At 43.0% G+C, this 57,671-nt stretch carries 62 protein-coding genes and 1 pseudogene (1 of these 63 running past the window's edge); 45 read left to right on the plus strand and 18 right to left on the minus strand.

All coding sequences use genetic code 11. The features are described 5' to 3' along the window. Positions 1–233: pseudogene (locus BLR15_RS05620) on the minus strand (IS5/IS1182 family transposase); the annotation flags it as partial. A gap of 164 nt (positions 234–397) precedes the next feature. Here BLR15_RS05620 and BLR15_RS05625 point away from each other — a divergent pair. From BLR15_RS05625 to BLR15_RS05650, 6 genes are all read left to right on the plus strand, one after another. Beyond that, a complete protein-coding gene (locus tag BLR15_RS05625; RefSeq protein ID WP_092985547.1) occupies positions 398–1,018 on the plus strand; it encodes a YtxH domain-containing protein in 621 nt (206 codons plus the stop codon). Positions 1,019–1,157: 139 nt separating this feature from the next. Continuing rightward, positions 1,158–2,579 (plus strand): dipeptidase PepV, encoded by a 1,422-nt coding sequence (gene pepV, locus BLR15_RS05630; protein WP_092985549.1) that lies wholly within the window; start codon positions 1,158–1,160, stop codon positions 2,577–2,579. After that, positions 2,569–3,417 carry a D-amino-acid transaminase gene (dat, locus tag BLR15_RS05635; protein WP_092985551.1) on the plus strand — a complete coding sequence of 283 codons (849 nt, stop codon included), beginning with the start codon at positions 2,569–2,571 and terminating at the stop codon, positions 3,415–3,417. Before pepV ends, dat begins: the two co-directional genes overlap by 11 nt. Positions 3,418–3,636: 219 nt before the next feature. Continuing rightward, positions 3,637–4,428: a phosphotransferase family protein gene (locus BLR15_RS05640; RefSeq protein WP_092985554.1), complete on the plus strand. Its 792-nt coding sequence runs from the start codon at positions 3,637–3,639 to the stop codon at positions 4,426–4,428. Positions 4,429–4,452: 24 nt separating this feature from the next. Then, positions 4,453–5,085 carry a tRNA (guanosine(46)-N7)-methyltransferase TrmB gene (trmB, locus tag BLR15_RS05645; protein ID WP_092985556.1) on the plus strand — a complete coding sequence of 211 codons (633 nt, stop codon included), beginning with the start codon at positions 4,453–4,455 and terminating at the stop codon, positions 5,083–5,085. Positions 5,086–5,168: 83 nt separating this feature from the next. After that, positions 5,169–6,371 (plus strand): MalY/PatB family protein, encoded by a 1,203-nt coding sequence (locus BLR15_RS05650; protein ID WP_092985558.1) that lies wholly within the window; start codon positions 5,169–5,171, stop codon positions 6,369–6,371. Positions 6,372–6,394: 23 nt separating this feature from the next. Here BLR15_RS05650 and BLR15_RS05655 read toward each other — a convergent pair whose 3' ends face one another. Beyond that, entirely contained in the window at positions 6,395–6,691 is a 297-nt protein-coding gene (locus tag BLR15_RS05655) for a hypothetical protein (RefSeq protein WP_092985560.1), read from the minus strand. 67 nt (positions 6,692–6,758) lie between these two features. Here BLR15_RS05655 and BLR15_RS05660 point away from each other — a divergent pair, with 67 nt between their 5' ends. From BLR15_RS05660 to ccpA, 9 genes are all read left to right on the plus strand, one after another. Next, positions 6,759–7,838: a M42 family metallopeptidase gene (locus tag BLR15_RS05660; protein ID WP_092985562.1), complete on the plus strand. Its 1,080-nt coding sequence runs from the start codon at positions 6,759–6,761 to the stop codon at positions 7,836–7,838. A gap of 17 nt (positions 7,839–7,855) precedes the next feature. After that, positions 7,856–8,839 (plus strand): PTS sugar transporter subunit IIC, encoded by a 984-nt coding sequence (locus BLR15_RS05665; RefSeq protein WP_092985564.1) that lies wholly within the window; start codon positions 7,856–7,858, stop codon positions 8,837–8,839. A 31-nt stretch (positions 8,840–8,870) separates the two neighbouring features. Next, entirely contained in the window at positions 8,871–9,677 is an 807-nt protein-coding gene (locus BLR15_RS05670) for a DUF1444 family protein (protein WP_092985566.1), read from the plus strand. Next, positions 9,678–10,271 (plus strand): YtpR family tRNA-binding protein, encoded by a 594-nt coding sequence (gene ytpR, locus BLR15_RS05675; protein ID WP_092985568.1) that lies wholly within the window; start codon positions 9,678–9,680, stop codon positions 10,269–10,271. A gap of 10 nt (positions 10,272–10,281) precedes the next feature. Beyond that, entirely contained in the window at positions 10,282–11,970 is a 1,689-nt protein-coding gene (locus BLR15_RS05680; protein ID WP_092985570.1) for a DNA translocase FtsK, read from the plus strand. Positions 11,971–11,995: 25 nt separating this feature from the next. Then, positions 11,996–13,294: a UDP-N-acetylmuramate--L-alanine ligase gene (murC, locus tag BLR15_RS05685; RefSeq protein WP_092985572.1), complete on the plus strand. Its 1,299-nt coding sequence runs from the start codon at positions 11,996–11,998 to the stop codon at positions 13,292–13,294. Between the two features lie 89 nt (positions 13,295–13,383). Continuing rightward, complete coding sequence (locus BLR15_RS05690) at positions 13,384–13,911, plus strand: DUF948 domain-containing protein (protein ID WP_092985574.1); 528 nt, start codon at positions 13,384–13,386, stop codon at positions 13,909–13,911. A 40-nt stretch (positions 13,912–13,951) separates the two neighbouring features. Beyond that, a complete protein-coding gene (locus BLR15_RS05695) occupies positions 13,952–14,434 on the plus strand; it encodes a YtxH domain-containing protein (RefSeq protein WP_092985576.1) in 483 nt (160 codons plus the stop codon). A gap of 142 nt (positions 14,435–14,576) precedes the next feature. Continuing rightward, entirely contained in the window at positions 14,577–15,569 is a 993-nt protein-coding gene (ccpA, locus tag BLR15_RS05700; protein WP_092985578.1) for a catabolite control protein A, read from the plus strand. Between the two features lie 47 nt (positions 15,570–15,616). Here the strand turns inward: ccpA and BLR15_RS05705 are convergent, their stop codons facing one another. From BLR15_RS05705 to BLR15_RS05715, 3 genes are read right to left on the minus strand one after another with little or no spacing between them, the layout of a single operon-like run. Next, positions 15,617–16,765, minus strand: a complete 1,149-nt coding sequence (locus BLR15_RS05705) for an acetoin utilization protein AcuC (protein WP_092985580.1) — start codon at positions 16,763–16,765, stop codon at positions 15,617–15,619. Further along, entirely contained in the window at positions 16,762–17,406 is a 645-nt protein-coding gene (locus BLR15_RS05710) for a CBS and ACT domain-containing protein (RefSeq protein ID WP_092985582.1), read from the minus strand. Before BLR15_RS05710 ends, BLR15_RS05705 begins: the two co-directional genes overlap by 4 nt. A gap of 18 nt (positions 17,407–17,424) precedes the next feature. Continuing rightward, positions 17,425–18,057 carry a GNAT family N-acetyltransferase gene (locus tag BLR15_RS05715; RefSeq protein ID WP_092985584.1) on the minus strand — a complete coding sequence of 211 codons (633 nt, stop codon included), beginning with the start codon at positions 18,055–18,057 and terminating at the stop codon, positions 17,425–17,427. Between the two features lie 102 nt (positions 18,058–18,159). Between BLR15_RS05715 and acsA the strand changes: the two genes are divergently transcribed. The 3 genes from acsA to BLR15_RS05725 all read left to right on the plus strand — a co-directional run bounded on the left by acsA (position 18,160) and on the right by BLR15_RS05725 (position 21,766). Then, positions 18,160–19,872, plus strand: a complete 1,713-nt coding sequence (gene acsA, locus BLR15_RS05720; protein ID WP_092985586.1) for an acetate--CoA ligase — start codon at positions 18,160–18,162, stop codon at positions 19,870–19,872. Between the two features lie 36 nt (positions 19,873–19,908). Then, the gene (locus BLR15_RS14365) at positions 19,909–20,037 is read left to right on the plus strand and encodes a hypothetical protein (RefSeq protein ID WP_281182358.1); all 129 of its coding nucleotides are present in this window, start codon (positions 19,909–19,911) and stop codon (positions 20,035–20,037) included. A gap of 61 nt (positions 20,038–20,098) precedes the next feature. Further along, positions 20,099–21,766, plus strand: a complete 1,668-nt coding sequence (locus BLR15_RS05725; protein ID WP_092985588.1) for a formate--tetrahydrofolate ligase — start codon at positions 20,099–20,101, stop codon at positions 21,764–21,766. A gap of 65 nt (positions 21,767–21,831) precedes the next feature. On the opposite strand, the gene BLR15_RS05730 is transcribed toward BLR15_RS05725, so the two are convergent. Further along, positions 21,832–24,369 carry a transglycosylase domain-containing protein gene (locus BLR15_RS05730; RefSeq protein ID WP_092985590.1) on the minus strand — a complete coding sequence of 846 codons (2,538 nt, stop codon included), beginning with the start codon at positions 24,367–24,369 and terminating at the stop codon, positions 21,832–21,834. Positions 24,370–24,755: 386 nt separating this feature from the next. Between BLR15_RS05730 and tyrS the strand changes: the two genes are divergently transcribed. After that, on the plus strand, positions 24,756–26,021 hold the full coding sequence (gene tyrS / locus BLR15_RS05735) for a tyrosine--tRNA ligase (protein ID WP_092985592.1): 1,266 nt from the start codon (positions 24,756–24,758) through the stop codon (positions 26,019–26,021). A 173-nt stretch (positions 26,022–26,194) separates the two neighbouring features. Here tyrS and BLR15_RS05740 read toward each other — a convergent pair whose 3' ends face one another. Further along, complete coding sequence (locus BLR15_RS05740; RefSeq protein WP_092985594.1) at positions 26,195–27,526, minus strand: YjiH family protein; 1,332 nt, start codon at positions 27,524–27,526, stop codon at positions 26,195–26,197. Positions 27,527–27,728: 202 nt separating this feature from the next. Here BLR15_RS05740 and BLR15_RS05745 point away from each other — a divergent pair, with 202 nt between their 5' ends. After that, positions 27,729–28,679 (plus strand): dipeptidase, encoded by a 951-nt coding sequence (locus BLR15_RS05745; RefSeq protein WP_092985596.1) that lies wholly within the window; start codon positions 27,729–27,731, stop codon positions 28,677–28,679. 18 nt (positions 28,680–28,697) lie between these two features. On the opposite strand, the gene BLR15_RS05750 is transcribed toward BLR15_RS05745, so the two are convergent. Then, positions 28,698–29,189, minus strand: coding sequence for a BAR domain-containing protein (locus BLR15_RS05750; protein WP_092985598.1), 492 nt, complete (start codon positions 29,187–29,189; stop codon positions 28,698–28,700). A gap of 152 nt (positions 29,190–29,341) precedes the next feature. On the opposite strand from BLR15_RS05750, the gene BLR15_RS05755 reads away from it, so the two are divergent. From BLR15_RS05755 to BLR15_RS05765, 3 genes are all read left to right on the plus strand, one after another. Next, the gene (locus tag BLR15_RS05755; RefSeq protein ID WP_281182359.1) at positions 29,342–30,451 is read left to right on the plus strand and encodes an MFS transporter; all 1,110 of its coding nucleotides are present in this window, start codon (positions 29,342–29,344) and stop codon (positions 30,449–30,451) included. Between the two features lie 26 nt (positions 30,452–30,477). Next, positions 30,478–30,756, plus strand: a complete 279-nt coding sequence (locus BLR15_RS05760; RefSeq protein ID WP_092985602.1) for a hypothetical protein — start codon at positions 30,478–30,480, stop codon at positions 30,754–30,756. 95 nt (positions 30,757–30,851) lie between these two features. Further along, a complete protein-coding gene (locus tag BLR15_RS05765) occupies positions 30,852–32,042 on the plus strand; it encodes a DUF418 domain-containing protein (protein WP_245696635.1) in 1,191 nt (396 codons plus the stop codon). 68 nt (positions 32,043–32,110) lie between these two features. Here the strand turns inward: BLR15_RS05765 and BLR15_RS05770 are convergent, their stop codons facing one another. Continuing rightward, positions 32,111–32,674, minus strand: coding sequence for a histidine phosphatase family protein (locus BLR15_RS05770; RefSeq protein WP_092985604.1), 564 nt, complete (start codon positions 32,672–32,674; stop codon positions 32,111–32,113). 73 nt (positions 32,675–32,747) lie between these two features. Then, complete coding sequence (locus tag BLR15_RS05775; RefSeq protein WP_092985606.1) at positions 32,748–32,981, minus strand: hypothetical protein; 234 nt, start codon at positions 32,979–32,981, stop codon at positions 32,748–32,750. A gap of 167 nt (positions 32,982–33,148) precedes the next feature. On the opposite strand from BLR15_RS05775, the gene BLR15_RS05780 reads away from it, so the two are divergent. Continuing rightward, positions 33,149–34,057, plus strand: a complete 909-nt coding sequence (locus BLR15_RS05780) for an alpha/beta hydrolase (protein ID WP_092985608.1) — start codon at positions 33,149–33,151, stop codon at positions 34,055–34,057. Positions 34,058–34,084: 27 nt separating this feature from the next. Here BLR15_RS05780 and BLR15_RS05785 read toward each other — a convergent pair whose 3' ends face one another. Continuing rightward, complete coding sequence (locus BLR15_RS05785; protein ID WP_092985610.1) at positions 34,085–34,282, minus strand: hypothetical protein; 198 nt, start codon at positions 34,280–34,282, stop codon at positions 34,085–34,087. A 115-nt stretch (positions 34,283–34,397) separates the two neighbouring features. On the opposite strand from BLR15_RS05785, the gene BLR15_RS05790 reads away from it, so the two are divergent. From BLR15_RS05790 to BLR15_RS05800, 3 genes are all read left to right on the plus strand, one after another. After that, entirely contained in the window at positions 34,398–35,024 is a 627-nt protein-coding gene (locus BLR15_RS05790; protein WP_092985612.1) for a GNAT family N-acetyltransferase, read from the plus strand. Between the two features lie 32 nt (positions 35,025–35,056). Further along, the gene (locus BLR15_RS05795) at positions 35,057–36,241 is read left to right on the plus strand and encodes a M20 metallopeptidase family protein (protein WP_092985614.1); all 1,185 of its coding nucleotides are present in this window, start codon (positions 35,057–35,059) and stop codon (positions 36,239–36,241) included. 61 nt (positions 36,242–36,302) lie between these two features. Then, positions 36,303–36,485: a hypothetical protein gene (locus tag BLR15_RS05800; RefSeq protein WP_092985616.1), complete on the plus strand. Its 183-nt coding sequence runs from the start codon at positions 36,303–36,305 to the stop codon at positions 36,483–36,485. Between the two features lie 63 nt (positions 36,486–36,548). Here BLR15_RS05800 and BLR15_RS05805 read toward each other — a convergent pair whose 3' ends face one another. Continuing rightward, positions 36,549–36,911, minus strand: a complete 363-nt coding sequence (locus BLR15_RS05805) for a c-type cytochrome (RefSeq protein WP_176754069.1) — start codon at positions 36,909–36,911, stop codon at positions 36,549–36,551. 254 nt (positions 36,912–37,165) lie between these two features. Here BLR15_RS05805 and BLR15_RS05810 point away from each other — a divergent pair, with 254 nt between their 5' ends. Next, complete coding sequence (locus BLR15_RS05810; protein WP_176754070.1) at positions 37,166–38,143, plus strand: acyltransferase family protein; 978 nt, start codon at positions 37,166–37,168, stop codon at positions 38,141–38,143. Between the two features lie 201 nt (positions 38,144–38,344). On the opposite strand, the gene rpsD is transcribed toward BLR15_RS05810, so the two are convergent. Continuing rightward, positions 38,345–38,947 carry a 30S ribosomal protein S4 gene (gene rpsD, locus BLR15_RS05815; RefSeq protein ID WP_092985620.1) on the minus strand — a complete coding sequence of 201 codons (603 nt, stop codon included), beginning with the start codon at positions 38,945–38,947 and terminating at the stop codon, positions 38,345–38,347. 223 nt (positions 38,948–39,170) lie between these two features. Beyond that, positions 39,171–39,641, minus strand: coding sequence for a GAF domain-containing protein (locus BLR15_RS05820; RefSeq protein ID WP_092985622.1), 471 nt, complete (start codon positions 39,639–39,641; stop codon positions 39,171–39,173). Between the two features lie 105 nt (positions 39,642–39,746). Between BLR15_RS05820 and BLR15_RS05825 the strand changes: the two genes are divergently transcribed. Genes BLR15_RS05825 through thiI form a run of 3 tightly spaced genes read left to right on the plus strand, consistent with a single transcriptional unit; the run spans position 39,747 to position 43,827 of the window. Then, positions 39,747–41,441, plus strand: a complete 1,695-nt coding sequence (locus tag BLR15_RS05825) for a septation ring formation regulator EzrA (protein ID WP_092985624.1) — start codon at positions 39,747–39,749, stop codon at positions 41,439–41,441. Between the two features lie 59 nt (positions 41,442–41,500). Beyond that, positions 41,501–42,628: a cysteine desulfurase family protein gene (locus tag BLR15_RS05830; RefSeq protein ID WP_092985626.1), complete on the plus strand. Its 1,128-nt coding sequence runs from the start codon at positions 41,501–41,503 to the stop codon at positions 42,626–42,628. Beyond that, the gene (thiI, locus tag BLR15_RS05835; protein WP_092985628.1) at positions 42,625–43,827 is read left to right on the plus strand and encodes a tRNA uracil 4-sulfurtransferase ThiI; all 1,203 of its coding nucleotides are present in this window, start codon (positions 42,625–42,627) and stop codon (positions 43,825–43,827) included. The genes BLR15_RS05830 and thiI overlap by 4 nt, the downstream gene beginning before the upstream one ends. A 26-nt stretch (positions 43,828–43,853) precedes the next feature. Here thiI and BLR15_RS05840 read toward each other — a convergent pair whose 3' ends face one another. Then, positions 43,854–44,654 (minus strand): NAD kinase, encoded by an 801-nt coding sequence (locus BLR15_RS05840; RefSeq protein ID WP_092985630.1) that lies wholly within the window; start codon positions 44,652–44,654, stop codon positions 43,854–43,856. 86 nt (positions 44,655–44,740) lie between these two features. On the opposite strand from BLR15_RS05840, the gene sppA reads away from it, so the two are divergent. The 7 genes from sppA (at position 44,741) to BLR15_RS13990 (ending at position 49,608) form a co-directional block, all read left to right on the plus strand. Beyond that, the gene (gene sppA / locus BLR15_RS05845) at positions 44,741–45,745 is read left to right on the plus strand and encodes a signal peptide peptidase SppA (protein ID WP_092985632.1); all 1,005 of its coding nucleotides are present in this window, start codon (positions 44,741–44,743) and stop codon (positions 45,743–45,745) included. A gap of 11 nt (positions 45,746–45,756) precedes the next feature. Continuing rightward, positions 45,757–46,350 carry an RDD family protein gene (locus BLR15_RS05850; RefSeq protein WP_092985634.1) on the plus strand — a complete coding sequence of 198 codons (594 nt, stop codon included), beginning with the start codon at positions 45,757–45,759 and terminating at the stop codon, positions 46,348–46,350. Further along, the gene (gene tpx, locus BLR15_RS05855; protein WP_092985636.1) at positions 46,325–46,822 is read left to right on the plus strand and encodes a thiol peroxidase; all 498 of its coding nucleotides are present in this window, start codon (positions 46,325–46,327) and stop codon (positions 46,820–46,822) included. Before BLR15_RS05850 ends, tpx begins: the two co-directional genes overlap by 26 nt. 72 nt (positions 46,823–46,894) lie before the next feature. Beyond that, positions 46,895–47,809 carry a class I SAM-dependent methyltransferase gene (locus tag BLR15_RS05860; RefSeq protein WP_092985638.1) on the plus strand — a complete coding sequence of 305 codons (915 nt, stop codon included), beginning with the start codon at positions 46,895–46,897 and terminating at the stop codon, positions 47,807–47,809. Between the two features lie 8 nt (positions 47,810–47,817). Further along, the gene (locus tag BLR15_RS05865; RefSeq protein ID WP_092985640.1) at positions 47,818–49,011 is read left to right on the plus strand and encodes an acetate kinase; all 1,194 of its coding nucleotides are present in this window, start codon (positions 47,818–47,820) and stop codon (positions 49,009–49,011) included. Positions 49,012–49,172: 161 nt separating this feature from the next. After that, positions 49,173–49,448: a hypothetical protein gene (locus tag BLR15_RS05870; RefSeq protein WP_143003933.1), complete on the plus strand. Its 276-nt coding sequence runs from the start codon at positions 49,173–49,175 to the stop codon at positions 49,446–49,448. Beyond that, positions 49,441–49,608: a hypothetical protein gene (locus tag BLR15_RS13990; protein WP_176754071.1), complete on the plus strand. Its 168-nt coding sequence runs from the start codon at positions 49,441–49,443 to the stop codon at positions 49,606–49,608. The genes BLR15_RS05870 and BLR15_RS13990 overlap by 8 nt, the downstream gene beginning before the upstream one ends. A gap of 53 nt (positions 49,609–49,661) precedes the next feature. On the opposite strand, the gene BLR15_RS05875 is transcribed toward BLR15_RS13990, so the two are convergent. Then, the gene (locus tag BLR15_RS05875) at positions 49,662–50,171 is read right to left on the minus strand and encodes a universal stress protein (RefSeq protein ID WP_092985644.1); all 510 of its coding nucleotides are present in this window, start codon (positions 50,169–50,171) and stop codon (positions 49,662–49,664) included. A 159-nt stretch (positions 50,172–50,330) separates the two neighbouring features. Between BLR15_RS05875 and ald the strand changes: the two genes are divergently transcribed. Further along, positions 50,331–51,443: an alanine dehydrogenase gene (ald, locus tag BLR15_RS05880; protein WP_092985646.1), complete on the plus strand. Its 1,113-nt coding sequence runs from the start codon at positions 50,331–50,333 to the stop codon at positions 51,441–51,443. A gap of 67 nt (positions 51,444–51,510) precedes the next feature. Here the strand turns inward: ald and BLR15_RS05885 are convergent, their stop codons facing one another. Next, the gene (locus BLR15_RS05885) at positions 51,511–52,089 is read right to left on the minus strand and encodes a hypothetical protein (RefSeq protein ID WP_092985648.1); all 579 of its coding nucleotides are present in this window, start codon (positions 52,087–52,089) and stop codon (positions 51,511–51,513) included. Between the two features lie 127 nt (positions 52,090–52,216). Here BLR15_RS05885 and cysK point away from each other — a divergent pair, with 127 nt between their 5' ends. The 4 genes from cysK to BLR15_RS05905 all read left to right on the plus strand — a co-directional run bounded on the left by cysK (position 52,217) and on the right by BLR15_RS05905 (position 55,807). Then, positions 52,217–53,134 (plus strand): cysteine synthase A, encoded by a 918-nt coding sequence (gene cysK, locus BLR15_RS05890; protein WP_092985650.1) that lies wholly within the window; start codon positions 52,217–52,219, stop codon positions 53,132–53,134. 42 nt (positions 53,135–53,176) lie between these two features. Continuing rightward, on the plus strand, positions 53,177–53,704 hold the full coding sequence (locus BLR15_RS05895; RefSeq protein ID WP_092985652.1) for a GNAT family N-acetyltransferase: 528 nt from the start codon (positions 53,177–53,179) through the stop codon (positions 53,702–53,704). Positions 53,705–53,754: 50 nt separating this feature from the next. After that, positions 53,755–54,438, plus strand: a complete 684-nt coding sequence (locus BLR15_RS05900) for a metal-dependent hydrolase (protein WP_092985654.1) — start codon at positions 53,755–53,757, stop codon at positions 54,436–54,438. A 103-nt stretch (positions 54,439–54,541) separates the two neighbouring features. Continuing rightward, a complete protein-coding gene (locus tag BLR15_RS05905; RefSeq protein WP_092985656.1) occupies positions 54,542–55,807 on the plus strand; it encodes a DRTGG domain-containing protein in 1,266 nt (421 codons plus the stop codon). A gap of 35 nt (positions 55,808–55,842) precedes the next feature. Here the strand turns inward: BLR15_RS05905 and BLR15_RS05910 are convergent, their stop codons facing one another. After that, a complete protein-coding gene (locus BLR15_RS05910) occupies positions 55,843–56,196 on the minus strand; it encodes a YtpI family protein (RefSeq protein WP_092985658.1) in 354 nt (117 codons plus the stop codon). A 76-nt stretch (positions 56,197–56,272) separates the two neighbouring features. Between BLR15_RS05910 and BLR15_RS05915 the strand changes: the two genes are divergently transcribed. Both BLR15_RS05915 and BLR15_RS05920 read left to right on the plus strand, forming a co-directional pair. Further along, positions 56,273–57,244: a DHH family phosphoesterase gene (locus BLR15_RS05915; RefSeq protein WP_092985659.1), complete on the plus strand. Its 972-nt coding sequence runs from the start codon at positions 56,273–56,275 to the stop codon at positions 57,242–57,244. Between the two features lie 17 nt (positions 57,245–57,261). Continuing rightward, on the plus strand, positions 57,262–57,671 hold the 5' end (the start) of the coding sequence (locus BLR15_RS05920; RefSeq protein ID WP_092985660.1) for a DNA polymerase III subunit alpha. Its footprint extends 2,734 nt past the window's final position; the window shows 410 of its 3,144 coding nt (coding positions 1–410); the start codon lies at positions 57,262–57,264; the stop codon falls past the right edge of the window.

Below are 57,671 nucleotides of genomic sequence, written 5' to 3' on the forward strand. Positions count from 1 at the left end.
CGTTGGATAAGGTCTTTTATCATCGGGATACGTTCAACATATCTAACAAAGATAGAAATAATCATGGCGGCATAGTTCAACTCTTCAGGTGCACCAAGTCGGGACTTTTTCGTTACTGCATGATAAATTTTATCCAAATTTATCGTAGAAATAATGGCATCATATTTTTGGGGAGGTGCCATGTCATATAATTCCTGGATGCCAAATAAGCTTGGTTGTCGTATAATGGTCATAAGAAGCACTCCTTCAGTCTTTTTATGGTTTGTTCGTCAACTACCATTATACAAGATTTGGGGAGGTGCTTCTTTTTTTAACTCTCAAAACTGTTGGGAGACATGGGGTTAGAATTATGAAATTCATTCACTTCAAAACTAAATTTAAATAGAGGTGTATCTAAATGGGAAGATTAATTAATGGATTAGTCAAACTGGCTGCACTCGTCGGTGTGGCGGCAGCAGTAAAAAAACTCTCTGAAAAGGACAACAGGGATGCAGTAGTGAACGAGTACAACAAGGCGAAGGAGAATCCGAAAGAATACGCCCAAAATGTACAGAATAAAGTAACTGAAAAAGCTCATGAAGTTCAGGATAAAGCGAAGGAAGAGTACTCAAAAGCGAAAGAGGATCCGAAGCAATATGCACAGAACGTGCAGTCCAAAGCGACAGAGCAGGCCAAGGACTATCAGAATAAGATGTCTGAACAGGCCAAACAGTATCAGGAAAAAGCAAAAACAGAGTTCAACAAAGCTAAAGAAGATCCGAAAGGATATGCAGAAAATGTCCAGTCCAAAGTGAAAAAGGACGACAAGGACAAGCATGGTGTAAAACCTGATGCCGAAGACGGAGACGGCCACCTGACAACCGATCAGGAAGAAGGCAACTTCGATTCTGAAGGCGGCTTCGTCCATCCTGAAGAAAACACGGATGCTGAAGTTGTCAGCGGCAAAGGTGAAATTGATGATAACCACAATATCCATGTCGTTTATGACGAAGATCTTGATGAAGATGATAAGAAATAATCATCTTATACAAAAACCGATTCTTATGAATCGGTTTTTTTATTGTGAAATTTTCTGATATAAGGTTATGATTGCTTGTTTTTATATTAAAATATATTTATCATTGAAAATAAACAACGATAGGTAAGGATGAACGGACATGGACTTTCAGGCACTTGTCAATCAGCATAAAGATTTACTGATCAAAGATTTGGTCGGGTTATTGGAAATAGAAAGTGTAAAAGGGGACAGGAGCGAAAACGCACCGGTCGGAGAAGGACCGAAAGCCGCTCTCGATTATATGCTCGAACTCGGTAAAAGGGATGGTTTCATAACGAAAGAAGTCGATCATCTGGCGGGTCACATCGAAGCAGGCGAAGGCGGTGAAATATTCGGTGTACTGGGGCATGTTGATGTTGTGCCCCCGGGGAGCGGATGGGATCATAAACCGTTTGAACCTGTAGTCACCGGGGACTCCATCACTGCACGTGGCATTCAGGATGATAAGGGGCCGACTATGGCGGCCTACTATGCAATGAAGATACTTAAAGAACAGAATGTGGATTTCAAATTGAAGACGCGTCTGATTATCGGGACGGATGAAGAGTCAGACTGGGAGTGTACAAAAGCATACTTTGCCAGCGAAGAGATGCCGGCTGCGGGCTTTGCGCCGGATGCTGCATTTCCTCTCATATACGGTGAAAAGGGCATTACATCTTTCAATATAGTGCAGAAACATACGATGCTGGATGAAGAAGAGCCCAATATTGAATTGAAAGTTTTAATTTCCGGCGAAAGGTATAATATGGTGCCTGAAGAAGCGGAAGCAAAGCTTAAGGTGATTCAGAATATGACGGAAGTCATCCAGTCATTCGAAGGCTTTTTAAGAAGTACAGGTGCTGAAGGCAGCTATGAAGTCGATAACGGTTTTTTGAATATAAGAATCAAAGGACAGAGTGCACACGGTTCGACTCCTGAAAGAGGAGTGAATGCGGGTTTTATTCTGATTGAATTTCTTAGTACCATGGAACTTGATGATAACGCGATGAATTTTCTGGATTTTGCGAATAAATATATCGTCGGCAATTATAAAGGCGAGCAATTTGATATGGCCCATACTCATGAGGATATGGGTGAAGTCAGCGTCAATACGGGCATGATCAATTATACGGAAGTGGACGGCGCAAGTTTCGGAGTCAACCTGCGTTACCCGGAGGGACTGGATTTCAACAGTGGCATCCATGCACTTAAGAGCAGAATCCTGGGTGAAGGGTTCACGATTGAAGATCTTTCCGATGAACCGCCGCATTACGTAAATCCAGATGATCCGCTCGTTAAAGTACTCCTGGACAGCTACAGGAACCATGTGGAAGATGATACCGAACCATTTACGATCGGCGGCGGAACTTATGCAAGGACGCTCGAAAGAGGGGTCGCATTCGGTGCAATGTTCAATGACACGAAAGATACGATGCATCAGAAAAATGAAACGATGAAAATTGATGAACTGCTGAAAGCCACTGCAATTTACTTAGAGGCGATTTTTAGAATATGTGTAGAAGGTGAAGCCGATGAGAATTAGTTATTATAACGGACAATATATGAACCATGAAGAAATGAGCATAAAAAGCGGAGACCGTGCGTTTTATTTTGGCGACGGTGTCTATGAAGTCATCCGGATTTATGATGGCAATTTTTTCACTTTTGACGAGCACGTCGACAGACTGCTTCAAAGTGCTGAAGAGATTCTGATCAGAGATGTCAACCGCGCTGAAGTAGTGGAAATACTTCACGAAATAAAAGATCGCAACGTTATTCTTAACGGTGCACTCTACATCCAGGTATCGAGAGGGATTGCGCCGCGTGACCACGGTTTCCCGCATTTGACGAAACCGGTCATCTACGCAAGCATCAGAGAGGCAAAACGTCCGCTGTCACTGATGAACTCGGGCGTGGAAGCTGTGACCGCAGAAGACTACAGATGGCTGAAGTGTCATGTCAAAAGCCTCAACCTGCTTGCGAACGTCATGGAAAAACAGCATGCCGTGGAACAGGGGGCCAAAGAGACGATACTGCACCGTGACGGTGTGGTGACAGAAGGGTCTTCGACAAATATCTTCATGGTGAAAAATGAAGTGCTGTTCACACACCCTGCCAACAATCTGATTTTGAATGGCATTACCCGGAGAGTGGTCCTCGGACTGGCAGAAGAGTACGATATCGCTGTCAGGGAAGAAGGGTTTACAGTATCGGATATGAGTGAAGCGGATGAAGTATTTTATACCAGCACAACCCAGGAAATCATTCCGGTCGTCAAAGTGGACGGCAGATCTGTGGGTGACGGTAAGCCAGGGCGGGTCACGCAGCAGCTGCAGGAATACTTTAATAAAAAAATCACACTATTAAATTCAGTTAAATAAAGTTAACGAGTGATATTACACTTATATTTTTAAAGTATGATGAAGCCTTATAATATGTGACTTTGACGGCTGTTCTATTGCTGTTGTCATATAAATTAAAAAATATGAGTCTTGAAATCACACCGCAAACACTATATTATTTTAATCACGAAACAAAAAAAGGGCGCTATAATATATAATTATTTTAGCGTCTTTTAAGGACGAAGAGAGGTGTGGAATTTGGAGCATTTCTATCAGCTCGGCTGGACACTGGACCCCGCAGGCGGTGCATCAGGTGAGGCTTATAAAGCCGAACAGGATGGCCGGAAGCTCTTTCTGAAACGCAATGCCAGCCCCTTTATAGCAGCACTATCAGCAGAAGGTATAGTGCCGAAGTTGGTTTGGACGAAACGCATAGAAACGGGAGAGGTCGTAACAGCACAGCATTGGAAGAATGGCCGTGAGCTGACCCATGAAGAGATGTCTTCAAACAGGGTGGCAGCGTTGATGAAGAAAATTCATTCATCAGGACCGTTGTTGACTATGCTTAAGAAAATAGGCATGAAACCGATGTTACCCGACTTATTATTGAATAAGATTCAATCTTCATTATCCCCTAAAGTGAATGCACACCACACTGTAAGAAGTGCCATTCAATATTTAGAAAATGAAATTCCAAAACTGGATCAATCATTGAGTACAGTTTGCCACGGTGATGTAAATCATAACAATTGGCTGCTGTCCGATCAGGATGAATTATTCTTAGTAGATTGGGAAGGCGCGATGATTGCAGACCCTGCAATAGATATCGGTATCATCCTTTACACTTATGTTCCGGCGGATAAATGGGATGAATGGCTGGAATCATACGGCATAAAATATGATAGAGATTTAAGAAAACGCATGAAATGGTACACATTGGTCCAGGCAATTACGATGGTGCAATGGTATGAAGACCATAAGCGTTTTAAAGATATGAACGACTGGATACTGTTCTTGAATCACGTGATTAAAAGAGATCGGTTCATCTAGTGGAAAAGTGAATGGAGCAGCAGGATGAGAATTCGTAACAAACCATGGGCCATGGATTATTTGAAGGACAATGGCCATATTGTGGATACAGAAATGACTTATAAAAATAAAGTCAAAAACTTTTTTGACACCGACCAGCCTCTGCACATTGAAGTCGGGACGGGCATGGGGACATTCATTACTAAACTTGCCGCAGACAATCCCAATATCAACTATCTCGGCATCGAACTGGATAAAAACGTCATCATCAGGGTGGTCGAAAAGATCATTGAACTGGATTTGAAAAATATCAGATTGGCACTGCTGGATGCGAACTTCATCAGTGACTACCTGAATGACGGTGAAGTCTCCAGGATTTATTTGAATTTTTCAGACCCATGGCCGAAAACGAGGCATGCCAGAAGACGTCTTACCTACCATACATTCTTAAAGCAGTATCATCATCTTCTGGATGAAGACGGCAGCCTGCAGTTTAAAACAGACAATCGGGGTTTATTCGAGTACAGCTTACAAAGCATGAACGAATACGGTATGAAGTTCGAGGACATCCGGCTTGACCTGCACGATGATGAGCCGGAAGACAATATACGTACCGAGTATGAAGAGAAATTCTCAAGGAACGGCAGCAGAATATATTTATTGAAAGCATCTTTTTAAGATGCTTTTTTTCTTTGCAATGTAATTATCGGTAAAGAATGATAAAATATAGTGTGAAGAAATTATACGTGGAGGGGAAGCTTTTGAGCAAGTTCAATTTCGATAAAGAAACGACCAGAGAAGGCACTTACAGTATTCAGTATGAAGGAACGGAGCCGTTATTCGGACGTACGGGGCTCGCACCATTCTGGATAGCTGATATGGATATTGAAACACCTGAAGCCATTACAGAAGCAATGAAAAAAAGGCTGGATAACGGCATTTTCGGTTATACGATCTGGAAGAACTCCAAGTTTTACGGACCTGTCAAACAGTGGTGGAAATCCCGCTACGATGTAGATCTGACGGATGACATGATCACATATGCGCCGTCTGTCCTGTACACGGTGAGCGAGGCGGTGCGCCTCCACTCCGACAAGGGTGACGGTGTCATTTTGAACATGCCGACATACAATGCGTTTTTGAAAGTGTTGAAGGGCAATGACCGTAAGGTGGTGCCGTGTTCTCTGATCGAAGAGGACAATGAGTACGCCTTCGATTTCGAACATTTTGAAGAACTGTGCCGTGCACCTGAAAACAAAGTCTTCGTCCATTGTAATCCGCATAACCCGACAGGGAAAGTCTGGTCAAGAGAAGACCTGCAGAAGATGAAGGATATCTGTCTTCGCAATGACGTCTTTTTCATCAGTGACGAGATTCATATGGATTTCGTAAGACCGAAAGAGAAATTTGTCTCCATGGCCGAACTGATGGACGAGGGCGATCCGATCATTGTGACGACCGGCCTCGGGAAAACTTTCAACCTGGCAAGCATACCGCATTCATATTTCATCACTAAAAATAAAGAGCTTAGAAATAAGATCGTCTATGAATATGACCACCGCTACAATGTGGGCACGGCCAACAGTCTTGTGCTGGCGGCGATTGACGCTGCATATACGGACTGCGGTGAATGGGTGGATGAACTGAACGATCATCTGGAAGGGAACTTTGACTATATCGAGGAATATATCAATGAACATCTGTCCGAGTATCTGTCATTCAAAAAACCGGAGTCCACATATTTAGCATGGATCAGCTTTGAGAAGTGCGGAATTGAAGATGCCGAGATGCATAAGGCGCTTGTAGATCTGGGTGGTATCGCAGTGTCACCGGGCCATATATACGATATTGCCGACAACGGACGTTTCCGTATGAACGTTGCGTCCAGCAGAATGCGCATTGAATCCGGCATGGAGCGTATTCATAAGACCATTGAAAAGCTGAAGGAAGACGGCAGAATATAAAAAGGCAAAAAAAAAACAGGAGATTACTGATTAGTAATCTCCATGATTTCACCTGTATAAGCATCAGCCGTAAACTGGTATTTTGAAACATCTTCACCTTCACCAACATGGACGACGCCGTTGATCACTTTGGATTTCATTCCAAGGAAGTTTCTCTCGTCCGTCTGGTAATCCAGAGAGATGAATGAAACATCATCGAATTGTAAATGTAAACCGTCAATTACTTTTTGGGCATCAACTGTCCTGTAAAGAAAAAACCAGATTAATGCCGGTACAGAAGCGATGACTGTAAATAATAAAAATATTCTACGTTTTGACATAAAACTACCTCCTTAAATGTAGTTTACCATATGAAATAAATGAATATCATCATAAAGGGGAATTATCATGAATTTATCACAAAAAACTTTGGACAGAATGAAAACTTTGACTGAGCTGCACGGGGCGCCGGGCTTTGAAAATCTTGTAAGAGAATATTTGAGAAAAGAGCTTGAGCCGCTTTCCGATGAAATCATCACCGACGGCCTGGGCGGAATCTTTGCCGTCAAGAGGAGTGGGAGGGAAAATGCACCAAAAGTGATGATTGCAGCACATATGGATGAAGTTGGTTTCATGGTGACAGAACTCAAAAAGAACGGCCTTATAAAATTTGTACCGCTCGGCGGATGGTCGAGCGATGTGCTATTAAGCCAGAAATTGAAATTACGTACACGTGATGATAAAGAAATCACAGGCATCGTCGGCAGTGTGCCGATCCATTTCCGTAAAGGCGGAAAGGATAAAAAGACTGAGATCAAAGATATGCTTTTCGATGTCGGTGCCGACAGCGAGGACGACCTGAGGGAAATGGGCATCGAAGTCGGTGACTCGATCGTCCCTGATGTCCAGTTTGAAGTGATGGAAAATGACAACAGGCTTTTGGCCAAGGCATGGGATAACAGATACGGCTGTCTCATTGCGGTAGAAGTTCTGGAATCTCTTAAAAATGTGGACCTGGACTGTGATCTGTACGTCGGTGCAAACGTCCAGGAAGAAGTGGGCCTAAGAGGCGCCAAAGTGAGCAGCAATATGGTCAAGCCTGATGTTGCGTTTGTCGTGGACTGCTCTCCGGCAAACGACATGATGGGTAAAAAGGATGATACCGGTAAAATCGGCGAGGGCACTTTACTGCGCATAATGGACCGTTCAATGATATTATCCAAGCCGATGCGAGAGTATATGATTGATACTGCAGAGGAAAATAATATAAAATATCAGTATTATACTTCACCCGGCGGTACGGATGCCGGCAGTATACATGTTTCCAATGAAGGTGTCATTTCTGGAGTTGTCGGTATCTGCGCCCGCTATATCCACACTTCACACTCGATCATCGACTATAATGATTATAAAGAAGCACACAAGTTCCTGTCGGAGCTGGTGAAGGGCGTAGATTCTGAAGTCGTTGATACTTTAAACGGCCACTGAGCGGACGGGGTAATCATATGAGAAAATTATTAAGACGCTGGTTTATTGATGGAATGAGCTTTATGGCCTTAGGATTGTTTTCTTCTCTGATCATCGGGCTGATCATGGATACGATAGGGACTTATATCCCGTTTTTGTCATTCATGACGGAAATCGGAGCGGTGGCCATGGCATTGACCGGGGCGGCGATAGGCGCCGCCATCAGCTATGGTCTGAAGGCGCCGCCGCTCGTTGTGTTTTCAACTGTGGTCGTCAGTTACGCCGCATATGAATTTGGCGGTGCGGCAGGCAGTTTCATCGCAAGTATCGCAGCGGTTGAAATCAGCCGCCTGTACAGCGGGAAAACTAAAATAGATATAATAGTCACACCGCTCCTGACTATAACTGCTGCATACTCGGTGGCGCAGTTTGTCGGCCCGTGGATCGGTGATTTCATGACGAGTGTCGGAGACTTCATCGTATTTGCCACCAACCAGCAGCCGTTTGTAATGGGCACGCTGGTTGCGGTGGTCTTCGGATTGATGCTGACGGCACCGTTATCCAGTGCTGCGCTTGCCCTGATGCTTGAAATCAGCGGTCTGGCTGCAGGTGCCGCAGTAATCGGCTGCTGTTGCCATATGGTCGGCTTTGCCGTCCAGGGCTACAGGGATAACGGAGTTTCCGGCCTGATTTCAATCGGGGTCGGCACTTCAATGCTGCAGGTGCCGAATATATTTTTAAATCCGTTTATCGTCGTCCCACCGACACTCGCAAGCGCAATCATTGCACCAATAATGACCGTGTTCTTCCCGATGGAAAACAATGCTGCAGGTGCAGGAATGGGGACGAGCGGTTTTGTCGGACAGATAATGGCGATAGAAACAATGGGAATGTCAGTGGAAGTGATTGTACTGATTCTTGTATTCCACATCATTCTGCCGGCAGTGGTCACCTATCTGATCTATGTTCTGATGAGACAGCTCGGAATGATCAAAGACGGAGACCAGATTTTACAGCATTAAAACTAAGTAGAAATGTAATGGAGGCATTCTGATGAATGTTTTTAAACTGAAAGATTTAATATTGGAAAAACTGAATGCAAAACGCGCTGATTTTGATTTCAAATTCAACAGGAAAGATGAAGAACTCAGAATCGAGCGTAAGGATAATAAAAAAGGTGTCGATATAGAACTTGCAAAAGCGGCTCAAAAAGCCAAAAATGATGATAAGTTTGTGGATGAAATCATCTACTATATCGATGAGACATTAAGCCGCATGGAAGATGAGTCTGTCGATCTGGACCAGTCCATGATCTATCCGGTCGTCAGATCGACAAGCTTTTATGACGAGACAAAAAGCGGACTGAAATTCATCATGGATGATCACACGAATGAGACCAGGGTATATTATGCAATGGACTTTAAAAACAGCTACCGTCTGATTGATGAGAAACTTGCAGAATCATTCGGCATGAGCCACGAAGATATCAGAGTCCTTGCCTACAATAATCTGAGCAATATGAAAATAGATTATAAAAAACAGACTGTACAGGAAAATGACTTTTATTTTGTGAATCATAATGACGGCTACGATGCATCAAGAATTCTCAATGAACAGTTTTTGAATGATATGCATGAAATATGTGAAGGGGAGATGATGGTGGGTCTTCCGCACCAGGACGTGCTCATAATCGCCGATGTCAAAAATGAAGTGGGTTACGATATCATGGCCCAGATGATGATGCAGTACTTTGCAGAAGGACTGACGCCGATCACATCACTGTCATTCTCGTACAAGGACAAAAGATTGCAGCCGGTATTCATACTCGGTAAACAAAAGAATTCAAAAAGAGGGAATTAAATGAAACTGACTTATAATAATGCTTATGTTGGTGACGTACTGCTAGTATCCTTAAGAAGTCCGAAAACACCGTCCTATACACATCACGACGGAGTTACAGTCATCAAGGAAAATGATGAGATCATCGGTTTGAACATTTTCAACGCTTCAGGTAAATTTGAGCTTGAGGAAGATGTTGTAAATATCACTCCGACAAAAGCACATCTTGAAAAAATCAATGAAATTTTAACAGGGGCAGGCGAAGAAAAGATTGAAGCGGATCTGAGTCCTAAGTTTGTTGTCGGTTATGTCTCTGAAAAATCACAGCACCCTGATGCCGACAAGCTCAATGTGTGCCAGGTGGACGTCGGGGATGACAATTTGAAAATCGTCTGCGGGGCACCGAATGTCGATGCCGGCCAGAAAGTGGTCGTGGCGAAAGTCGGGGCATGGATGCCGGACGGTATGTACATCAAACCTTCCAAACTCAGAGGTGTTGAATCGAACGGCATGATTTGTTCAAAAAAAGAATTAAATCTTGAAGATGATGGGATTGACGGAATCTATGTGTTAAGTGATGACTATGAAGTCGGTCAATCATTTGCAGTGAATTAAGGGTGAGATTATGGCGAGATCAAGGAAAAGAAGAGAATTTAAACCTGTGGATGCAGAAGAAAAGCTGACAGAAGAGCGCTTCAGATTTCCGCTTGACCTAGACGATGATATTAAAAATCAGCCGGTTGAAAAACCGGAGAGTCATGATGCCGAGGGGTTCGTCAGAAGGGACAGAAGACGTCAGCCTCATCAATCGACGAATTTACCGGATAAAAATAAATCAAGCTTCATATTGAAAAAGGCGAGGGAGATCCCGTCGCCTGTTCATGGTCTGAAAAAAGATGATGTTGATAAAAATAATGAACCGGTACCGGAAACTCCTGAACATCCGGATGACACGAACTATGATGATATCCAGTCAGTCATCATCCGCGATATTGTAAAAGAAAGGAATCGTAAAAAACACCGTGATAATGTCAAAAGAGAAGCTGCGGTGAAGAGAAGGAAAGAGGAAGCCGAATCCAGAAATTCTCAAAATTTAAAATCAGCCATCAAACCTCTGACAAAAAATAAAAAGTCATTGAAGGAAGAAAAAATTCCGACCCACACGATGGGCACCCCTGTAAAATTGAAGGCATCATCCGAAAAACGCCAGGGGCCGACCGTCAGCCTGCCGTCAATGAATATGCTGGGCAGGATGCAGGCAAAGAACTATGCCGTTGAGGAAAAAGAACTCAGCGAGGCGATTGTCCAGGCTTTCAATGCAAACGGTGTGCCGGCAAGTATCAATCAATATAAATCAAACGGCATCATCGGAACACATGAATTAAAATTAAACCGGAATTTCAGAATCAGCAATATTTCAAAACTCAAAGCGCACATACTGCCTTACCTGCCTGTTGAAGAAATGCGGGTCGTTGCACCGATCATCGGTACAAGCCATATCGGTGTGGAGATTCCCTTGAAGGAACCGATGCCGATATACTTCAGCACATTATTTCAAAAAAGCAGTTTGAAGCTGAGAAAAAATGATTATAAATTCGTGCTGGGCAAAATTGTCGATGACCAGATTTTCAGCTATGAACTGCCAAAAGCCGGTCATCTGCTGGTATACAGCGGAAATAATGATGAGGCAGCCCATCTGATTGACAATTTCATCATTTCGATGCTCATGAACCATACTGCCCATGATCTGAAGTTTAAATTCGTCACAAGCAACGATATGTACGATGATTATAAACAGCTGAACTATCTGTTCAGTGAACATGATTCAATCAGGTCGCCGAATGCATTGGATGATATTTTGCAGGAAGTAAATTCCAGGTCAAACCAATTCAGACGCGCCCATGTAAGAAATATATCCAGTTTCAATAAGCGTGTCAGTCATGCGAATAAAAAAAGTGTTATAGTGATTGTTATCGACGATTTCAGCGAACTTATCCAGAGCAACAACCATGAAGCGGTAAACGCTGTGGTGCAGATCCTTAAAAAAGGAAAGCCGCTTGGCATCCATCTTCTGATCAGGCACGGCGATCCGGCTGCAAAAGTGGGATATGAACTTCTGCAGCTTCTGCAGACAAAAGTGTCCTTCAAAGATGACAGGAATCAAGTGATCAAAGGTGCAGAGCATCTGGTGGAAGGCAATGATATGCTGATTCAGATTCCGACTTCCAATAAACCTCTCAGAGTCAACAGAGGCGAAATCGAAAAAGAAACCAAGGATAAAATTTTAGCGTTCATACGCGAGCAACAACCTTAATATATTGAGAAAGTTTGGTGTCCCTGTGGAAAAATTTCATTTTATTGGTATAAAGGGTGCAGGCATGAGCGCCCTTGCTCAAGTACTGCATGACCTGGGTCATGCAGTACGAGGCTCTGACATTGATAAGGAAGTTTTTACGGAATTCCAGTTGAGAGATAAAGGGATAGAAATCCTGTCTTTTGATGAGAACAATGTTGAAGAGGGCTATACTTATATTGCAGGAAATGCATTTAAAGATGATCATGTTGAGATCAAGAAGGCGATGGACAGTAACTTCAAAGTCATCAGATATCATGAGTTCCTGGCTGAATTCATGAGAGGATTCACTTCTATTGCGGTCACCGGCGCACATGGAAAGACTTCGACGACCGGCCTCTTGAGCCATGTGATGAACGGCGATGTTGAAACCACCTTTTTAATCGGAGACGGTACAGGTTTCGGTTTGAAACGCAGTGATTATTTCACATTTGAATCATGTGAGTACAAAAGACATTTCCTGAGCTATTATCCTGACTACGCCATCATAACAAATATCGATTTTGACCATCCTGACTACTTTAAAGACCTGGATGATGTTGTCGATGCTTTCAATGATATGGCATCGCAGGTCAAAAAGGCGGTCATCACTTTCGGTGGTGATGAAAATATCAATAAGATCAGTGTCGATGTGCCTCTTTACACTTACGGCATAGAAGGCGACTATGATGTCACCGCATCCAATATCAGAACGACTGAAAAAGGTACAGTGTTCGATGTGACCATCGGTGAGGACTACAAGGACACAGTCGTCATCCCGATGTACGGGGACCACCATGTATTGAACTCACTGTCTGTGATTGCTGTGTGCTACTTCGAATCGCTGAATATGAAAAATATTAAAGAAGCATTTCTCACATTCGGAGGTGTGAAACGCCGTTTCAGCGAGACATATATCAATGATATGGTTCTTGTCGATGACTATGCGCACCATCCGAAAGAGATCAGGGCGACGCTTGAGACAGCACGTAAAAAATATCCAGGGAGAGAAATCGTATCAGTTTTCCAGCCGCATACTTTTTCCAGGACGGAAAAATTTCTGAATGAATTTGCCGAAGCACTGAACGAATCGGATAAAACATATATTGTCGATATTTTCGGTTCTGCAAGGGAAGCGGCTGGAAATTTGTCCAGTGCGGATTTAAGTGAACTGATACCCGGCGCCACCGTCTTGAACGATGACGATTTGGAATTATTGAATAATCACCAAAATGCAGTCATTATATTCATGGGTGCAGGAGATATTCAAAAATATGAAAAAAGATTTACAGAATTATTATCATAATTTGCAATAAATATGTTTACTCACAGCCGAATTAGGCTATTTTAAATAATGAATAAAAAATTGTAAAAAGAAGATGGAGGCGTTTGATTATGGATTGGCAGCTTATATTAGCCATTGCTGCGGGAGTAGCGGCGATTGCTTTATTGATTGTTGCAATTGCAGTAGCTTATGTTTTACTACCTGTTAAAAAGAATTTAGATCATATTGCGAAAACACTGGATGGTGTGGAAGGTCAAATTCAAGGTATCACTAGAGAATCTACAGATTTACTTCATAAAGCGAACCGCTTGACTGAAGATGTTCAGGGTAAATCACAGAAACTGAATTCAGTTGTAGATGCAATTCAGGGCATGGGCGATTCAGTCAGCAACCTGAACAGCTCAGTGGATAGAGTGACAAACTCTATCACTCATAATATTTCACAAAATGAAGACAAGATTTCACAAGTTGTCCAGTGGTCCAACGTTGCAATGGAAGTTGCAGATAAATGGCAGATGAGACAGCGACGCAACAAGGCTTATAACACGAATACACAGTCAGCTGAAGACGGTGAAAACCTGCCGGTGGCGGTGAATTCCCCTTCAACGGGAAATGACAATTCCGGCGAAAATCGTTAACAGCCACTGTATAAAACTGAAAAGGAGGTCTTTATAAATTATGGAAACTTATAATAGAGATCGCCATTTACATGGTGTAGAGGAATATGAACAACAGGTCCACAGCACCACAGGCCGTGACTTCACGATCGGTCTTGCAATAGGGCTCGCCGTGGGCACGATAGGCGGTTTGTTCCTGGCACCGAAATCTGGTGATGCGTTAAGGGATGACATCTCTGATACAACGAACAGATTCACCCAGACTTTCAATTCAAAAGATGATGGCGGTGCTGATACTGAATCACTGAAAGCCAAGGCAGAACAGAAAACTGAAGAACTTCGTTCCAAAGTGGAAGATAAAAAAGATCAGGCAGTTGCCAAGAAAAGCGAATTGGAAGAAAAACAACGCATAAAGAATATGGATGAAGAAGAGATTCAGGCTCAAAAGAGAGCGATACAGGATGATGTAGCCGACGAAGGTGCACAAGATCCGAGAACGGTGGACATGTCCAAGTATGCAGAAGAAGATAAAGATAATAAGTAACACCGATTAACCACATGTTTTACATGTGGTTAATTTTTTTATGTGATTATTACAACAATCAGTGTAATTAAGATGCAATCATCGTCATATTCATGTTATTATTAAAAACAAACGTTTACATATTTATTCAGGAGGTGTACATATGACAGTAACTATTTACGATGTAGCACGTGAAGCAAAAGTATCCATGGCTACAGTGTCCCGGGTGCTTAACGGCAACCCTAACGTTAAGCCGGAGACGAGGAAAAAAGTTAAAGAAGTCATTAAAAGATTAAATTACAGGCCCAACGCTGTTGCTCGGGGTTTGGCGAGCAAAAAAACGACGACAGTGGGCGTGATCATACCGGATATATCCAATCTGTATTATTCATCTTTGGCAAGAGGGCTGGATGATATCGCAGAAATGTATAACTATCAGACAATTATAGCAAATACGGATAATGACCCTGTAAAGGAAAGAAATTCATTTTTAAACTTGATCAGCAAACAGGTGGACGGAATCGTATTTCTCGGCGGTACTCTCAATGATGAGACGATTGAAGACATCAAGGGGTCGAATGTCCCTGTCGTCATTTGCGGTACGAGCGAGAAAGATGCAAATCTGCCGTCGGTAAACATCGATTATTTCAAGGCGATCAAAGAAATCTCCAATCATTTATTTGAAAGTGGCGCGAAGAACATATTCTTCATCAAGGCGCTTTATTCCCAGCAGCTTGAACGTCACATTGAAGACGGGCTGAAAGAAGCTTACAAGGAAAATAATCTGCCGTTCAAAGAAGAGTACATCCAGGAAGTGGCCACTCATTATCAGGCAGGCAGGGATGTATTCGACCGTCTCATTGACGAGGAAAATATAGATGTGCTTATCACGATGAGTGATGAAGCGGCTGTCGGTATGCTGCACGGCGCAATGGACCGCGGTATCAGTTTCCCGAATAAATTACAGCTCGTCAGCTGCAGCAACACGCATCTCGTACACATGATGCGTCCGCCTGTGACGAGTATTGCGATACCTCTGTATGATATCGGTGCGGTGGGGATGAGATTGTTGACGAAGTATATGAAAGACGAACCGGTGGATGAACCGAATGTGATTCTGCCTTATATCATCGAGTACAGATCTTCAACAAAATAATGAAAACCTCTTGTCGGAGTCGATATACAACTCCAGTCAGAGGTTTTTTATATTTGTTCCAGATACATCAGAATTCTCTGCAGCATACCTTCATTTTTTTCAGTGATATCGTTCTTCCGGGGTATTTCCTGGAAGTCACTTAGATCATCTTCCCACAATGTCGGAAATTCGACCTTGCTTTTAGCCTGATACTTTTTTAGAAAAGCATCGGGCAGCTTGCCGCGGGGTGGTTTTTCATTGTGCATCGCCAGCCATATCTGTGCCCACATCCTCGGCACGACCTGCCATATATTATAACCGCCGCCACCGACAGCAATCCATTTGCCGTCTGTATATTCATCGCTGAGGCGGTTGACGATACGCGGAATTTCTTCATATGATTTCGAAGTCAAAGCGAGATGGGTCATCGGGTCTCTGTAATGTGCATCCACTCCGTTTTGACTTATCAGGATATCCGGCTTGAATTTGATGATTGCATTTTCCAGACTGTCTTCAAAAATACTTAAAAATGATTCATCTTCTGTAAAAGCATCGACAGGTAAATTGACTGAAAATCCGAAACCTGCATCGCCGCCTCTTTCCGTTGTGGAACCGGTGCCCGGAAATAAGTATCTTCCCGTCTCATGAATGGAGTAGGTCATCACTTCATTAGTATTATAGAAAGTAAACTGTACACCGTCTCCGTGGTGAGCATCCGTATCAATATAAAGGACTTTCAGACCGTAATGCTTCCTCATATATTCAATGGCTACCGCCGAATCATTATAAATGCAAAATCCGCTGGCACGACCGGTAAAACCGTGATGTAGTCCGCCGGCAAGGCTCAGAACCTTATTTGCATTGCCTTTCACCACTTCATCTACAGCGGTCAGTGTGGCGCCGACCAGCATTTTACTTTTTTCATGCATATCATCAAAAGTTGGCGTATCCTCACCCGCGAGACCGTAACTTTCCATCTGGGACCCAGGAAGTGAGCCTTCACCGGCTTTTTTGACTGCTTCTACATAATCAGGCTGGTGGGTGAGCAGCAGCTCCTCATCAGTCGCTTTTCTCGGTTTAATGATGTCTTCTTCTTTTAAAAAACCTGATGCTGTCAGTAAATCAGTTGTCATTTTTACTCTCATTTGATTAAAGGGGTGCTGATCATTGAATCTGTATTCAAGCAATGATTTATCATATACATATAATGGTTTCATCTCAAACCCATTTTGTCAGGAGTCAGCACATTGAACCCCTGTTCCTGTAGTCTTCGTATTGCAAATTTCGGATTCATCGCCTGAACGCGTAATACAATGATTTTATTCCCCTTGGTTTCCTTATTCTTATAAACTGACACACTGATTATTCTAATGTTCAAATCTTTGAATACTTTTCCTACTTCATAGATGACGCCTGTCTTGTCTTCGATATCTATCTCAATGATCGATCCGGGTTCTTTTATACCGGTCAGCTCCAGGAAAGTGTTAAGCATATCCTTTTGTGTAACGATACCGACGATTTTACCTTCTCTGACCACAGGAATCGCACCAATCGCAAAATGATAGAAATCAAGGGCAATTTCCTCAACGAAGTCCATGGGATGGCAATAGGTCACGTTCGTCCTCATTATTCTGGACAGCGGCTGTTCCAGATTCATAACGGGATCTTCATCAGACAGTACGGACGGCAGTGTCATTTTAACATCTCTGTCTGAAACGATACCGACTAATTTATCTTCCTCATTGGTGATGGGCACATGCCTGAATGAATACCGGCTCATCATATTGAGCGCTTCTTCAATTGTATTTTCCGGGGACAACGTCCGGACAGGCGATGTCATAATTCTTTCTACTAACATTTAATATCCTCCTCAGCATTAGAAAAAGAAGCGGTCTTTAAAACGGATTTTATCGAATTCCATCATTTGCTCCCTTTTAATATTGTTGCCTATTCGTGCCATAAGCGTATTGGCGGGGTGGGCCGTGATTTCAGGGTCATTGGTCTGAAATACTTCAAATCCGGCGCTTGCCATCAAATTGATCATAATATCTTTATATTCGTAGACACTGAGACTGTTATTTTTCAAGTCCCAGTGCCAATAGTATTCAGTGGTGATTATAATATAGTTTTCTACAAACGAATCTTCCATTGTCAGCTGAATCAATTTTTTACCGATGCCGCCGCTGCGGTAGCCTAAAGATATCTCTACCGCGCCAAGTTCAATGAGGTAGGGCAGATTGCCGTCAGACCATCTTTCAAGTTCGTCAGGGTAGTGGTAGGTGACATATCCAATAATATGTTCGCCATCACGTGCTATTATGATTCTGCCTTCATCGAGATCGGCGATTTCCAAAATCGCTTCAAACTGATCCTTTGGTCTTCTGAAAGCATCCAAACCATCATCAAAGCTGTATGTCTTTAAAGTATCGCTGGAAACAGGTCCCTCGATAACTATTTTCCGGTCATTTAGAGTGAGAAGTTCCTGATGATAAGTTTTTTGGTGCTGCACAAATCACACCTCCTGGTTAATAAGATTTAAAAATTTTGAAAAGTACGTTAATATTATTATATACTATCATTAGAAATGAGAAAACTTATAGGGGGATTTAAGATGAAAGTACAGCATTACAAAGCAACGGATCAAAATCCGAATTTAAATGATTACGATAAGGTTTATGAAAATTTCAACTGGGATGAGATTGAAAAGAATTTTTCATGGTCTGAAACAAATAAATTCAATATGGCTTATGAGTGTATCGATAAGCATGTTGAGGATGGTTATGGAGATAAGACAGCCTTTATTTACAAAAATGATGATGAAAAATCCACATATACATTCAAAGATATGCAGATCGCATCCAACAAAGCTGCGAATGTACTGAAGAATGAAGCGGGAGTGGAAAAAGGGGATCGTGTATTTATCTTCATGGCGCGTTCACCCGAGTTATATTTCAGTTTACTGGGTACTTTGAAGCTGGGTGCGATTGTCGGACCTTTATTCGAAGCATTCATGGAAAAAGCTGTTAAAGACAGAATGGAAAACAGTGATGCCAAAGTGATCATCACTACTCCTGAACTGGTCGGGCGTATACCTGTAGACGACCTGCCGAACCTTGAAAAGGTTGTCGTCGTCGGTGAAACTGACAATAATGATCAGGTGGATTTCAATGCAGCTTTTGATAAAGCATCAGAAGATTTCGATATAGAGTGGCTGGATAAGGAAGATGGAATGATTCTTCACTATACAAGCGGTTCCACAGGACAGCCGAAAGGTGTCCTCCATGTCCAGTATGCTATGGTTCAACAGTATATTACGGGTAAATATGTACTGGATCTGAAAGAAGATGATGTGTACTGGTGTACTGCTGACCCGGGCTGGGTGACCGGAACATCTTATGGCATATTCGCCCCGTGGCTGAACCGTGCTACCAACGTCGTCGTCGGGGGGAGATTTTCTCCGGAATCCTGGTACGGTGCGATTGACGAACTCAATATAACAATCTGGTACAGTGCGCCGACAGCACTCCGTATGCTGATGGGTGCCGGTGATGAAGTACTCAAACAGTATGATCTGAGTTCTCTGCGTCACATATTATCAGTTGGGGAGCCATTGAATCCTGAAGTAGTCAAGTGGGGCATGGATGTTTTCAATTTGAGAATCCATGATACTTGGTGGATGACTGAGACGGGCGCTCATATGATCACTAACTTCCCGGCTATGGATATTAAAGCCGGTTCCATGGGTAAACCGGTACCGGGTGTTGAAGCGGCGATCATAGATGATTCCGGTAATGAACTGCCGGCAAACAGAATGGGCAACCTGGCACTCAAATCAGGCTGGCCTGCGATGATGAGGGAAGTATGGAAGAACAAGCCTAAATATGATTCTTATTTCGTAGGTGAATGGTATGTATCCGGTGACTCCGCCTACAAAGATGAAGATGGTTATTACTGGTTCCAGGGCAGAGTGGACGATGTAATCATGACTGCCGGTGAAAGAGTCGGACCGTTTGAAATAGAGTCGAAACTTGTTGAACACCCTGCAGTACAGGAAGCCGGTGTCATCGGTAAGCCTGACCCGGTCAGAGGTGAAATCGTCAAAGCATTCATCGCTCTAAGAGAAGAGTATGACGAATCTGGTGAGCTGAAAGAAGAGATCAGAGTATTTGTTAAAGAAGGACTCGCTGCACATGCTGCACCGAGAGAAATTGAATTCAAGGATAAACTGCCGAAAACACGCAGTGGTAAAATCATGCGCCGCGTATTGAAAGCATGGGAATTGAATCTGGATGCCGGAGATCTTTCCAGCATGGATGATGACTAAATTTAAAAATCCCCTCAAAATTGAGGGGATTTTTAAATGATTGAAATGATGTTATCAGGGAAGAAGAATATGAGAGATGCTTTGAAAGTGGAAACATCCGCAGATATTATCAGAATTATTTTTAAAAACTTTGTTTGTGGAATAATTCACTTGAATATGGCATAATAAAACATGTAAGTGTTATGCCTTTGCATAACTCAATATTTTTCATTTAGGAGATGAGATAATGGCACATTTAACAGATCAGGAAATTGCTGCTAAAGCTGATATTCAACCGATAGAAGATATCGCAGCTAAAGCGAATATTCCTAATGAGGCCTTGGAACTTCATGGTAAACATAAAGCGAAAGTGGACATTCATCAACTTGAAGGGGACGAGAACAAATCAAAAGTTGTTTTAGTTTCCGCGATGAACCCGACTCCGGCCGGAGAAGGTAAATCCACTGTAACTGTCGGTTTATCAGATGCATTCAACAAGTTGGAAAAGAACGTAATGGTTGCATTGCGTGAGCCATCATTAGGTCCTGTTATGGGTGTTAAAGGTGGAGCTACAGGCGGCGGCCAGGCGCAGGTATTGCCGATGGAGGAAATCAACCTTCATTTCAACGGTGACCTGCACGCAATTACTACTGCGAACAACGCTCTATCCGCGTTCATTGACAACCACATCCACCATGGCAACAAACTGAACCTTGATCCGCGTCGCGTTTCTTGGAAGAGAGTTCTTGACATGAACGACCGTGCATTGCGTCAGGTAGTTGTTGGTCTTGGCGGGCCAAGCCGCGGTGTACCTCGTGAAGATGGTTTTAACATCACGGTGGCAAGTGAAATCATGGCTGTACTTTGTTTAGCTACAGACATCATGGACCTTAAAGCAAAATTGGGTGAAATGGTCATCGGTTACACTTATGACAGAAAACCTGTTACTGCTAAAGAGCTTGAAGTGGAAGGTGCACTTGCATTACTTCTTAAAGAAGCAATCAAACCTAACCTTGTACAGACTATGGAAGGTACGCCTGCTCTGATCCACGGTGGACCATTCGCAAACATTGCGCATGGCTGTAACTCACTTATTGCTACAAACACAGCACGTAAACTTGCTGACATCGTAGTAACAGAAAGTGGTTTCGGTTCTGACCTTGGCGGAGAGAAGTTCATGAACATCAAAGCACGTAAAGGCGACTTCAAGCCGGATGTCATCGTTCTTGTAGCGACTATCCGTGCACTTAAGATGAACGGCGGCGTTGCTAAGGATGATCTGGGTGAAGCCAACGTAGACGCTCTTAAAGAAGGTATTGTAAACTTAGGTAAGCACATTGAGAACGCTCGTAAATTCGGTGTCGAGCCTGTTGTTGCTTTGAACGACTTCGTCACAGACACTGATGAAGAAAGAGACTTTGTATTAGACTGGTGTAAAGAGCAGAACGTACGCGTGTCTCTTACCCAAGTTTGGGAAAAAGGCGGCGAAGGCGGCGTGGACCTTGCAAACCAGGTTCTTGAAGTCCTTGATCAGCCACAGGAATTCAAACACCTTTATGATCTTGAAACTCCAATCGATCAGAAAATCGATAAAATCGTCAAGGAAGTATACGGCGGTGAAGGTGTTGTTCTGACAGCCAAAGCTCAAAAACAGCTTGCTGAAATTGAAGCAAACGGCTTTGGAAACTTACCGGTTTGTATGGCTAAATCACAGTATTCACTAAGTGACGATCCGAAAAAACTCGGCCGTCCTGAAGGATTTACTGTAACTGTTAGAGAATTGGATGTTAAAGCCGGTGCTGGTTTCGTTGTTGCCCTTACAGGTGACATCATGACTATGCCTGGTCTTCCAAAACAGCCATCTGCAGTTAACATGGATGTTGCTGCTGACGGTACTTCAAAAGGTTTATTCTAATAAAAACCATTAAAAAGAGATCGGCCGAATGGCCGATCTCTTTTTTTGCTCTGGTTTAATTGAAGTTAATCATCGTCGTCATCGTCATCATCGTCATCATCAGATGAGCCGCCGACAGAATAACGGTTATCATACGTGTTGGTCACTGTGCCTCTCAAAGAAGAATTGGAAAGTCCTTCATCATCAAAAGCAGCACCCATTCTTGACTGTATTGCCGGGTCATTTAAACTGCTCTTGTCATTGAGTCTTGTATCTTCTGCAACAGGACCGGTAACCGGTGTATCTAAATCTTTTTCACAGTCACTTTCTGTTTCCATTGTAAGTCCACAATATTCCATTTGTCTGACTGAATCTGGCTGTTGGAATGATGCGCCGCGTCCCATCTGATCCGGTGCGAGGGCGAGCAGTTCCTGAGTCAGGTTACGCCAGTTGTATATATGGAGATATTGTTCACCTTCATAGCCGGAAACCTGAGGTATGTTCTCGTCATATCCCATCCATAAACCTAAAGTGACATCGGGATTGTATCCCATGAACCATGAGTCGACGAATGAGTTGGACGTACCCGTTTTAGCTGCAAAATCGTATTCATTTTCAATGTCTCGATAGAAGTCTTCGATATGATATGCAGAACCTGAGATAAAGGATTCCTGCAGCATGTCAGACATCAGATATGCAGTTGAATCTTTGAACACTTCGTTTTTGACAGGTTCGTGTTCGTAAACGACCTCGCCGTCAGGGCTTGTAATACTTTCAATCATATAGCCTTCTGTAAAGCTGCCGTCCTGTGCAAAGCTTGAAAATGCATCGACGTTCTCTTGTACAGTAAGGTTATTCGTACCAAGCGGCAGAGAAGCGAATCCTCGGCCTTCATAGTCGAACAATGTATCAGGCAGTGGCATATTCATACGTTCAAAATATTCCTGTGGATTTTCTTCACGGACATCTGCCCATAATCTTAAGGTACTTAAGTTATATGAGTTACTGAGTGCATGTTTTGCAGAAACAAGGCCGAATTCTTCCTCGTAGTCGTAGTTGGCAGGCTCGTAACCGTTATAACTGAACTTCTCATCGAGTAATACAGTGTCAGGAGCAATAATGCCTTTATCGACCGCAGGGCCGAATGTTATCAACGGCTTCATAGTCGAACCGATTTGGCGATCTGTCTGTGTGGCGTGGTTGACAGATGATGCCTCGTGGTCACGACCGCCGATGAATCCTAATATTTTACCAGTGCTGTTTTCTTTCAATATTGCACCGACTTCGTGGTGCATCATTTCTTCTTCCTGATCTGACTCCTCGTCTATATCAATCGCATCTTCAGAACTTCTGTCACCATAATAGTAGAAGTTATCATCTTTGACATCCTGCATAGTGTCATAGATTTCTTTATCAATGGTTGAAGTAATGTGATAGCCCTCATAGCGGAGTGCCTGGTTTGCCTGTTCTGTGTAATCCTGATTGATAAGTGGTGTAGAATCCACTTCTTCACGCGTCAGACCGTCCTCTTCTGCCAGGACATATTTTAAAATCTGTACACTGCGTCGTTCCAGTTCATCTGTTAAGAAAGGATAGTTCTGGTTCGGAACAACGACACTGTCTGTTAAATTAGAGTATAAATCATATTCGACAGCTTCGTCATATTCTTCCTGAGTAATCTTATCTTCCAATAACATACGGTCGAGGACGAATGTCTGCCTGTTCTTCCCATACTGCAAATAATCTTCGTCTTTGACATCGCCGCCCTGCATAAACGGAGTGTATGCATATGGGTTTTGCGGCATTCCTGCTAAAAATGCACTTTCAGCAAGGTTGAGCTCACTTGCATCTTTTCCAAAAACACCTTCGGCAGCAGCCTGTATACCGGCAACGTTCTGTCCATTGGCGTTACGTCCAAATGAAACAGCGTTCAGATATGCTTCGATGATTTCATCTTTATCGAGCAGTTTTTCCACCCGGAAAGCGAGGAGCAGTTCGACAGCTTTTCTGTCGAAAGTTGTTTCATTGGTAAGCAATTGGTTTTTGACGAGCTGCTGTGTCAATGTACTGCCGCCCGTACCATCATCGCCGCCGGCGAAGACCTGGAGCGCTGCACGCATGAATGCTTTTGGTACAACTCCGTTATGTTCGTAGAAGTGCTCATCTTCAGTCGCAACCACTGCATCGACGACATATGGACTGACATCATCATAATCCACTCTTTCCCTGATGAGATCTGCACGGAGTGTACCGAGCGATTCACCGGTGCCGAATGCAACGGTCGAACTTTCCGTCATTTCTGTCAGTGCTACAACCAGTTCATCGTTGGTCTGGACCTCTTCATCGTTGACAAGAGCTGCGAAATAGCCCAGGCCGACACTGAAAGCAAGAAGGCCTAATAATGAAAATGCCAATATGATAAATAATACAATATTCCAAGCAGTTTCATATGTAGTAAAAAAAGCAACTCTGACTGGAGAACCAGCATTTCTGATTCGGTTGTTTATATTTGAAAATTTTTCCTTGAAGGTATTGCCGGTAACCGAATCCTTGTCGCCCTTCGGTTCCCCCTTCGTAAAAATCTTCTTAATATTATCAAAAAACTCTTTAATATTCTTCTTCATGTGGACCTCCTATCAACGGACATTATACCATATATAAAATCATTATAGATAGTGATATCAACCCTTGCAAGATTAAATAGTGATAAATTTATCACATCATTTTCAATGCCGGGGCGGAGTAAGGCGGTTGACTTTTATAATGAAGATGTTACTATTAGATTAATTTAATACCCTCTGAATAGTGGGAGAAGTAGCGGATTTATCCTGATCCAGAGAGCTGGTGGGCGGTGAAAACCAGTGACGGATAATTTGTGAATACACCCATACGAAACATTCAGGAATCAGGATGATATTTATCTGAAAGTGAAACCGTTTGGTGGTACCGTGCTCTGCACCCATACTATATTTAGTGGGGTGTTTTTTTATTTTAAAAATCAGGAGGAATCATTGTGAGTGCATTATTAGAAGATTTGAAATACCGTGGTATTATTTACCAGATGACTGATGAAGAGAAAATCACTGAATTGTTGGATACCGAGCAGGTCTCAATATACTGTGGAGCAGACCCGACAGCTGACAGTCTGCATATCGGACACCTCGTACCGTTTCTGACTTTAAGGCGTTTCCAGGAATATGGACACCGTCCGGTCGTATTAATCGGCGGGGGGACTGGCATGATCGGCGACCCGTCATTTAAGGCTGAAGAAAGAAAGCTTCTGACAGAAGAACAGATTGACCAGAACGTTGATGGAATCAAAGCTCAAATGGGCAGAGTTTTTGATTTCAACGATGAGAACGGTGCAGTTCTTGTAAATAACAAAGATTGGCTTAAAGAAATCTCATTGATCAGCTTCCTGAGAGATTACGGAAAGCATGTCGGACTGAACTACCTGCTTGGAAAGGATGCAATCCAATCCCGTCTTGAAACCGGTATTTCCTATACAGAATTTACGTATACAATACTTCAGGCAATCGACTTCGGCCACCTGAACAAAAATTATAATGTTAAAATGCAGATCGGCGGTTCCGACCAGTGGGGCAACATCACAAGCGGACTGGATCTGATGAGAAGAATGTACGGTGAAAATGAGTCTGAAGGTCTGACGATACCTTTGATTACAAAAGCTGACGGGAAGAAGTTCGGTAAGACAGAATCAGGCAACATCTGGCTCGATCCGGCAAGAACTTCGCCCTATGAATTTTACCAGTTCTGGCTGAACCAGAGTGATGCTGACGTCATTAAATTCCTGAAGCTGTTTACTTTCCTTGATAAAGAGGCTATTGAAGCACTTGAAAAATCAGTGGCTGAAGAACCGCATCTTCGTAAAGCCCAGAAAAGTCTTGCAGAAGAGATCACGAGATTCCTGCATGGTGAAGAAGCACTCGAAGATGCAAAAAGGATTACAGATGCACTTTTCAACGGAGAAATAAAGTCTCTGACTTCTAATGAAATCAAAGATGCATTTAAAGATGTGCCGACTGAAAACTTCGACGGCGAAGACGAGAACCTTGTCAATGTCCTTGTTGAAACTAAAATCTCATCATCACGCAGACAGGCAAGAGAAGATATCAATAATGGTGCCATCTACATTAACGGTGAGCGTCAGCAGGATGTAAACCACGTGATCACAGCAGACGACAAGCTGGATGGAGAATTCACAGTCATCCGCCGCGGTAAAAAGAAATACCATATGGTGACATATAATAAATAAAGATTGGCATTATGAGGTGCTGTGGATGAATTTCATGAAATGTAGACGAGTATGCCGAATATATGATGGACCTGCCAGTTCCATCTGCTGAAATCATCAGAGTCAAATAAAATAACCGTCACAAAAAGAGAGGACAAGATAATAAAATTCTTGTCCTCTCTTAAAATTTCATATTAAAAAACGATATGTGCAATCGCAATGATGATTGGTAATGTAATGGCTGTTCTCAGTAAGAAAATAATGAACAGTTTGCCAAGTCCGATTGGTATTTTGGAACCCAGGATAACTCCGCCGACTTCTGATAAGTAAATCAGCTGAGTGATACTCAGTGCGCCGACGACAAAACGTGTCATGTCGGAAGCGACGGTCTCAATTAAGATGGCTGGCAGGAACATATCTGTGAAACCGATGAACAGTGTCTCAGATGCCGCCTGCGCTTCTTCAATTCCTACAAGTTCCAGCAGTGGTACAAAGGGTGCACCGATCCATGTAAATACAGGTGTATATTCAGCGACGATCGTACCGAGTGTGCCGATTGCCATTACGATCGGCAGCACCGCAAACCACATATCCCCGACTGTCTTCAATCCGTCTTTCAGATAATCTGTAAAGCCATCAGCTTTTTCAGCTTTTTCCATAGCCTGGCGGTACCCCCATGTAAAAGGATTGTATCCTTCGGGTATTTCTTCATTCAGATCTCTGTCATCACGGTGATAAGTGTTTTCTATTCTGGACAGCGGCGGTATTCTCGGCATGATGAAAGCCGCAGCAAGGCCGGCGATCAATACTGTCAGGTAGAATACTCCGAAATAATTCATCAGACCGATCAAATCCAAAATGACGACTGTAAATGTGATGGAAACGACAGAGAAAGTTGTCGCGATGACTGTTGCTTCTCTTCTTGTATAATATCCATCTTCATATTGTTTACTACTTAGAAGTACACCGACTGTTCCGTCACCGACCCATGAAGCCAGGTTATCGACTGTGGAACGACCGGGCAGTGTGAATAAAGGTCTCATCACTTTTGTGAAAATCGCACCTATAAATTCAAGCAGACCGTAATTTAATAATAGGGGAAGCAGTATGCCGGCAAATAAAAACACCGATAATAATGTTGGCATCAGATCGTTAAGAATCATGCCGCCCGTGCCCATGGAAGTGACGACTTCAGGACCGATTTCAAAATAAGTCAGCAATACGAACACCGCACCAAGGAGTCTTGTTACGACCCATACCGGTGTGACTGAAAACATATCAGCCAGCATTATTGAATTCGGTTTATGTATCCAGCTGAATATGACAGTCAGGATGGCAGCCAATGTGATTATAATAGTAATAATGAGTAAAGCTGATTCATGCCCGAGTACATACAGTAATAACCCCGCCAAGTATGCGATCGGTATTGTCGTACCGCCGTCAGCATCTGTCAGAGGATATAAAAACATGAATACACCAATTAAAGATGGTATTAAAAATTTTAATAAAGTTGCAGTTTTGTTCATAAATATCCCTACCTTTAATTAAATTATACAATTCATAATTGTAAAGTAAACAGTGAAAATATAAGAAAACGTTTTCATTTCTCATTTACAGTTTATACTCTTCTAATATTAATTCAATCATTATTTTATAATGTATAAATATGTTTAAATTTTGCGAGAATTCCCGTTGTCTGTATAATATCTGGTGAAGGGGGAGTAATTAATGAAGATTATTGATACACATTGCGATGCGCTGTTGAAACTGCAGAGTGACAGCCGGTATTCAAGAGGATTTATGGATGAACATTCACCGCTGAATTTTTTGGATGCAAAAGAGATTGATACGAATTACAGGCGCTTGAGAGAAGGGGACGTGCAGGTTCAATTTTTTGCGATTTTCATTTCCCCAAAAGTGCCCGATAATGAAAAGTGGCAGCATGCGCTTGAACAGGTGGATGCTTTCTATAATGAAGTGCTCACCCAGGAAAATATGGTGCACATTAAAAATCTGAAAGAAGTAAAACAGCTGAAGCCGCACGAAACCGGAGCGGTTTTGACACTTGAAGGGTCGGATGCTTTCGGCAATGACCTGATGAAACTGCGGACACTGATCCGTCTGGGTGTGCTGTCTGTCGGCCTTGTATGGAACAACGCCAATCTGGTGGCAGACGGGGCAGGTGAAACAAGAGGCGCCGGTCTGTCGAATTTCGGCGCCGAGGTGATTGAAGTATGCAATGACAATGACGTACTCATCGATGTAAGCCATTTAAATATTCCGGGCTTCAACGATATTATAGATAAAGCGGCCAGAGTATTTGCAAGCCACTCCAACGCACGGGGCATTTTTGATCACCCGCGCAATCTGACAGATGAACAGATTAAGAAAATCATCGACAGAAACGGCATGGTCAATATCGTTTTCTGTCCGATGTTCATCAATGAAGGCGCGCTTGAAATCGACGATCTGTTTCCCCATATCGACCGCATCATAAAACTCGGCGGCGCGGACCATATCGGCATAGGTTCGGACTTTGACGGCATTAACACATATGTAAACGGCCTGCGGCACGCAGGCGAATTCCAGAACCTGGTCAACAGACTTCAGGAACGATATGGTACAGAGTTCACTGAAAAGATGACCCACCGTAATTTCATTGATATCTTCTGTGAATAAAAGGCCGCCTCCGGTCTTTTATTCATCTCTGATACGTTCGTACTGTTCTTCTATTTCATCGTATTTGGTGTCGATATTGTCCTCGAGCAACTGGATTTCTTCAAGATCTTCTTCGAATGATTCTGAAAAACTGTCATCATCCATAGGGTTGGATACATAGAAGTTCAAGTTGAATTCTCCGTAGCGTTTCGTCAATGTTTCCAGAGTATTGATGTAGTCAAGCATGGACTCCTGAAGTTCCAGATGTTCGGTACTGCCGAACTCATAATTATTGATTACCGATTTGAAGTCATCGAATTTTGGCACCAGGTTATTATAATAAATGTCCACCTGGCTTTCACGGTCATCCGAATTTCTGATATCCTCCAGTTCACGTTCCATGTCATTTCTCAGCTCTTCATGGTTTCTGCTGAATGCTTCATACAGACTTTCCAGATCATCACTTTCATTGTCGCCGCAGCCGATCAATATGAAACTGACTGCCGCCATCAGAAATATTAATTTTTTCATGGAACACCTTCCTTTATTCTATTTTAACATGATTGAATATTAGATTAAGTTTTATTTGCCTCATAAATATTGTATAATACTCGAGTTGGTTATTTTTAAAGGTTTAAGGTGATAATGTGAATAAAAAATTATTGGTCACTTTTACAGTTGGGGTGTTTTTACTCGGAATGATGGAGTTGATCATTTCCGGTATATTGGAATTGATGAGTGATGACTTGGGAATCAGTGTTGCTGTTACCGGCCAACTGATCACTGTTTATGCAGTAAGTTTTGCAATATTCGGCCCGGTGCTCGTTAAACTGACAGAGAAATATAAGCCGAAGCCTGTCATTTTAATTTCTTTGATTGTCTTTATATTCGGTAATGTCATTTTCGGATTATCCGAAACATTCCTGATGCTGGCACTCGGCAGAGTGATGACGGCAATGGCGGCAGCCATTTTTATCGTCAAGATTTTGGATATGACCGTCGTATTGTCTGAGCCGAGTATCAGAGGGAAAATGATTGCGCTTGTATATATGGGTTTCTCTGCAGCCAATGTTTTCGGGATACCGATAGGTACTTTGGTCGGTACGCTGTTTGGCTGGAGAATCATATTCCTGCTGGTCATCGTGCTTTCGATACTTGTAGGTTTCGGCCTGATTTTGCTGGTGCCGGATAAGGAATCTGAGAGTAAGGAAAGTCCAACGAAAACGAAGATCATGAACATGAGAAATGTGGTGCTGTATATTGGTGTAACGATGTCGGTGCTGATCGGTAACTACATAGTACTTGGATATATTTCTCCGCTGATGACTTCAAACGGATTTACAATAGAAAATGTCTCCATTGCTCTGTTTATCGCCGGGGCAGGCGGAATGGCAGGTACAGTGCTCGGCGGAAATCTCGTTGACAGGTTCGGTTCCAGAAGGACAATCATCACGATGATGATTTTATTTTCACTGACGATGCTTGCGATGCCGCTGTTATACAGCACGCCGATTCTGTTCTATGTCAATCTGTTCATATGGAGTCTTTTCCAGTGGAGCACAAGTCCTGCTGTCCAGGCAGGTCTTGTGGACAATGTCGAAGGTTCGGCTGCGAGCGTCTTCAGCTGGAATATGTCGGGCTTGAACCTCGGTATCGGCATCGGTGCCGTCATCGGCGGTATTTTCATCAGCCGTTTTGATATCAGCTTTGCGCCTTGGCTCAGTTTCTTCATTATATTGTTTGGACTGACATTCGCTATATTAGTAAAAGAGGATAAAACACTGTATAATTAAGTTGAACGAGAAGCGAGGGATGTTTTATGATACTCAGAATTATTATGTATATAGGATTTGCATTCCTATCTATATTTTTATTAAATTACTTTGAGCTTGCCAATATCGAGTTCACGATAATCAATGTGCTGATTGCAGTCGGATCGCTCATAGCACTTAATATCCTGTATTCGATATTCACACGCTTTCTAAGAGTGCTGGTCTTTGCATTCGTATTTCTTCCGGTAATCGGTCTGATCGTCTACTACGTATATGCATACTTTACAGGACAGTCGGTGGATCTGGCATCTTTGGCAGTGTGGTAAAAAGAACTGAACAGTTTAATCGACTGTTCAGTTTTTTATTTCACATTGGGAAGGAACCGATTCAATGATTACACAATTAAACAGAGGTGAGTTTTTTGAAGAGTAACTATCAGCCGATTTCATATTCGGAAAGAATTCATGAAATCGACGGCATCAGAGGTTTTGCGCTGCTCGGCATATTAATGATGAATATTATGTCCTTTGCGACACCGGTTGTGCAGGACGGCATGGAGCAGAGGGTGACGGAGAGATTTACAGGACAGTATAACGAATGGACGATATTCTTCATCAATACTTTTGTCACAACGAATTTTTATACGATGTTTTCATTCTTATTCGGCCTCGGATTTTACATATTTTTAACCAGGGCAGAGAATAAAGTCCAGTCGGTCAATGTATTGTTCATGCGCCGCATGGGCATGCTCCTGATATTCGGTATACTGCACGGTGTACTGTTATGGTACGGGGATATTTTATGGACATATGCGGTGACAGGCATTCTGTTATTATTTTTCTATAAGCTGCGTCCGAAAATCAATCTGATCATCGGCGTATCCATACTGGGTGTTTTCACCGTGTTTCTGCTGCTGATGTCAATTCTGCTGTTCGCAGTGAATTTACCTGTAGAAGGCGAATTCCCGCTTCCGTTTGATATGACGGAGACGATTCATGGAGGCAGCTATTCAGAACTTATTGCTTTGAACTCGACATTTCTCTGCATCAGTCTGATGAATATCATCTTCCTTGTACCGACAGTGCTGGCAGTCTTTCTGATTGGATTATATGCGGCACAAAGAGGCATCTTTAATAATCTTGAAAAAAATAAAGGTCTCATCAACAAAGTGGCTGCGGTCGGCCTTGGTGTCGGACTGCCGGTTAAAATATTGACGGGATACGCTGTGACTTATCAATCGCTCGATCCGGCATGGGCTATGCTTTCCACGCTCAGTTCGACGATGGGCGGACCGCTGATGTCACTCGGCTATATCGCATTATTTCTGATTATCGCGAGAAAACTTCCTGCAATCGTCAAAGTGCTGCAGCCCGTCGGCCAGATGGCGCTGACCAACTACATCATGCAGACCGTCATCATGCTGATCATCTTTTACGGCTTCAACCTGTTCAACCGGGTGGATGCGGTCTACTTCATACCGATAGTGCTGGCGGTATTCGCAGTTCAGGTTATATACAGTTATTTCTGGATGAAAGTATTTAAGTTCGGTCCCCTTGAATGGATATGGCGGACAGTCACATATTTGAAAGTACTTTCGATAAAAAGACGTTAGACTATATTATTAGACATAAAAACGGCTGTATGGAATCGAACAATTCCATACAGCCGTTTTAAACTTATCTATACCAGTGTACTCACATTGTAGTCCAGCACTTTCCACTTATTGTTCTCCGGTTCGAGGACACTTAAAGAACAGTTGTCGAGTTTGGTGAAAACCATATGTACCTCGTCCGTATACAACGAGAGGATGGACTTTATTGTTCGGGAATGTGCTGTAACCAACACATTTTCATCCTTGTGGTTGTCCTCAATATACTGCATCACTGCTGCTGCTCTTTGAGCCAGTGAATCGAATGTTTCGACACCGGGAATGTCGCCTTCCGGGTATTTCAAGCGGATATTTTCAATATGTTCCCCTTCAAAAGGGCCGAAATACTGCTCCTTCAACTCATCCATTTTATGAATTTTTAAATCGTGGTGTTCATTGATGATTTCAGCAGTGGCATAAGCACGCGACAACGGACTTGAAAGTATCACATCAAACTTTTCATCTTTAAAAAATTCAGATGCATTTTTTGCCTGTAATAGTCCCGCTTCATTGAGCGGAATATCACTCGCCCCCTGTAAACGCAATGATTTGTTATATTCAGTCAATCCATGACGAATCAAAAAAACCTTTCCCATCTACGTCACCCCAAATTAATATTGTATAACTACATGATAACACTATCATTTGAATTTCAAATCCTTTTATCGTTTACTGATTCAGGAAATGAATGATTTTATCGATGACTTCTTCTTCAGCGGTATGATAGGACGGTTCTGTTAAAATGTCACCGCGTTTTGAAATGGTCAATTTGTATTTATTTTCTGCCTGTCTCATGATCCTGAATTTTATATTGTCTTTGGACAATGTGGCGATAGAGGTGCCCGGCAGCGCTTTAAATCCGTTATCTTTTGCAAATCTGGTTATTTTTCTCATTGTTCTCATTGTTCATGGCTCCTTCATCAATTCTTTTCCTTATTCACAATGTTATCATGTCGGTTATTTAAATGCCCATGAGAACAAGGTTTGTCTTTTGTGCCTTCATAATACTATATGATAATATTGTAGTTGATAAATAGAGTTGGTTTTTAATTGATGAGAGGGGAAAATTGATGAATTTACAAAGTTTTTATATAGGCGATCATCATGCTGAAGTGACGATGATGCTCGGAGCAAGGGAAAAAACATCAAAAGGGCATCCTGCAGTAGTAATCTGTCCCGGCGGGAGTTATATGTACGTATCGAAAAGGGAGGCGGAGCCGATTGCCTACCAGTTTCTCGCACAGGGCTACCATGTGTTCATATTGAATTATTCGACGATCGGCAGTGCGATTGAAAAAGAGGGCAGAACGCCATCGCGTGATGAACTTTATCAGCTTGCAAGTATGGTCGAAGATGATAAGGAACTCGGTTCTGAGTTTCCGACACCGCTGACAGAACTTGCAGCGACGATGACGTTCATACGGGAAAATTGCCACGAGTTTAATATTGATCCGGACCGTATAGGTGTGGCCGGATTTTCAGCAGGCGGCCATCTGACTGCAAGCCTCGGCGTGCATTGGTCGAGTGAATGGCTGAAAGAAGCCGTTGGAACAGAGAACAGATGGTTCCGTCCGAATTTCCAGGTGCTCAGCTATCCTATACTGGACTATATGCTGAATAAAGAAATTGCGGAGGAACGGGGTATGGGTGACCCGCGGTTTATGGAAATGGCATCCAGAATGATCTATGGTGCAGAACCGGATGAAGAGATTGTCCGTCTGAGCCGTTTGAAAGATTATGTGTCCAAAGACACACCGCCGACATTCATATGGCACACGATGGAAGATGAACTTGTATTCATACAGAACTCCCTGGATTTTGCCAAGGCGCTGGATAACCACCGGGTCCCCTGGGAACTTCACACATTCCAGCATGGTGAACACGGTCTCAGTCTCGGCACGGAACTCACAGGGAAAATAGACGACAGGGCGAGCCGGTGGCTGGATCTCATGTTCAGCTGGCTGAAGGTGAATGTATAAAAAAAGAAGACACTTTCAGTGTCTTCTTTAATTCAATTCATATATCCGAAATCTTTCTGTATGATGCGGATAGATGAACTCAATCATTTTCTGCCCGGTATGTTTTGAATGGCTTTCTTTTTTAATATAGTGCTGTTTAATATATTCAGTATCACGCTGATTTGAAACCAGGTGATAACGGGTCTTGTTATTCTTGGTGTCACTATACTTGACTATGATTGTCATGATACACCAACTCCTCGTAATTACTATAACCCTTGTGCATAAATGTAAACGTATTTCGTAAAGATTTTATTAAATTGTATTAAAGTTGTAACTTATTCAAAAATGGGGTGAACCGGTGAAAGTAAGAAAACTGACTGTTGATGATCTGAATGACATTATGACATTGCAGACACTCGTATATGAAGATCTGCAAAATAAGATGATACTGGAAACGATAGATGAACCTGAATTTACAGAGATGATAGAACAGGGTTTCATCATAGGTGTGTTCGAAGAGGAAGATTTGAAAGCCATCCGTGCGATGTATATCCCGCCAATCGACGATCCGGAACATCTGGCTGAAGACGGCGGAATCAAGGACAGAGAAGAAGTCATCTACTCTGAGATTTCCTTTATCCATCCGGACTGCAGAGGACAGGGGCTCCAGACGAAACTGGGGAGGCAGCTGGTCGAGCGTGTACAGGCGGACGGCCGGTTCAAACATATTTTAACGACTGTGCTGCCGACGAATATTCCGAGCCTGAAGGATAAGTTCAGACTGGGCTTTAAAATAGTGAATACAAGAATCATGTACGGCGGAAAATATCGCCATGTCATGCAGTTGAATTTGAACGAACCGCTTGAAGCAGCGGGTGAAAAGAAGACAGTGGATTATAAAAACATCGAGTGGATGCTCGACCACGGCAAAGATTATATCGGTTTTGATTTTGACGGTGAAAATATCGATTATTATTTAAAATGAAATGCCAGTGATGATAAAAGGGGAGGATCATAATGGATTTTAATAAGATTGTAGAAGATGCCATTCAATTCAGAAGAGAACTTCACAGATTCCCGGAACTGAGTGATGAAGAATTCAATACCTCAAAAAGGATACAGGAACAACTGGCCGAACTGGACATCCCTTTTGAAACCGGTTTTGCAGGAACGGGGGTACTCGGTATTATCGAAGGCGCGCATGACGGCGGCATCGTCGGACTCCGTGCCGACATTGACGCTTTGCCGATCCATGAAACTTCAGGTGTCGGATACAGCTCGGAAGTCGACGGTGTGATGCATGCGTGTGGACACGATGTGCATACATCCATGCTGATTGCGACAGCAAAAGTACTGCTTAATCGACGTGAAGAGATGCATGGCACAGTACTGTTGATTTTTCAGCCGGCCGAGGAAAAGTCACCGACCGGCGGTTCGCAGCGGATGATGGATGAAGGTGTATTTGATGGCAGAGAACCGGATGTCCTGATTGCCCAGCACGTCTGGCCGTCGATTCCTGTTGGCAAATTCGGAATCATGTCCGGGCCGATCATGGGGAACTCCGACCGTTTCAAACTGATAATCAAAGGTTCGGGCGGACATGCTTCCATGCCTCACGATACAGTGGATGCCATTATAGTCGGTACACAGGTAATCAATGCCCTGCAGACAATCGTCAGTAGAAATTCAGATCCGTATGAACCATCCGTTGTTACTGTGGGCAAGTTTCAGGCAGGTACACAGCATAATGTCATTGCTGAAACAGCTGAAATAGTGGGGACCATACGGACGCAGTCCAATGGTATGAAAACTATGATTAAAGAAAGATTTCACAACATAGTTGAAAATGTTGTCGAAGCGATGGGGGCTTCTGTTGAAATAGAATATTTGGACGGCTATCCAGCGACGATCAGTTCAAAAGAGTGGGCCCACCAGATGCGGCAGACTGCAGTAAATCTGTACGGTGAAGAAGCGGTGCCCGATTACCGGCCGAGCCTTGCTGGAGAAGACTTCGGCAGATTTCTGCTGAAATACCCGGGCGTATACTACTGGCTCGGCACTTCGGTCGGAGAAGGTCAGAAACCACTTCACAACCCGTCTTTCAAAGTAAATGAGGATGCGTTCAAATACGGTATCGACGTAATGAGCCAGGGCGCAATCGATACTTTGACCAGGCTGAAAGAAAACAAGTCGATTAAGTAACCGCAGCTGTCAATTTTATGATAGTATTAAAAATGATATTTTGAAGATAAGAGGTTGGATTATGAATAAGATAGAGATTGTTTACACGTCGGGTAAAAAAGAGATTTTCGAGACGGAGAAATATACTGCAAAGACTCTGCAACAGGAACTGGAATTTGCATATGCCCACAAGAAATCGTATATGGAAGTGGATGGTTTTTCACTTTTTCCCAATCTGGTAAAAGAAGTAAGTGCAGTAAAATGATTAAAAGAGAGGCGGCCCGGCCAAAAATCAGGCTGTCTCTCTTTTTCGGTAAGTAAATACGGCCTATTCAGACCACATGTCATACATCGCGGTCAACTCTTCATCACTCACCTGATCCTCGCTGAATGCAGGCATGGAGTTTTGACCGTTTCTGACGATGTCTGTAAATTCCTCTTCACTTAAAGAAGTGCCGTCCAAAGCTGGTCCCATGCCGCCCGAGAAGTCTTCACCGTGACAGGAAGCGCATGAACTCTGAGCAACACCTTCTGCATCGACATCGCTTGTTGAAGCACTTTCATCAGTGCCTTCTTCTGCTGATTCTTCCTCTGTTCCAACATCATCAGTCTCTTCAGTATCACCGCCGCATGCACCAAGAACCAGCACTAGAGAGAGACCGCCTGCCATCAAATACTTTTTGATATCCATAATTTCACCTCCCCGGATAGAAAGTGCATTACAAGTTAAATATATCACAAAGTAAAATATTAACAAATAAGACCTTGTTCCTATTTTTTGTCTGGGCTTTTTTAATGGACTGTGGCGAATGTACCATTTACATATGGCTGCTCTTCGGTCCGAAGGCTGAATAATAACTGAAAAAAAGGCTATGATAGGATTTATTGTCACAGTATAGAAATTAATATATGATTACGATACACATTAATCTCAAGGAGCCGAACATGAAGAAGCGTAATCATAATATTGACATCATAAAGGGATTGGCAATCCTTGCTGTCATATTAATTCATAGTTTAACTGAGGAAATGCTGCTTGCCATTTTATCTCCCTTTTACATCTGGCAGGCTGTACCGGTATTTATGTTGCTTGCAGGGTATAACACCGCTGCATCTTTTCAACGGAGAGGTTATGTAAGTCTGAATCAGTTTTATAATTTTTCATTTCTTTACAGTAAGGTTGAAAGACTGCTTTATCCTTTTCTTTTTATATGGATTATACAAGTCATAGCCCATTTTTTATTTCTGGATGGATTGAGTTTTACACATCTGATTACATCTTTGTTTACCGGCGGATGGGGGCCCGGCAGCTACTTCATCCTTATAATTATACAGGCGACCTTGATCTTACCTTTAATATACATGCTGGTTAAAAAGAATCTGACTGTCGGAACGATTGTTTTATTCTTTATCAGTATATTGATAGATGCATTCTGTATGTTAATTGATGTGCCGGGCAGTGTTTACAGAGTAATAGTCGTCCGTTATTTATTTGCTTTGGTTTTAGGGGTCTGGTTAGCTCTGAATCCTAAAAAGATAAACTATAAATGGCTGATTCCTATAGCAACTGTAAGTGCAGTTTATATAGCGGGTGTGTATTATCAGGAATGGAACTTTTTCATTGAAAGATATTGGCAAAGCCAGCATGCACCGTCTTATTTTTGGACGTTATTACTGATTGTGATTGGATTGAATGCCTATCAATTCAAAGCGGATAATCCTGTCACCGGATTAATCGTTAAAATGGGGAAAGCTTCCTATCATATATTTTTGGTTCAGATGTTCTATTTCTGGCTGATTGCAGACAGCATCAGTAATTTGCCGCTGATTATTTATATATTATTAAGTTTAATAATCTGTATCATTTTCGGCCGATTATTCTTCTACGCCGAAAACAGTATTAGAAAAGCACTGAAAAATTAAATCTATTGAGCAGGGGTATCGATCCGGCTCATAACAAACCCCTTCTGTTAGCAGAAGGGGTTTTGTCTACAATTACTGTCTGACTATTTTTATCAGTCGCAAAAGTTATATAAAGATAATAGGGGATTAAAAAAGGCATAATAAAAGACCGGCAGCATTGAAAAATCAATGTCTGCCGGTCTTTGTAATGGTAAATGCTTATTATCTTGAGTAGTACTCAACGATAAGCTGTTCGTTGATTTCAGCCGGAAGTTCTGAACGTTCAGGGAAGCGTACGAAAGAACCTTCCATTTTTTCGTCATCGAAAGTTAAATAGTCAGGGATGAAGTTGTTGACTTCAACTGCTTCTTTAACGATGTCAAGGTTACGTGATTTTTCACGAAGACCGATTTTCTGACCTGGTTTCAGGTGGTATGAAGGGATATCCACACGACCGCCGTCCACTGTTACGTGGCCGTGGTTAACCAGCTGACGTGCCTGACGGCGTGTGCGTGCCAGACCCAGCTGATATACCACTGCATCCAAACGTGATGCAAGCAGAATCATGAAGTTTTCACCGTGAACACCTTTTAGTTTACCAGCGCGTTCGAAAATTGTGCGGAACTGACGCTCATTGATTCCGTACATGTAACGAAGCTTCTGCTTCTCCTGAAGCTGAAGACCGTATTCTGAAATTTTCTTTCTTTGTGTCGGACCGTGGTCACCTGGTGCATACGGACGACGCTCCAACTCTTTGCCCGTACCTGTCAGGGAGATACCGAGACGACGGGATTTTTTCCAGACTGAACCTGTAAAACGAGCCATAATGACTCCTCCTTATTGTGTTTTATTTATGCAATAAACATCATAAGGTAACAACCGCCCATATGGGTATATGATTTAAAGTGCCTTCGCCTCATAGCATTGGTTACGCAACACATACCAACTATCGGGAACCATATACTGGCATATAATGATTGTAAGCTACTTAATCCGTTCATTTACACAATAGCTTATTCTACATAATTCCTATGTAAAAGTCAAGGCGTTAAATGTATTTTTTCAACACATCCACAAAGGCGATCAATCCTGTGCGGTCTTCCTCACTGAACCTCTCATAGAAAGGTGAATCGATATCAAGAACGCCGATCGGTTCTCCGTCTTTATAAATAGGCACGACAATTTCAGATTTACTGTTGGCATCACACGCGATGTGGCCCGGGAATTCATTCACGTTATCAACGACGAAAACGTCATTGCCTCTGAATGCTGTGCCGCAAACGCCTTTCCCGTTATCAATTCTTACACATGCCGGCAGTCCCTGGAATGGTCCCAGCACAAGCTGGTTGGATTTCTCTTCAAATAAATAAAAGCCGACCCAATTTATATCTTTCAAATAGAAATTGAGCAGACTCGCAGCATTTGATAAATTTGCTATTCTGTCTGTTTCATCTTCGAGCAGGCTTTTCAAAGTCTTGTTTAATTGTTCGTAATCTGTAATATTTGTGGCTGTGAACATGTATAATCACCTTTATTCATCAATTTAATTATAAATTATATAATTATCTGTTTTTTGTTTCAAGCTTTTAGGCTATAATTAACTATATGTTTAGGAGGTAAGTATATGTGGGTCTATATTCTTATCGGAATAATAGTTTTGATAGCGATAGCGGTGGCTATTGTATTTTATATCAGAAACACAAAATTAGAGGACTTGAATAATAAATATCATCGTCTGGAAGAAGTTAAAGCACTGCCTTTTCAGGATGAGTTATTTAAAGTCAAAGATTTGAATTTACATGGTGAGGCAAAAGAACTTTATTCCGGGTGGCAGAAAGAATGGCAGTCTTCCTACAATGAATCGGTGGATGAGTCGAAATCATTGCTTGAAGACGCAAAATTGGATTTAACAAAGTTCAAGTTCAGTGACAGTAATGAGAAAGTGAAGCAGGCTGACAATACTATGGATTCAGTTGAAACCAAGTATGAGCAGTTGAGCGGTGAAATTGATGAATTGCTTGAGGCCAATGAAAAAGCGATGATCGCCCGGGCGGATGCTGAGAAGATTCACCGGGAAGCGAAAAGGGATGTACTTGCGAGTGCATATCAGTTTGGTGAGGCCAAGGGCCCGCTTGAAGAACTCATTGACAGTTTTGAACCGGAAATAAACGAGTATGACCAGATGAAGAACGCCGGTAATTATGTCAGTGCGAACAAACACATAGAAGAAGTGCACAGCGATCTTGTAACATTGAAGGAAAATATGGACGATATCCCTGTGCTGATCAGGGAAGTCCAAAAGGATCTTCCTGCACAGTTCCAGGAAATCAGATTCGGCTGCCGTGATCTGAAAGCGGACGGCTATGATCTGGAACATGTCAGAGTTGAAAACAAATTATCTACATTAAAAGGGAAGTTGAACCTGGTTGAACCGCTGATTTCAAGACTTGATCTTGATGAAGCGCGTAAAATACTGGATGACATCAACAATAATGTGGATGATATTCTGGAACTCATCGAACTTGAAGTGAAGGCGAAAATCAAAGTGGATGAGGACCAGCCGCTCGTCACAGATGAATTGTTCCATGCAAGAAATTCGAACTATACACTCAGAACCGAAATCCATTATTTGAAAGACCAGTATTATATAAATGATACAGATATCCACTCCATTCAAAAATTTGAGCATGAGATAGAAAGCCTGGTGGACATATATGATGAGATTGTCACCGAGATGTCCAGGGCAAATGCCAGATACAGTGAAGTTGAAAACAGGATTTCCCATATCAAGGAACAGATCATCGGGATAAATGATGAGCAGGAGCAGATTCAGGAGCATCTGGTCGACTTGAGGGATGATGCTGAAGAGGCTCGTGAAAATGCTTATTATATCCAGGATAAAAAAGAGAATATATACCGCAGGCTGGTCGGCTCAAATCTGCCTGATGTACCCGAAAGGTTCGTCATATTGAAAAATGATCTTGATATCGATTTAAGAAACATCGAACAATACTTCAGTAAAAGACCTTTGAATGTACAGTACATCAAAGACAAAGTGAACCAGACCATGATTGAACTGAACAAGTTCGAGCAGGAATCATTTGAACTTCTGCGTGATGCAGAACTCACAGAAGTGATGATCCAGTACGGCAACAGATTCAGAAGAGATGATCACGATTTTGATGCCGAGGCGCGTGAAGCGGAAAGGATGTTCCAGGAAAGCAGATATAAACGCTCGCTGGAAATCATCAAGTCGGCACTTGAAAAAGTGGAGCCCGGCGCAGCAGACAAAATCGAAAATGAATATGACGACAAGTAGTTATTGAAGCGACTTAGAATATAATATTCTAAGTCCTTTTACATGAAAGGAGAAATTTGATGCATTATTTTGATAATGCTGCCACGACGAAACCGGATGAACAAGCACTGAATACATTCAATAAAGTGAATCAGAACTATTATTTCAACACGGCAAGCATACACAGTGCAGGGCGGGACAGTGAAAAGCTTCTGGAAGCATCAAGGAAGCAGGTTCTGGATATATTCGGACTGCCGAATCATCATTGCGTTTTCACTTCAGGTGCGACAGAGAGCAATAATATCGCAATCCAGAGCACGCTCAACAGAAAGAAGAGATTCGGCAGCACGATTCTCATCAGCCAGCTTGAACATCCGAGTGTGATCAACGTCGTCGATCATTACAGATCAGAAGGGTTCAACGTGAAATTTATAAAAACGACTGAACAGGGCAGAGTCGATGTGGATCATTTAAGAAAACTGATGGATGAAGACGTCATTTTTGTCACTGTAATGGCTGTCAATAATATCGTCGGTGCGGTTCAGCCGATTCAGGAGATTGCAGAGATTCTGAAAGGATTTCCCAAAGCACACTTTCATGTTGATGCCACCCAGGCGGTCGGCAAGGTGGAAATCAATTATGAAAATGTCGATACGCTGAGTATTTCAGGACATAAATTTCACGGCGTAAAAGGTTCCGGTGCTTTGATCACCAGGGAATTGAAGACGATGCCGCCGATTTTCTTCGGAGGCGGGCACGAATATAATTTGAGAAGCGGTACGGTCAATCTGCCCGCGGTTGCGGCGATGGCCAAAGCTTTGAGGCTGAGTCATGAAAATACCGATAATATCTCCGGTAAAATCGAAGAATACAACCAGTCGATCAGAAATGCTCTGGCAGAGCATCGATCAATCGTCATACAGCCGGGTGATGTTCCGCACATATTAAATTTGTCATATGTGGGTGCGAAGGGTGAAGTCGCAGTGAATGCACTGTCTGAAAAGGGTATTATGGTATCGACGACGAGCGCATGTGCATCAAAGCTTGCAACGTTGAATGAAACACTGACAGCGATGGGACAGAGTGTGGATGTCATCAACGGCAGCATCCGGATTTCCATGTCGAAAGATACCGAAGAGAAAGATGTCGATATGCTGATAAAGGGATTAAAAGAGGTATATGAAGAAATAGGAGATGTTTTAATATGAAATACGATCACATATTGATCCGCTACGGTGAAATGACTTTAAAAAGCAGAAACAGAAAAATGTTCGTCAGTGCTCTGAGAAAAAGGATGAACAGAGCGCTAAGAGGCATGGATGTGCATATAAAATCGAACAGGGACCGTGCCTACATTGTCATCAATGATGAGGATGCATACGAGGTCATTGATAAATTGAAACTCATCAGCGGCATTTTAAGCGTGTCGCCTGTAGTCAGAATAGATAAGACGGAAGAAGCGATGCAGGAAACTGCACTCCTTTTTGCAAATGATTTTGATGCAGATAAGACATTTAAAATAGAAGTCAAAAGGGGAGATAAGACGTTTCATTTACAGACGCATGATATACAACATCTGCTCGGAGGACATATACTGGAAAATACAGACCATCTGACCGTCAATGTCAGGCAGCCCGATCACCAGATTACGGTTGAAGTGCGTCTGGATGCGATCTATATGTATCACGATTCAGTAAAATGTCTCGGCGGACTTCCGCTTGGAACCGGCGGCAAAAGCCTCCTGATGCTTTCAGGCGGCATCGATTCGCCGGTGGCCGGTCTCGATATAATGAGAAAAGGTGTGGAAATCGAAGCGGTGCATTTCCATTCTCCGCCTTACACGAGTCCACAGGCGACGGATAAGGTCAAACAGCTCGTCGATATCATGAGCGGGCGGACAGGGTTCGATATTAAACTGCACATCGTGCCGTTTACAGAGCTCCAGACGACTTTATATGACCGCATACCGGACAATCTGTCTATGACTTCTACAAGACGGGTGATGCTGAGGATCGCAGAAAAACTGGCTGCAAAAATTGATGCGGAAGCGGTCATCAACGGGGAAAACCTCGGGCAGGTCGCTTCACAGACGCTGACAAGCATGTATGCAATCAATGAAGTGACGAACCTGCCGGTGCTAAGACCACTGCTTACACTCGAGAAGAATGACATCGTCAATATGTCAAAGCGGTTCGGCACATATGAAACATCGATTCTGCCGTTTGAAGACTGCTGCACGATATTCAAGCCGAAGTCGCCGAAGACGAAACCGTCACTTGAAAAAGTGAAGCATTTTGAAGAGCGGGTGGATTTTGAACCGTTGATAGATAGAGCGGTCGCCGGTATTGAAACATATACACCATCTGCGAATAAAGAGGCAGCTGCGGAATTTGAGGAATTATTATAATGGACAAAAAAGAAACTTCCTGTTTTTTACAGGAAGTTTCTTTGTGTCTTATGCCAGAAAGTATTGTTCGGCAGTCTTAATGTTTTGATGATCCTGTCCGCCACACGGATCTGTACCTGTTCCGTATTCTGCAGGCTGAGTGCCTCATTATCCAAAGACATGATCGGGTAGTAATCTTTGCTCTTATCAATCATCAATGTCAACGGACGGTCTTTATTCAGCAGAAAGCTTGTACCGAGCGTACGGTATTTATTGTTGTTGACACTGGCGAGCTCTGTGACCTGGATGGCTTTCACCAGGGGGTCGACTACCGCACCGCCAAGGGATTTGTTATATCCTGTGGAGCCGGTCGGTGTACAGACAAGGACACCGTCGCCGTGGAATTGTTCAAATAAAAAGTCATCTATATAAACATCCATCATGATGGTTTTGACGATGCTGGAACGGAGTGTGAACTCATTTAGACAGAAGCTCGGCTTGTTATCGTTGATCTTCACTTCAATCGCAGGATAATTGCGTACTTCCGTGTCTTCGGAAGTAAGTGCTTCTGAAATCAGGTGGCTGTTTTTATAATCGAAATCGACGTACATGTAATCATCTTCCTGAATTGCGATTCCTATATACACGCAGTCGTCCCTGAATCCGGTTTTTCTGACGGCCTGCAAAAACGTGCCGTCCCCTCCGATAGAAGCGATCAGATCCGCCTCTTCGCTCGTCTTCACTGTATGGATGCCCATATTATTAAATACTTCCATCAGGTCTTTTCTGATTCTCTCTGTATCTTTTCCAAAAGGGTCAAAGAAATAGACATTTTCAAACTTATTCATGCTTACCGCCCCTTAATCCTATTTGACTGTACCATCTATATGTTATCATAATATTGGCATAGGATTAAATATTAGGGAGTGTTTTTATGAAGCGTATAATAGCGGCAGTAATTGCTGCCACGCTGTTGGTTTTCGGTGTGTTCTTTTCAATTTTCACCAATTTATGGGCAAGTGATTTTCAGGAAACGGTCGATCAGTTTGCAGGAGGGGAGTTTCCGCCGACCCAGGTAGTGGAGCAGGGTGACCCGAACAGCAAAATTGCCATGATCAATATTGAAGGCACGATGGTGGATACTGGCAATCAGCAGAGCATGTTTGCGGCCCAGGAATACAATCACCAGCTGATCATCGAGTCTTTGAAACAGGTGATTGAAGACGACACCATTAAAGGCGTCCTGCTGAATGTGGATTCACCGGGCGGCGGTGTATATGAATCAGCGGAAATACATAAATATCTTGTACAGGCCAAGGAAGCCGGCAAGGTCATTTACAGCTCGATGGGCGGTATGGCTGCTTCAGGCGGTTATTATGTGTCCGCACCTGCCGACCAGATTTTCGCATCTGAAGAAACGATGACGGGTTCCATCGGTGTCATCATGCAGTCGATAAACTTCCAGCAGCTGGCTGAAGATCTCGGGATCGAGTTCAACAGTTATACCAGTGGTGATATGAAAGAGATGCTGAGTTCGACTAAAGACCCGACCGAAGAAGAGGAAAGATATGTTCAGGGCATGGTGGATTCCATGTTTGATGACTTTGTACAAGTGGTTGCAGACGGGCGCGGCATGAGTGAAGATGAAGTGAGGAATATAGCGGATGGACGTATCTATCTCGGTGAAGAAGCAGTCGACAACGGACTTGTGGACCAGCTCGGCCATATTGAGGATGCGACAGCCGCATTGAAAGAAGAAGTCGGCGGCAATCCGCAAATAATCGAATATGGCTATGCCAACAATTTTGCAGGTTTGAATTTAAGTTACGGTGCAAAAAGCATCTTCGGAGAGCTGACGGGTCAGAATGATATCGCGCGTGTTGAACAGCTGATCAACAACCGTCAGGGACTCCAGCCTATGTACCTGTATGACAGATAAGGAGGGATAATATGGAAAGTGCACAAAAAAATAATTTAAGATACCAGCCGGCAAAAAGTACTCTGGAAGATAAATTGGATTACATGTCCAGCGCATCTTTCATGAGCCGTGCAGTGGCATTTATAATTGATGGCCTGGCCATCTGGGGACTGAGCCAGATTATCATTTATCCGCTCGTACAGGTCATAGGTATAGGGGATATCTATTTTCTGACACCGATGCTGAGCATCGCAAACATCGCTTCAGGCGCACTTTATTTCCTGTACTTTATACTGATGACGTATTTCGCACAGGCGACGCTTGGTAAGATGATTACAGGCATTACGGTGGTCAGCGTGAATTCCGAAAAGCTGTCTTGGCCCCAGGTGATATTCCGCGAACTTGTAGGACGCTATATCAACAACTTTTTATGGTATCTGCCTTATCTGATGGTGCTGTTCCCCGAACGCCGTATCGGACTGCATGATTACTTTGCGGATACGTATGTGGTGAAGAATAGTTACTATCAGTATAAAAATGAAATTAAAGAGCGTATAATGAAAGATGAAGAAATTAAATATCAGGAGGATGATTTGTACAATGGTAGAAGTCACGTTTCAAGGTAATCCGGTCACAGTCAGTGGTAACGAAGTCAAAGTAGGAGATACTGCACCTGATTTTACGGTATTAAACAACAGTCTGGAAGAAGTGAGCCTTTCCGATTATAAAGGGAAGAAAAAATTGATCAGTGTGGTGCCTTCACTGGATACGGGTCTTTGCAGCACACAGACTAAAAAATTCAACGAGGATGCCGGCTCGGTGGACAACGCGGTCGTCATCACCATTTCAAACGACTTACCGTTTGCACAGGCAAAATGGTGTGCAAATGAAGGCATTGATAATGCAATTACTCTCAGCGATCACAAAGATCTGTCATTCGGCAAAAACTACGGTACAGTGATGGATGAGCTGAGACTTCAGGCAAGAAGTGTGTTCGTCATTGATGAAAATGATAAAGTCGTTCATGTCGAATACGTTTCCGAAGGTACGAATCCGCCGGACTATGATGCAGCGGTGGACGCTTTAAAATCTTTATAAGATATTTTATAATGTTTGAAAAGGGACTGTTCGACCTCGGGCAGTCCATATTTTTATGTGAGTGGGGATAAAATGGCAAAGAGTAATTTGGAAGAAATCTATCAGTTGATTGTAGACGAAACAGAAGCTGTCCTGAAAGACAACAGTGAGATTTCCAGAATTGAAGCATTGATGGAAGCTTTGCTGACACTTCAGATCGATGACGGTAAATATGAGTATGCAGATTTGAGGAAAGCGGTTCAATTTGCTTATCTGTATCAGCTGAATGAAGAGAGTGTTCAGGCGAACCATCAGCTGACGCCGGATTCCATCGGATATCTGATAGCGCATCTGGTCGGTCTGTTCAAAGAGAAAGATCATATCAACCTGCTGGATGCCGGCAGCGGGACAGGTCATCTGTCCATGACGGTCAAGGAACATGTGGATCAGGTTGATTTTCACGGTGTCGAAGTGGACCCTGTACTGTCACGCTTCAATGTCGCATTGTGTGATTTTCTGAAAGTGCCGATGGATATATACCCACACAATATCATTGAGCCTGCAAAGCTCACAAAAGCGGATATTGCAATCGGTGATCTGCCGATCGGCTATTATCCTCTGCCGGCTGAAGGTTTTACAACGGCATTCAAAGAGGGAAAAAGTTTTGCGCATCTGCTGATGCTGGAAGCGGCGATGGGTCATGTCGAGGATGACGGCATCGGTATCTTTGTAGTACCTTCTAATATTCTTGAAGAAAATAATGAAACAATCAAAGAGTTTATATCAACAGAAGCGACATTGCTGATGTTTTTAAATTTACCGGACACTTTATTCAAAACAGAAAATATGCACAAATCCATTATTGTATTGAAAAAAGGGTATAAACCGATAGAAGATATTGAAGTGCTGGTCGGTGATGTGCCGGATTTCAAAAATGCAGAACAGATGAAATTGTTCCTGGATAGAACGAACACATGGTACGAAACTTATACTAGTAAGAAAAAGTAGGTGGGATTGTGACGAAAATTATAGCGATGAATGCAGGGAGCTCCTCATTCAAATTTCAGCTTTTTGAAATGCCGGAAGAAGTTGAGATTGCAAAAGGTCTGGTTGAAAGAATCGGACTTGAAGGCGGTATATTTTCCGTAACTGTTGACGGCGAAAAGAAAGTCCAGGAGCGCGATTTTGATAACCATGAAGATGCCGTCAATGCCATGCTTGATGAACTGCTGAGATTAGAAGTGATTAATGATATTAATGACATCATCGGGTCCGGCCACAGAGTGGTCCATGGCGGTGAAACATTTGAAGATTCAGTATTGATCACTGATGAAGTTGTGGAAAAAATTGATGAACTGAGTGAGCTTGCCCCATTACACAACCCTGCAAACCTGATGGGAATAAACGCATTCAGAGAGCAGCTGCCGGATGTTCCGCACGTTGCAGTATTCGACACATCATTTCATCAGTCGATGCCTGAAAGTTCATACCTATACAGTTTACCTTACAGTTATTATAAAGAGTACGGCATCAGAAAATACGGCTTTCATGGTACAAGCCATAAATATGTGACCGGCAGAGCGAGTGAAATGCTAGGCAGGCCGCTTGAAGAGCTGAGACTGATCAGCTGCCACCTTGGGAATGGCGCAAGCATCGCAGCAGTGAAGGGCGGCAAGTCCATCGATACTTCCATGGGGTTTACACCGCTTGCGGGAGTGACGATGGGCACGCGTTCAGGCAACCTCGACCCTGCATTGATCCCTTATATTATGAAGAAGACCGGAAAAACGGCAACAGAAGTGCTGAATGTACTGAATAAAGAATCCGGACTGCTCGGAGTCAGTGGTTTTTCCAGCGATTTAAGAGATATAGAAGAAGAGGCTAAAAACGGGAATTCACGTGCAGAGCTTGCACTGGATGTTTTTGGAGAAAGAATCCATAAGTATATGGGATCATACGCAACCAGAATGGGCGGACTTGATGCGATTATCTTCACAGCAGGTGTGGGAGAGAACTCCGATGTCGTCAGAGCCAAAGTTGTTAACGGCCTTGAGTTCATGGGTGTTTATTTTGATGAAACGATGAATGATGTCAAAGGACAGGAGAAATTCATCAACCACCCATATTCACCGGTTAAAATTATAATCATCCCGACGAACGAAGAGCTGATGATTGCAAGAGATGTCATGAGAATTACAGGGATGGAATAAAATTATCACGTCTGTCAAACTTGTTTTGGCAGACGTTTTTTAGTTTATGGAGAAATTGAGCGAGTATACAATTAACGATCAGTCATCTACGAGAATATGTAACATGGGCCTTGATATTATTGGAAAAACGTTTTCAAAATATTTTAAGAGAGGGTATGGATATGAATAGAGAAGAGATCGTTAATATGTTTGAGAAAAGTATAGATGTGGACAGTGCTGATGCCGAGCAGAATTATTCCGAATGCAGTAAGGTGCTTGATAGAATCCTTTTGGAAGTTGAAGATTATAAGAAAAGCCTGGAAGCAAAAGGTATAGAATTACACGTGAACCGAAGTGAAAAGAATCTGCAGGCGACGGATTATGGCCTCGATACTGTAATCAATGTAGAGGGAATTAAAGAAAAAAATAGAAATTTTATTCAGAAAGAATATGGTTGAATTTGAACTGAAAGTCCGTGATACGGCTTATATTTTACCGGTGGATAAGGCGTCTGACGATGAGATTTATGTAGTGGAGGACACTCAGGAAATCAACAGCATGTCTTACGGTGAATTCATCGATATGGTCATGCTGAAACTTCTGGGTGAAGAAGAATAATAACCACAGGTTAAAGAAGACATTAAAAAAAGCCCCTTAGGGCTTTTTTGTTTTTACTCGACGTTCTCTTCGCTTTCAGAAACAAGTTCTTCTGTAGCGACAGTCGTTTCAAAGTCTTCTGGAATGTTTTCAGTTCTGACGACTAATACATCAATATGAGCATGTCTTACAATTGCTTCCGATACTGAACCAACGATGAAACGCTCTACTGCGTTCAGACCGGAGGAACCACATATGATGACGTCGGCGCCTGTTTTTTCAACTGCTTTTTTAGGAATGATCGCTTTTGGTGAACCGTAATCAATGATTTTATCCACTTCAGTGATCCCTTTTTCAAGAGCCAACGCTTCATAACCGTCTAATAACTTTTTGGCGAATTCATTCGCCCGATCTGAAATTGAACGGTCGTAGGCTTCAACTGATGCAAATGAGCGGGTATCAATAATGTTGATGATACTGAGTTTTGCATTATTACGCTTGGCTGCTCCCAATGCTTTGTGGAATGCCCACTCTGCTTCTCTGGACCCGTCAACTGCGATTAAAATGTTTTTGTATTCTACCATAATGTGAAACCCCTTTCATGTACGTTGATTGAATATATCTTCCTTATCTATATTATAACTTGTATTGTGAATATTGACAATAATCTCTAACTCTCAATCATGACGAATTTAAGAACTCGTGATACAATTGATTCAATTATAGAAGGGAGATGTTTTAGATTGATAATAGGTGTACCTAAGGAGATTAAGAATAATGAAAGCAGAGTAGGTTTGACACCTGGCGGGGTGCATGCATTTGTGACTGGGGGGCATACTGTAAAGGTGGAGTCCGGTGCAGGGTCTGCTTCTTATTTCGAAGATCAGGATTACATAGATGCGGGAGCTGAAATAGCAGGTTCTGCAGGCGAGGCATGGGATGCTGAAATGATCGTCAAGGTCAAGGAACCTTTGAAGGAAGAATACGATTTTTTCAAAGAGGGCATGATACTCTATACATTCCTTCACCTTGCTCCGGAAGTTGAATTGACTAAAGCTTTACTGGAAAAGAAAGTCGTTTCAATCGCATATGAAACAATCCAGGCACCGAACGGCTCGTTACCTCTCCTTGCTCCGATGAGTGAAGTTGCCGGAAGAATGGCAACACAAATTGGAAGCGAATTCTTACAGAAGACGAAAGGCGGTAAAGGTATACTGCTTGCAGGTGTCCCAGGGGTGGAACGTGCAACGGTGACGATCATCGGTGGCGGCATGGCCGGTACAAACGCTGCTAAAATGGCAATCGGACTTGGTGCAAGAGTCAATGTAATTGATCTCAATCCACAACGTCTGAGAGAGCTTGACGACTTGTTCGGTTCAGGCATCCAGACGATGATGTCATCACCGCTCAACATTTCCAACGCAGTTAAAGAAAGTGACCTTGTCATCGGGGCGGTACTCATCCCGGGTGCAAAAGCGCCAAAACTTGTCACTGAAGAAATGGTGAAAACGATGAACCCGGGATCTGTAGTCATTGATATCGCGATTGACCAAGGCGGTATTTTTGAAACGACGGATAAAGTCACGACGCATGATGACCCGACTTATATAAAACATGAAGTGGTTCACTACGCAGTGGCGAATATGCCAGGTGCAGTGCCGCGTACATCAACCATCGCATTGACAAATGCAACGATGAACCTGGGTGTCCAGATTGCGGGCAAGGGCTACAAAAAAGCTGCAGAAGACAATCCGATGCTGCTTGGCGGTTTCAACACGCTGGACGGCCACGTAACATACAAAGCAGTCGCTGAAGCGCAAAATCTTGAATACACAGACGTAACAGAATTACTGTAAACAAAAACCGGGCAGTCACCTGAAATAATGACTGCCCGGTTTTTAAATGATCACAGAAAAATGGCTTTTAAGGATGAATGTAGACCATATCGAAAGGAATGCTTTTGGTCAGTTCATCGCGTTTCTCTTCTGAAGATACCACCGGAATGATTTCAATCCTTTTTTTGGCATGGATTTTTAATTTGGCCAGCGGCTGCAGTTCACTGTAATTATTAAAATCGATATGTCTGATGTCGAACATTACGCCGGAGACGTCGTATTCGATGAGTTCATCCAGAATCTGGCTCTGCCTGAAATACGGGATTTTTGAAAATGAAGGCCCGATAATGAAGTGCCTGTCGCCGATCAGTTTGGATAATTCATTGACGAACATCGAATCGATATGATGGTGGTTGTCTGTGAATATCTGATCTGTTATATAACCGTCGACATTTTTGAAGTGTTTTATCGTTTCGAAAATGATGTTCTTATGCATAAAAACATCATTTTCCTCCAGATGATCGACACTTGTGAAAATTTCAACATCAGGGTTCAGGGCCCTCAGCATATCAGGAAGGGCCGGGTTGGGAGCATTGAAATTGTGCTGGGACATCACCACAGATGGATGTTCCGTATTTAGACTGTGAATGTGAAACAGTGTTTTCATTTTATTCACCTCGAGAATATATTAACATATACTCGGTTGGAATCAGATGATTATAATTCCTAGTTATTTGATATGCAAAATGATTTCATATATAATTTTAATGACTCTGATATAAAGGTGATAAAAAATGACACGATATAATGATATGACTGAATTGATTGGGAACACACCGGCAGTGAAACTGAACAGCGTCGTGCCGGAAGACTGTGCAGATATTTTTGTGAAATTGGAATTCTTCAACCCGAGCAGAAGTGTGAAGGACCGTGCAGCCTATAATATGATCAGGAAGGCTGAAGAAGACGGCATCATCAAGCCGGGAGACACTCTGATAGAGCCGACAAGCGGCAATACGGGGATCGGCCTTGCGATGAATGCTGCTGCAAAAGGATACAGAGCAATTTTTGTACTGCCCGATAATATGACTGAAGAACGAATCAACCTGCTGAAAGCATACGGTGCGGAAGTGGTTCTCACTCCGAGCGATGAGAAAATGCCGGGTGCAATCAAAAAGGCAAAGGAACTGAAGGAAGAAATTCCGAATGCCTTCATACCGCAGCAGTTTGAAAACTATGCGAACCCGGATATTCACAGAACGACGACGGCGCTTGAAATAATGGCGCAGATGGACAATGATCTGGATGGGTTTGTGGCAACTTCAGGCACCGGCGGCACAATAACAGGTACAGGTGAAACGCTGAAGAAAAAACTGCCGGTCCTGCATGTCGCTGTCGTCGAGCCCAGCGGCTCACCGGTATTGTCCGGAGGACAGCCGGGCAAGCACAAACTTGTCGGTACTTCCCCTGGCTTTGTACCGATCATTCTGAACGAGGATGTATATGATGAGATCATCCAGATTGATGATGATGATGCGGTGAATATGTTCAGGAGGCTGGCCAAAGAAGAGGGGCTCTTTGTCGGACCGTCGGCGGCAGCGGCTGTACATGCAGCAATCATGGTCGGCAAAAAGCTCGGCAAAGGCAAAAGGGTGCTGTGTATCGCACCGGACTCCGGTGAGAGATACTTGAGCATGGGACTGATCGAATAGTACGGTTTTTATTTTAAAGATTCGCTTTAAGGAGAGTTTTAAATGCTGGAAAAGCTGGACGAAACAGATTTTGATGAAATATTTAAAATATTGGAAGAGGCGTTCCCGCCAAGTGAACGCCGTACAAAATCGGATCAGAGAAAACTCATGGAGTTGGAAGAGTATACAGTATTCGGCTTGAAGGAAAGCGGCGATCTGATCGGTATTGTGGCGGAATGGGAAGGGCCGGAGTATCGTTTTGTCGAACATTTTGCAGTGGATGAAGCATACCGGGGCAATGGGACCGGCTCGAAGCTGCTAGATGACTATAATGGCTTGAGCGGCAAGCCCGTTGTGCTGGAGGTCGAACCGCCTGAAAATGATATCCAAAAGAAGCGCATCAGGTTTTATAAGAGAAACGACTATCATTTGACGGAGTACAGCTATGTCCAGCCGACGATCAATGCGGATATTAAAGGTGTGCCGCTGGTTTTGATGACATACCCCGACCAATTGACTGACGACCGGTTTTTATCGATTAAAGATTGGCTGTTCAGCACCGTATATAATAAAGAAAAAATGATTAAATAACCCATCTTTAGGGAAGAGTTTAAAAACAATCTCTTTGGAGGGAAAAATTCATGAATATTAGTTTTCATGGTCATTCTATTGTCTTAATTGAAAATAACGGTAAAAAAGCGATTATTGATCCGTTTATCAACGGTAATGAATTGACGGATTTAAAAGTGGATGATGTTAAAGTCGATTATATTATTTTGACGCATGGTCATAACGACCATGTGGGCGATACGATTGAGATTGCCAAAAATAATAATGCGACTGTCATCGCACCTGTCGAGCTTGCAGATCTGATGGACCAGAATGGTGTTGAAGCGGTCGGTATGAATATCGGCGGCACTGTCGACTTTGAAGCAGGGACCGTCAAAATGGTCCATGCATTCCATTCATCCAGCTTTACGCATGATGATGGAACAATCCAGTATACAGGCATGCCGACCGGCCTCATACTGAATGTTGACGGCAAGAAAATCTACCATGCCGGAGATACGGGTCTGTTCGGCGACATGAAACTGATCAGTGAAGTCAACGGGCCGATCGACCTGCTGTTTGTGCCGGTCGGTGATCACTTCACAATGGGCATAGATGATGCTTCTTATGCATCGAATGAGCTCATCAAACCGGGCATCGTCGTTCCGGTACACTATGACACGTTCCCACCGATCAAAGCAGATACCGGCAAATTCAAAGAAAAAGTGAACGCGGACTGCCAGGTGCTCAAACCCGGGGAATCCGTTAAATTTTAATGAATGGTATTATTGATGACCTGCAGTACTGCAGGTCTTTTTTTTATGGGTCTTTATTATAAAAAAGGTCTTAAATTCAGTATAATGGTCTTAAGGTGATGAAATGGCTAAATCAAAATTGGAAATAATTATAGAATATATCAAAGGTCTGCCGGAAGGCACGAAAATTTCGGTGAGGCAGGTGTCGAGCTACCTGGGTGTGTCGGAAGGGACGAGTTACCGGGCGATTAAACAGGCGGAAAAAGAGGGTCTGGTCAAGACCATCGAGCGTGTCGGCACGATACGGATCATCAAACAAGAGGACCATATCGTCGGCAACCTGACTTTTGAACAGGTGAACCGTGTGATCCAGGGGACGGTGCTCACTGGCGCAGCTTATTTGAACCGTGAAATCAGCCGGTTTATCATCGGGGCGATGAGGACCGAGGAAATCGAGAAATATTTGGAAGACAGTGCATTTCTCATTGTCGGCAATCGTGAGGACGCCCAGCTGAGAGCAATCAATAATGGGGCCGGTATTTTAATTACCGGCGGTTTCGGCGCTTCGAGGGAAATTTTGAAAAAGGCTGAAGCGAGCGGGGTCCCGGTAATTTCCACAGAACACGATACTTTCAGCATCGCGTCCATCATTCACCGGGAACTGTACAGTCTGTCACTGATCAGCGAGGTCATTACCGCGAATGATCTGATGATCAAGCAGAGCGATTATTCCATCGATCTGAACGGTGATTACTCCCGTTTCGTCTCCAATGATAAAATCACTTTTTTAGTCGATGGTGACAGATTTCTTGGCACTTTAAGATCGCAGGATATCCACTCCATCAATAGGGATAACTATAAAAATTATTTGCATCATGATATCCATGTTCTGCCGAATACGACGATTCAGAGCCTCAGGCAGCTGATGACATGGCACCAGCTGAACATCATGCCCGTAGTCAGTGAATCCCAGCGGTTTGTCGGCGTCGTCCACCGGAGAGACGTGTTTAAAGACATCACGCCGCACAAGCTGAAGACGGGCATGTCGACAGAAGAGATCATTGACCGTGAAATAACAATCAAGGAAGATTCCATCCATATGAAAGTGCTGCCCTTTATGACGGATGAATTCGGCACGCTCACCCAGACGGGGTTCATGCGTCTTGTCGAGCGGATGCTCATGACACTGCTGAACGATTACGACATCATGAACTACCATATCGACTCCATGAACATGACAAACTTGAAACTTGTGCAAATCAACCAGCATATCCAGCTGAAAGGCGAAATCCTCGATCTCGGCGGCCAGTATATCAAACTCGAAATCAGGACGGTCACAGACGGCACCGTCTATAACAAAGTCGGCATCATGGTGCAGTATTTCAAATAAAAAACCGGCAGATCATAAAATCTGCCGGTCCTTTTCTACTTGTTCCTGCCTTTGTTTTTCTCAAATTCTTCCCAGGCTTTTTCTTCAATCGGCAGGTTTCCTTTAAACTTTTTACGTGCTTTGTTGAAATACCAGATATTATAAGCACCAATGAGGATAAAGATAATACCGACAATGTAGGAAACTGCCGTACCGAACTGAATGATTGAATTGAGTCCGAAACTGAGCATCATGATACCCAGCCAGATTCTTGAAATACTGTTGTAGTAAACAGTACGCACTTCACGGTTGGTACGGAACTGCCTGATTTTGTACAGTATGAACATGAAGAGTGAGACTAACAAAAGTGTGACAAGTGCTGAAACGATTATTTGATACGCTAGTTCCATCGGTTACAACTCCATTCCTCATGTAGTATAATATTTTATAATTACTTAGTAAATCATTTTAAAGGGAGAATTCACATTGTTCACAAATTATATAAAAGATTACACATCCATAAAAGAGAACTACAAAGACATTTTGAACTTGATCAACCAGTATGACCACATCATCATATACAGGCATGTCAGACCGGACCCGGATGCGTACGGCGCCCAGCTCGGACTGAAGGAAATCATCAAAAAGATTTTTCCGAATAAAACAGTCAGTGCGCTCGGAGAAGGTGAACCGTCCCTCGATTTCCTCGGGACGATGGATATCGCGGAGATCAGGGAAGATGCCTTATACATCGTAGTCGATACCGCAAACCGTGACAGAATTGACGGTGATATACCGGATGGCGCCAAAGTGGTGAAGATCGACCACCACCCGGACCACGATCCGTTCGGTGATATCAACCTTGTTGAAACCAGTGTATCTTCGACTTCCGAACTGCTTTTTCTGATTGCGAACCTGTGGGGCTATGACAATGACTTCATCAACGATGAAGCGGCGAAGTTGTTATATATGGGCATCGTCGGCGACACGGGAAGATTTTTATTCAATAATACGACAGGCATGACGCACCATGTAGCATCGGAACTGAAAAAATATGACTTTGATCCGACTTCTCTGATCGAAGAGATGAATAAGACGTCGATAGAATCGTTCAGGTTCAAAGGCCACCTGATCAGCAATTTCAACCTGCGGCCAAGCGGCGTGCTGTACACTTTCGTCAGCCAGGAGGACCTGAAGGAATTCGGTGTGAGCGGCAATGAAGCGAGCCTTTCCGTCAATCTATACAGAGACATTGATGAAGTGAAAGTATGGTTCATGGCGATCGAGGAAGAAGATGAAATCAGAGTCAGACTGCGATCGAAATCGGTCATCATCAATGATGTCGCCCACCAGTTCGGCGGCGGCGGACACCCGCTCGCTTCAGGCATCAGACTTGATCATAAAGATGAAATCGAAACTCTGGTAAAGGCACTGGAAGACAAAATCGAAAATGATTGATTGGGAGGCATCTGTAAATGATCAATTTAAATGTCCATTCGAGTTATGAATTTTTAGCCAGCAATATACAAATTGATCCTCTTTTAAAACTCCTGAAAGAAGATAATCAGAGTGCGGTTGCGATTACAGACCTGAATCATATGCACGGCATTTATCAGCTGCTGAAAAAAGCGCCGGAATATAATATTAAACCCGTTGTCGGCATGGAAGTGCTTGCCGACAACGGACTGAGCGGTATCCCTTTAATTTTGCTTGCCAAAAATAATAAGGGATATCAGTCTTTGATCAGGATATCCGCGATGCTGTCATATAAAGATATAACCAGAACACCTTTGGAATTTTTACAGAATAATGCCAATGACCTGCTGGTCATCGCGGTGACCGATGAAGGGGCGGAACTGCTCGGCGAGCTTACAAAAGTGAGTGA

It is taken from the genome of Lacicoccus qingdaonensis (genome assembly GCF_900101075.1).
Classification (GTDB): domain Bacteria; phylum Bacillota; class Bacilli; order Staphylococcales; family Salinicoccaceae; genus Lacicoccus; species Lacicoccus qingdaonensis.

What these genes read in the sequence shown, in the direction of transcription:
- BLR15_RS05750 (WP_092985598.1), bottom strand. Translation starts at nt 29,189, where the DNA reads ATGAAAAAATTAATATTTCTGATGGCGGCAGTCAGTTTCATATTGATC.
- BLR15_RS05710 (WP_092985582.1), bottom strand. Translation starts at nt 17,406, where the DNA reads ATGTTAGTAGAAAGAATTATGACATCGCCTGTCCGGACGTTGTCCCCG.
- cysK (WP_092985650.1), top strand. Translation starts at nt 52,217, where the DNA reads ATGACACGATATAATGATATGACTGAATTGATTGGGAACACACCGGCA.
- ytpR (WP_092985568.1), top strand. Translation starts at nt 9,678, where the DNA reads ATGAAACTGACTTATAATAATGCTTATGTTGGTGACGTACTGCTAGTA.
- rpsD (WP_092985620.1), bottom strand. Translation starts at nt 38,947, where the DNA reads ATGGCTCGTTTTACAGGTTCAGTCTGGAAAAAATCCCGTCGTCTCGGT.
- BLR15_RS05690 (WP_092985574.1), top strand. Translation starts at nt 13,384, where the DNA reads ATGGATTGGCAGCTTATATTAGCCATTGCTGCGGGAGTAGCGGCGATT.
- BLR15_RS05745 (WP_092985596.1), top strand. Translation starts at nt 27,729, where the DNA reads ATGAAGATTATTGATACACATTGCGATGCGCTGTTGAAACTGCAGAGT.
- BLR15_RS13990 (WP_176754071.1), top strand. Translation starts at nt 49,441, where the DNA reads ATGGTTGAATTTGAACTGAAAGTCCGTGATACGGCTTATATTTTACCG.
- BLR15_RS05670 (WP_092985566.1), top strand. Translation starts at nt 8,871, where the DNA reads ATGAATGTTTTTAAACTGAAAGATTTAATATTGGAAAAACTGAATGCA.
- BLR15_RS05895 (WP_092985652.1), top strand. Translation starts at nt 53,177, where the DNA reads ATGCTGGAAAAGCTGGACGAAACAGATTTTGATGAAATATTTAAAATA.
- BLR15_RS05780 (WP_092985608.1), top strand. Translation starts at nt 33,149, where the DNA reads ATGAATTTACAAAGTTTTTATATAGGCGATCATCATGCTGAAGTGACG.
- dat (WP_092985551.1), top strand. Translation starts at nt 2,569, where the DNA reads ATGAGAATTAGTTATTATAACGGACAATATATGAACCATGAAGAAATG.
- BLR15_RS05825 (WP_092985624.1), top strand. Translation starts at nt 39,747, where the DNA reads ATGTGGGTCTATATTCTTATCGGAATAATAGTTTTGATAGCGATAGCG.
- BLR15_RS05905 (WP_092985656.1), top strand. Translation starts at nt 54,542, where the DNA reads ATGGCTAAATCAAAATTGGAAATAATTATAGAATATATCAAAGGTCTG.
- BLR15_RS05875 (WP_092985644.1), bottom strand. Translation starts at nt 50,171, where the DNA reads ATGGTAGAATACAAAAACATTTTAATCGCAGTTGACGGGTCCAGAGAA.
- BLR15_RS05850 (WP_092985634.1), top strand. Translation starts at nt 45,757, where the DNA reads ATGGAAAGTGCACAAAAAAATAATTTAAGATACCAGCCGGCAAAAAGT.
- BLR15_RS05820 (WP_092985622.1), bottom strand. Translation starts at nt 39,641, where the DNA reads ATGTTCACAGCCACAAATATTACAGATTACGAACAATTAAACAAGACT.
- BLR15_RS05760 (WP_092985602.1), top strand. Translation starts at nt 30,478, where the DNA reads ATGATACTCAGAATTATTATGTATATAGGATTTGCATTCCTATCTATA.
- BLR15_RS05775 (WP_092985606.1), bottom strand. Translation starts at nt 32,981, where the DNA reads ATGAGAACAATGAGAAAAATAACCAGATTTGCAAAAGATAACGGATTT.
- BLR15_RS05830 (WP_092985626.1), top strand. Translation starts at nt 41,501, where the DNA reads ATGCATTATTTTGATAATGCTGCCACGACGAAACCGGATGAACAAGCA.
- BLR15_RS05885 (WP_092985648.1), bottom strand. Translation starts at nt 52,089, where the DNA reads ATGAAAACACTGTTTCACATTCACAGTCTAAATACGGAACATCCATCT.
- BLR15_RS05770 (WP_092985604.1), bottom strand. Translation starts at nt 32,674, where the DNA reads ATGGGAAAGGTTTTTTTGATTCGTCATGGATTGACTGAATATAACAAA.
- BLR15_RS05795 (WP_092985614.1), top strand. Translation starts at nt 35,057, where the DNA reads ATGGATTTTAATAAGATTGTAGAAGATGCCATTCAATTCAGAAGAGAA.
- tpx (WP_092985636.1), top strand. Translation starts at nt 46,325, where the DNA reads ATGGTAGAAGTCACGTTTCAAGGTAATCCGGTCACAGTCAGTGGTAAC.
- BLR15_RS05665 (WP_092985564.1), top strand. Translation starts at nt 7,856, where the DNA reads ATGAGAAAATTATTAAGACGCTGGTTTATTGATGGAATGAGCTTTATG.
- BLR15_RS05870 (WP_143003933.1), top strand. Translation starts at nt 49,173, where the DNA reads ATGAATAGAGAAGAGATCGTTAATATGTTTGAGAAAAGTATAGATGTG.
- BLR15_RS05840 (WP_092985630.1), bottom strand. Translation starts at nt 44,654, where the DNA reads ATGAATAAGTTTGAAAATGTCTATTTCTTTGACCCTTTTGGAAAAGAT.
- thiI (WP_092985628.1), top strand. Translation starts at nt 42,625, where the DNA reads ATGAAATACGATCACATATTGATCCGCTACGGTGAAATGACTTTAAAA.
- BLR15_RS05800 (WP_092985616.1), top strand. Translation starts at nt 36,303, where the DNA reads ATGAATAAGATAGAGATTGTTTACACGTCGGGTAAAAAAGAGATTTTC.
- BLR15_RS14365 (WP_281182358.1), top strand. Translation starts at nt 19,909, where the DNA reads ATGATTGAAATGATGTTATCAGGGAAGAAGAATATGAGAGATGCTTTG.
- BLR15_RS05900 (WP_092985654.1), top strand. Translation starts at nt 53,755, where the DNA reads ATGAATATTAGTTTTCATGGTCATTCTATTGTCTTAATTGAAAATAAC.
- BLR15_RS05730 (WP_092985590.1), bottom strand. Translation starts at nt 24,369, where the DNA reads ATGAAGAAGAATATTAAAGAGTTTTTTGATAATATTAAGAAGATTTTT.
- ccpA (WP_092985578.1), top strand. Translation starts at nt 14,577, where the DNA reads ATGACAGTAACTATTTACGATGTAGCACGTGAAGCAAAAGTATCCATG.
- BLR15_RS05660 (WP_092985562.1), top strand. Translation starts at nt 6,759, where the DNA reads ATGAATTTATCACAAAAAACTTTGGACAGAATGAAAACTTTGACTGAG.
- BLR15_RS05860 (WP_092985638.1), top strand. Translation starts at nt 46,895, where the DNA reads ATGGCAAAGAGTAATTTGGAAGAAATCTATCAGTTGATTGTAGACGAA.
- BLR15_RS05695 (WP_092985576.1), top strand. Translation starts at nt 13,952, where the DNA reads ATGGAAACTTATAATAGAGATCGCCATTTACATGGTGTAGAGGAATAT.
- BLR15_RS05625 (WP_092985547.1), top strand. Translation starts at nt 398, where the DNA reads ATGGGAAGATTAATTAATGGATTAGTCAAACTGGCTGCACTCGTCGGT.
- BLR15_RS05655 (WP_092985560.1), bottom strand. Translation starts at nt 6,691, where the DNA reads ATGTCAAAACGTAGAATATTTTTATTATTTACAGTCATCGCTTCTGTA.
- BLR15_RS05705 (WP_092985580.1), bottom strand. Translation starts at nt 16,765, where the DNA reads ATGAAACCATTATATGTATATGATAAATCATTGCTTGAATACAGATTC.
- pepV (WP_092985549.1), top strand. Translation starts at nt 1,158, where the DNA reads ATGGACTTTCAGGCACTTGTCAATCAGCATAAAGATTTACTGATCAAA.
- acsA (WP_092985586.1), top strand. Translation starts at nt 18,160, where the DNA reads ATGAAAGTACAGCATTACAAAGCAACGGATCAAAATCCGAATTTAAAT.
- trmB (WP_092985556.1), top strand. Translation starts at nt 4,453, where the DNA reads ATGAGAATTCGTAACAAACCATGGGCCATGGATTATTTGAAGGACAAT.
- BLR15_RS05680 (WP_092985570.1), top strand. Translation starts at nt 10,282, where the DNA reads ATGGCGAGATCAAGGAAAAGAAGAGAATTTAAACCTGTGGATGCAGAA.
- sppA (WP_092985632.1), top strand. Translation starts at nt 44,741, where the DNA reads ATGAAGCGTATAATAGCGGCAGTAATTGCTGCCACGCTGTTGGTTTTC.
- BLR15_RS05740 (WP_092985594.1), bottom strand. Translation starts at nt 27,526, where the DNA reads ATGAACAAAACTGCAACTTTATTAAAATTTTTAATACCATCTTTAATT.
- BLR15_RS05810 (WP_176754070.1), top strand. Translation starts at nt 37,166, where the DNA reads ATGAAGAAGCGTAATCATAATATTGACATCATAAAGGGATTGGCAATC.
- BLR15_RS05785 (WP_092985610.1), bottom strand. Translation starts at nt 34,282, where the DNA reads ATGACAATCATAGTCAAGTATAGTGACACCAAGAATAACAAGACCCGT.
- BLR15_RS05805 (WP_176754069.1), bottom strand. Translation starts at nt 36,911, where the DNA reads ATGGATATCAAAAAGTATTTGATGGCAGGCGGTCTCTCTCTAGTGCTG.
- BLR15_RS05725 (WP_092985588.1), top strand. Translation starts at nt 20,099, where the DNA reads ATGGCACATTTAACAGATCAGGAAATTGCTGCTAAAGCTGATATTCAA.
- BLR15_RS05910 (WP_092985658.1), bottom strand. Translation starts at nt 56,196, where the DNA reads ATGGAACTAGCGTATCAAATAATCGTTTCAGCACTTGTCACACTTTTG.